The sequence below is a fragment of the Marinomonas posidonica genome (genome assembly GCF_043643765.1).
GTDB classification, from domain to species: domain Bacteria; phylum Pseudomonadota; class Gammaproteobacteria; order Pseudomonadales; family Marinomonadaceae; genus Marinomonas; species Marinomonas posidonica_A.
Window position 1 is genome coordinate 322,618 of record NZ_JBHZSP010000001.1, and the last position, 57,671, is coordinate 380,288.

55 protein-coding genes (1 of these 55 running past the window's edge) are annotated in these 57,671 nt (G+C 44.7%); 44 read left to right on the forward strand and 11 right to left on the reverse strand.

The genetic code is table 11. The features are described from left to right. The 8 genes from rodA to ACHUFM_RS01620 form a co-directional block, all read left to right on the forward strand. A protein-coding gene (gene rodA / locus ACHUFM_RS01585) for a rod shape-determining protein RodA (protein WP_394178906.1) crosses the window boundary here: on the forward strand, nt 1–805 show its 3' portion. 317 nt of this gene lie to the left of the window's left edge; the window shows 805 of its 1,122 coding nt (coding positions 318–1,122); its start codon lies off the left edge, out of view; its stop codon occupies nt 803–805. Further along, nucleotides 805–1,860: a lytic murein transglycosylase B gene (mltB, locus tag ACHUFM_RS01590; RefSeq protein ID WP_394178908.1), complete on the forward strand. Its 1,056-nt coding sequence runs from the start codon at nt 805–807 to the stop codon at nt 1,858–1,860. Before rodA ends, mltB begins: the two co-directional genes overlap by 1 nt. A gap of 46 nt (nt 1,861–1,906) precedes the next feature. After that, nucleotides 1,907–2,773 (forward strand): septal ring lytic transglycosylase RlpA family protein, encoded by an 867-nt coding sequence (locus ACHUFM_RS01595; RefSeq protein WP_394178910.1) that lies wholly within the window; start codon nt 1,907–1,909, stop codon nt 2,771–2,773. Between the two features lie 83 nt (nt 2,774–2,856). Next, nucleotides 2,857–4,005, forward strand: coding sequence for a D-alanyl-D-alanine carboxypeptidase family protein (locus ACHUFM_RS01600; RefSeq protein WP_394178912.1), 1,149 nt, complete (start codon nt 2,857–2,859; stop codon nt 4,003–4,005). Between the two features lie 24 nt (nt 4,006–4,029). Next, the gene (locus ACHUFM_RS01605; protein ID WP_394178914.1) at nt 4,030–4,335 is read left to right on the forward strand and encodes an HP0495 family protein; all 306 of its coding nucleotides are present in this window, start codon (nt 4,030–4,032) and stop codon (nt 4,333–4,335) included. After that, complete coding sequence (lipB, locus tag ACHUFM_RS01610) at nt 4,336–4,980, forward strand: lipoyl(octanoyl) transferase LipB (protein ID WP_394178916.1); 645 nt, start codon at nt 4,336–4,338, stop codon at nt 4,978–4,980. Between the two features lies 1 nt (nt 4,981). Next, nucleotides 4,982–5,941, forward strand: coding sequence for a lipoyl synthase (gene lipA / locus ACHUFM_RS01615; protein ID WP_394178918.1), 960 nt, complete (start codon nt 4,982–4,984; stop codon nt 5,939–5,941). Between the two features lie 390 nt (nt 5,942–6,331). After that, the gene (locus ACHUFM_RS01620; RefSeq protein WP_394178920.1) at nt 6,332–7,219 is read left to right on the forward strand and encodes a GNAT family N-acetyltransferase; all 888 of its coding nucleotides are present in this window, start codon (nt 6,332–6,334) and stop codon (nt 7,217–7,219) included. Between the two features lie 16 nt (nt 7,220–7,235). On the opposite strand, the gene ACHUFM_RS01625 is transcribed toward ACHUFM_RS01620, so the two are convergent. Beyond that, the gene (locus ACHUFM_RS01625; protein ID WP_394178922.1) at nt 7,236–7,946 is read right to left on the reverse strand and encodes a hypothetical protein; all 711 of its coding nucleotides are present in this window, start codon (nt 7,944–7,946) and stop codon (nt 7,236–7,238) included. Between the two features lie 183 nt (nt 7,947–8,129). Between ACHUFM_RS01625 and parC the strand changes: the two genes are divergently transcribed. From parC to bfr (ACHUFM_RS01640), 3 genes are all read left to right on the forward strand, one after another. Then, the gene (parC, locus tag ACHUFM_RS01630; protein ID WP_394178924.1) at nt 8,130–10,427 is read left to right on the forward strand and encodes a DNA topoisomerase IV subunit A; all 2,298 of its coding nucleotides are present in this window, start codon (nt 8,130–8,132) and stop codon (nt 10,425–10,427) included. 109 nt (nt 10,428–10,536) lie between these two features. Beyond that, entirely contained in the window at nt 10,537–11,010 is a 474-nt protein-coding gene (bfr, locus tag ACHUFM_RS01635) for a bacterioferritin (protein WP_063331879.1), read from the forward strand. Nucleotides 11,011–11,019: 9 nt separating this feature from the next. Beyond that, nucleotides 11,020–11,484: a bacterioferritin gene (gene bfr, locus ACHUFM_RS01640; RefSeq protein WP_394178927.1), complete on the forward strand. Its 465-nt coding sequence runs from the start codon at nt 11,020–11,022 to the stop codon at nt 11,482–11,484. A gap of 15 nt (nt 11,485–11,499) precedes the next feature. Here the strand turns inward: bfr (ACHUFM_RS01640) and ACHUFM_RS01645 are convergent, their stop codons facing one another. The 3 genes from ACHUFM_RS01645 to ACHUFM_RS01655 form a co-directional block, all read right to left on the reverse strand. Then, complete coding sequence (locus tag ACHUFM_RS01645; RefSeq protein WP_013795758.1) at nt 11,500–11,694, reverse strand: (2Fe-2S)-binding protein; 195 nt, start codon at nt 11,692–11,694, stop codon at nt 11,500–11,502. A 165-nt stretch (nt 11,695–11,859) separates the two neighbouring features. Then, nucleotides 11,860–12,501 (reverse strand): DsbA family oxidoreductase, encoded by a 642-nt coding sequence (locus ACHUFM_RS01650; protein WP_394178930.1) that lies wholly within the window; start codon nt 12,499–12,501, stop codon nt 11,860–11,862. 23 nt (nt 12,502–12,524) lie between these two features. Beyond that, nucleotides 12,525–13,199: a DNA-3-methyladenine glycosylase I gene (locus tag ACHUFM_RS01655; protein ID WP_394178932.1), complete on the reverse strand. Its 675-nt coding sequence runs from the start codon at nt 13,197–13,199 to the stop codon at nt 12,525–12,527. A 180-nt stretch (nt 13,200–13,379) separates the two neighbouring features. Here ACHUFM_RS01655 and ACHUFM_RS01660 point away from each other — a divergent pair, with 180 nt between their 5' ends. Genes ACHUFM_RS01660 through ACHUFM_RS01680 form a run of 5 tightly spaced genes read left to right on the forward strand, consistent with a single transcriptional unit; the run spans nt 13,380 to nt 17,719 of the window. Then, nucleotides 13,380–14,105, forward strand: coding sequence for a pyridoxine 5'-phosphate synthase (locus ACHUFM_RS01660; protein WP_394178934.1), 726 nt, complete (start codon nt 13,380–13,382; stop codon nt 14,103–14,105). A gap of 38 nt (nt 14,106–14,143) precedes the next feature. After that, the gene (locus tag ACHUFM_RS01665; protein WP_394178936.1) at nt 14,144–14,728 is read left to right on the forward strand and encodes a tRNA-uridine aminocarboxypropyltransferase; all 585 of its coding nucleotides are present in this window, start codon (nt 14,144–14,146) and stop codon (nt 14,726–14,728) included. Nucleotides 14,729–14,768: 40 nt separating this feature from the next. Next, nucleotides 14,769–15,062 carry a DUF1244 domain-containing protein gene (locus ACHUFM_RS01670; protein ID WP_063331884.1) on the forward strand — a complete coding sequence of 98 codons (294 nt, stop codon included), beginning with the start codon at nt 14,769–14,771 and terminating at the stop codon, nt 15,060–15,062. After that, entirely contained in the window at nt 15,037–15,759 is a 723-nt protein-coding gene (locus ACHUFM_RS01675; RefSeq protein WP_394178938.1) for a transglutaminase-like cysteine peptidase, read from the forward strand. Before ACHUFM_RS01670 ends, ACHUFM_RS01675 begins: the two co-directional genes overlap by 26 nt. A 10-nt stretch (nt 15,760–15,769) precedes the next feature. After that, nucleotides 15,770–17,719, forward strand: a complete 1,950-nt coding sequence (locus tag ACHUFM_RS01680; protein WP_394178940.1) for a bifunctional diguanylate cyclase/phosphodiesterase — start codon at nt 15,770–15,772, stop codon at nt 17,717–17,719. 115 nt (nt 17,720–17,834) lie between these two features. Here the strand turns inward: ACHUFM_RS01680 and ACHUFM_RS01685 are convergent, their stop codons facing one another. Next, nucleotides 17,835–18,209 (reverse strand): hypothetical protein, encoded by a 375-nt coding sequence (locus ACHUFM_RS01685; protein ID WP_394178942.1) that lies wholly within the window; start codon nt 18,207–18,209, stop codon nt 17,835–17,837. 141 nt (nt 18,210–18,350) lie between these two features. Here ACHUFM_RS01685 and ACHUFM_RS01690 point away from each other — a divergent pair, with 141 nt between their 5' ends. The 14 genes from ACHUFM_RS01690 to mobA all read left to right on the forward strand — a co-directional run bounded on the left by ACHUFM_RS01690 (nt 18,351) and on the right by mobA (nt 37,042). Then, nucleotides 18,351–20,648: a type I secretion system permease/ATPase gene (locus ACHUFM_RS01690; protein ID WP_394178944.1), complete on the forward strand. Its 2,298-nt coding sequence runs from the start codon at nt 18,351–18,353 to the stop codon at nt 20,646–20,648. Between the two features lies 1 nt (nt 20,649). Next, nucleotides 20,650–21,978, forward strand: coding sequence for an HlyD family type I secretion periplasmic adaptor subunit (locus tag ACHUFM_RS01695; RefSeq protein ID WP_394178945.1), 1,329 nt, complete (start codon nt 20,650–20,652; stop codon nt 21,976–21,978). Nucleotides 21,979–22,084: 106 nt separating this feature from the next. Continuing rightward, complete coding sequence (locus tag ACHUFM_RS01700; protein ID WP_394178947.1) at nt 22,085–22,720, forward strand: response regulator transcription factor; 636 nt, start codon at nt 22,085–22,087, stop codon at nt 22,718–22,720. Nucleotides 22,721–22,918: 198 nt separating this feature from the next. Beyond that, complete coding sequence (locus ACHUFM_RS01705) at nt 22,919–23,524, forward strand: ANTAR domain-containing response regulator (RefSeq protein WP_113874912.1); 606 nt, start codon at nt 22,919–22,921, stop codon at nt 23,522–23,524. Further along, the gene (locus ACHUFM_RS01710; RefSeq protein WP_394178949.1) at nt 23,521–24,723 is read left to right on the forward strand and encodes a CmpA/NrtA family ABC transporter substrate-binding protein; all 1,203 of its coding nucleotides are present in this window, start codon (nt 23,521–23,523) and stop codon (nt 24,721–24,723) included. The genes ACHUFM_RS01705 and ACHUFM_RS01710 overlap by 4 nt, the downstream gene beginning before the upstream one ends. A 311-nt stretch (nt 24,724–25,034) precedes the next feature. Continuing rightward, nucleotides 25,035–26,444, forward strand: coding sequence for a CmpA/NrtA family ABC transporter substrate-binding protein (locus ACHUFM_RS01715; RefSeq protein ID WP_394178951.1), 1,410 nt, complete (start codon nt 25,035–25,037; stop codon nt 26,442–26,444). Between the two features lie 81 nt (nt 26,445–26,525). Continuing rightward, nucleotides 26,526–27,491, forward strand: coding sequence for an ABC transporter permease (locus ACHUFM_RS01720; protein ID WP_394178953.1), 966 nt, complete (start codon nt 26,526–26,528; stop codon nt 27,489–27,491). Nucleotides 27,492–27,501: 10 nt separating this feature from the next. Further along, nucleotides 27,502–28,347 carry an ABC transporter ATP-binding protein gene (locus ACHUFM_RS01725; RefSeq protein ID WP_394178955.1) on the forward strand — a complete coding sequence of 282 codons (846 nt, stop codon included), beginning with the start codon at nt 27,502–27,504 and terminating at the stop codon, nt 28,345–28,347. A 14-nt stretch (nt 28,348–28,361) separates the two neighbouring features. After that, a complete protein-coding gene (locus ACHUFM_RS01730; RefSeq protein ID WP_394178957.1) occupies nt 28,362–29,576 on the forward strand; it encodes an NAD(P)/FAD-dependent oxidoreductase in 1,215 nt (404 codons plus the stop codon). A 40-nt stretch (nt 29,577–29,616) separates the two neighbouring features. Beyond that, nucleotides 29,617–32,172, forward strand: coding sequence for a nitrite reductase large subunit NirB (gene nirB, locus ACHUFM_RS01735; protein ID WP_394178959.1), 2,556 nt, complete (start codon nt 29,617–29,619; stop codon nt 32,170–32,172). Between the two features lie 2 nt (nt 32,173–32,174). After that, complete coding sequence (gene nirD / locus ACHUFM_RS01740; RefSeq protein WP_394178961.1) at nt 32,175–32,510, forward strand: nitrite reductase small subunit NirD; 336 nt, start codon at nt 32,175–32,177, stop codon at nt 32,508–32,510. Nucleotides 32,511–32,783: 273 nt separating this feature from the next. Further along, nucleotides 32,784–35,459 carry a nitrate reductase gene (locus tag ACHUFM_RS01745; RefSeq protein ID WP_394178963.1) on the forward strand — a complete coding sequence of 892 codons (2,676 nt, stop codon included), beginning with the start codon at nt 32,784–32,786 and terminating at the stop codon, nt 35,457–35,459. Next, nucleotides 35,456–36,454, forward strand: coding sequence for a glycosyl transferase family protein (locus ACHUFM_RS01750; protein WP_394178965.1), 999 nt, complete (start codon nt 35,456–35,458; stop codon nt 36,452–36,454). Before ACHUFM_RS01745 ends, ACHUFM_RS01750 begins: the two co-directional genes overlap by 4 nt. Nucleotides 36,455–36,457: 3 nt before the next feature. Further along, complete coding sequence (gene mobA / locus ACHUFM_RS01755) at nt 36,458–37,042, forward strand: molybdenum cofactor guanylyltransferase (protein ID WP_394178967.1); 585 nt, start codon at nt 36,458–36,460, stop codon at nt 37,040–37,042. Here the strand turns inward: mobA and ACHUFM_RS01760 are convergent. The 3 genes from ACHUFM_RS01760 to purM are packed head-to-tail and all read right to left on the reverse strand — an operon-like array spanning nt 37,025 to nt 39,466. After that, a complete protein-coding gene (locus tag ACHUFM_RS01760; protein WP_394178969.1) occupies nt 37,025–37,744 on the reverse strand; it encodes a DUF3108 domain-containing protein in 720 nt (239 codons plus the stop codon). The genes mobA and ACHUFM_RS01760 overlap by 18 nt on opposite strands. 13 nt (nt 37,745–37,757) lie before the next feature. Beyond that, complete coding sequence (gene purN / locus ACHUFM_RS01765; RefSeq protein WP_394178971.1) at nt 37,758–38,411, reverse strand: phosphoribosylglycinamide formyltransferase; 654 nt, start codon at nt 38,409–38,411, stop codon at nt 37,758–37,760. Continuing rightward, nucleotides 38,408–39,466: a phosphoribosylformylglycinamidine cyclo-ligase gene (purM, locus tag ACHUFM_RS01770; RefSeq protein WP_394178973.1), complete on the reverse strand. Its 1,059-nt coding sequence runs from the start codon at nt 39,464–39,466 to the stop codon at nt 38,408–38,410. Before purM ends, purN begins: the two co-directional genes overlap by 4 nt. 117 nt (nt 39,467–39,583) lie before the next feature. On the opposite strand from purM, the gene ACHUFM_RS01775 reads away from it, so the two are divergent. Both ACHUFM_RS01775 and ACHUFM_RS01780 read left to right on the forward strand, forming a co-directional pair. After that, the gene (locus ACHUFM_RS01775; RefSeq protein ID WP_394178975.1) at nt 39,584–40,669 is read left to right on the forward strand and encodes a DUF2066 domain-containing protein; all 1,086 of its coding nucleotides are present in this window, start codon (nt 39,584–39,586) and stop codon (nt 40,667–40,669) included. Then, nucleotides 40,669–40,899 carry a hypothetical protein gene (locus ACHUFM_RS01780; protein WP_394178977.1) on the forward strand — a complete coding sequence of 77 codons (231 nt, stop codon included), beginning with the start codon at nt 40,669–40,671 and terminating at the stop codon, nt 40,897–40,899. Before ACHUFM_RS01775 ends, ACHUFM_RS01780 begins: the two co-directional genes overlap by 1 nt. Before the next feature lie 69 nt (nt 40,900–40,968). Here ACHUFM_RS01780 and gltA read toward each other — a convergent pair whose 3' ends face one another. After that, nucleotides 40,969–42,252 (reverse strand): citrate synthase, encoded by a 1,284-nt coding sequence (gene gltA, locus ACHUFM_RS01785; RefSeq protein ID WP_394178979.1) that lies wholly within the window; start codon nt 42,250–42,252, stop codon nt 40,969–40,971. A 565-nt stretch (nt 42,253–42,817) separates the two neighbouring features. On the opposite strand from gltA, the gene sdhC reads away from it, so the two are divergent. The 12 genes from sdhC to ACHUFM_RS01845 all read left to right on the forward strand — a co-directional run bounded on the left by sdhC (nt 42,818) and on the right by ACHUFM_RS01845 (nt 56,704). Further along, nucleotides 42,818–43,195: a succinate dehydrogenase, cytochrome b556 subunit gene (gene sdhC, locus ACHUFM_RS01790; protein WP_394178981.1), complete on the forward strand. Its 378-nt coding sequence runs from the start codon at nt 42,818–42,820 to the stop codon at nt 43,193–43,195. Beyond that, complete coding sequence (gene sdhD / locus ACHUFM_RS01795; protein WP_394178983.1) at nt 43,189–43,536, forward strand: succinate dehydrogenase, hydrophobic membrane anchor protein; 348 nt, start codon at nt 43,189–43,191, stop codon at nt 43,534–43,536. The genes sdhC and sdhD overlap by 7 nt, the downstream gene beginning before the upstream one ends. 3 nt (nt 43,537–43,539) lie before the next feature. After that, entirely contained in the window at nt 43,540–45,312 is a 1,773-nt protein-coding gene (sdhA, locus tag ACHUFM_RS01800) for a succinate dehydrogenase flavoprotein subunit (RefSeq protein WP_113874896.1), read from the forward strand. A gap of 12 nt (nt 45,313–45,324) precedes the next feature. Next, a complete protein-coding gene (locus ACHUFM_RS01805) occupies nt 45,325–46,029 on the forward strand; it encodes a succinate dehydrogenase iron-sulfur subunit (RefSeq protein ID WP_063331907.1) in 705 nt (234 codons plus the stop codon). 372 nt (nt 46,030–46,401) lie between these two features. Further along, nucleotides 46,402–49,239, forward strand: coding sequence for a 2-oxoglutarate dehydrogenase E1 component (locus ACHUFM_RS01810; RefSeq protein ID WP_394178986.1), 2,838 nt, complete (start codon nt 46,402–46,404; stop codon nt 49,237–49,239). A gap of 31 nt (nt 49,240–49,270) precedes the next feature. Next, the gene (gene odhB, locus ACHUFM_RS01815; RefSeq protein ID WP_394178988.1) at nt 49,271–50,782 is read left to right on the forward strand and encodes a 2-oxoglutarate dehydrogenase complex dihydrolipoyllysine-residue succinyltransferase; all 1,512 of its coding nucleotides are present in this window, start codon (nt 49,271–49,273) and stop codon (nt 50,780–50,782) included. Between the two features lie 88 nt (nt 50,783–50,870). After that, entirely contained in the window at nt 50,871–52,310 is a 1,440-nt protein-coding gene (gene lpdA, locus ACHUFM_RS01820; protein WP_394178990.1) for a dihydrolipoyl dehydrogenase, read from the forward strand. Between the two features lie 91 nt (nt 52,311–52,401). Continuing rightward, nucleotides 52,402–53,568: an ADP-forming succinate--CoA ligase subunit beta gene (gene sucC / locus ACHUFM_RS01825; protein WP_013795794.1), complete on the forward strand. Its 1,167-nt coding sequence runs from the start codon at nt 52,402–52,404 to the stop codon at nt 53,566–53,568. Nucleotides 53,569–53,570: 2 nt separating this feature from the next. Then, nucleotides 53,571–54,443, forward strand: a complete 873-nt coding sequence (gene sucD, locus ACHUFM_RS01830; RefSeq protein ID WP_113874892.1) for a succinate--CoA ligase subunit alpha — start codon at nt 53,571–53,573, stop codon at nt 54,441–54,443. Nucleotides 54,444–54,525: 82 nt separating this feature from the next. Beyond that, nucleotides 54,526–54,774, forward strand: a complete 249-nt coding sequence (locus tag ACHUFM_RS01835; protein WP_394178992.1) for a cysteine-rich CWC family protein — start codon at nt 54,526–54,528, stop codon at nt 54,772–54,774. A 22-nt stretch (nt 54,775–54,796) separates the two neighbouring features. Beyond that, on the forward strand, nt 54,797–56,011 hold the full coding sequence (gene lhgO, locus ACHUFM_RS01840) for an L-2-hydroxyglutarate oxidase (protein WP_394178994.1): 1,215 nt from the start codon (nt 54,797–54,799) through the stop codon (nt 56,009–56,011). Between the two features lie 117 nt (nt 56,012–56,128). Next, nucleotides 56,129–56,704, forward strand: a complete 576-nt coding sequence (locus tag ACHUFM_RS01845) for a hypothetical protein (RefSeq protein ID WP_394178996.1) — start codon at nt 56,129–56,131, stop codon at nt 56,702–56,704. A gap of 40 nt (nt 56,705–56,744) precedes the next feature. Here the strand turns inward: ACHUFM_RS01845 and ACHUFM_RS01850 are convergent, their stop codons facing one another. Then, complete coding sequence (locus ACHUFM_RS01850; RefSeq protein WP_394178998.1) at nt 56,745–57,182, reverse strand: nucleoside-diphosphate sugar epimerase/dehydratase; 438 nt, start codon at nt 57,180–57,182, stop codon at nt 56,745–56,747. A 64-nt stretch (nt 57,183–57,246) separates the two neighbouring features. Beyond that, nucleotides 57,247–57,600: a DUF1428 domain-containing protein gene (locus tag ACHUFM_RS01855; RefSeq protein WP_394179000.1), complete on the reverse strand. Its 354-nt coding sequence runs from the start codon at nt 57,598–57,600 to the stop codon at nt 57,247–57,249. Nucleotides 57,601–57,671: the final 71 nt, after the last annotated feature.

The following is a 57,671-nucleotide window of genomic DNA, read 5'->3' on the forward strand; positions in this document are numbered from 1 at the left end:
TCAGCGCTGGTTATCTTTACCTGGTGGGTTGCGTTTTCAGCCATCTGAAATTATGAAAATTGTCATGCCGATGATGGTAGCTTGGTATTTTTCTGATAGGGCTTTGCCACCTAGTTTTAAGCAGATTATGACAGTCATTGTGTTAATTGTCGCGCCTGTGTTGTTGATTGCTAAACAACCTGATTTGGGAACCTCTTTGCTGGTTGCGGTCTCTGGTATTTTTGCGTTGTTTTTGGCAGGACTTGGCTGGCGTTATATTTTAGGGGCCGCGTCATTGGCACCTATTGCTGGCTATATCTTGTGGCAGGTTATGCATGATTATCAAAAACAACGCGTGCTGACGTTTTTAAACCCTGAAAGTGACCCACTTGGTTCAGGATGGAATATTATTCAGTCAAAAACAGCCATCGGCTCGGGCGGTTTGTACGGTAAAGGTTGGTTGGAAGGGACACAAGCTCAGCTGGATTTTTTACCAGAAAGTCATACTGATTTTATCATCGCTGTTTTGGCAGAAGAATTTGGCATGCTTGGGTGTGGATTATTGATCTGTGCGTATCTGTTGGTTATTGCTCGAGGTTTATATGTCTCGGCCATGGCAGAAGATAACTATGCCCGTTTGCTGGCTGGCAGTCTTACTCTGACATTTTTTGTTTATATGTTTGTAAATATTGGTATGGTTTCAGGAATTTTGCCTGTAGTTGGGGTACCCTTACCTCTAGTCAGCTATGGCGGTACTTCCATCATTACCATTATGGCGACCTTCGGAATTTTAATGTCGATTCAAACACATAAAAGAGCGAGATAATGATTAAGCTAGCAGCTTCGGTAATTGTTGCGATTGGTTTAACGGCATGCAGCGCTGTTGAGCAGAAGGATTTGCCAGCTAACTCAGGAGTGAGTAACGCCTTGCTTGAGGATAAGCCTAAAGAATGGGCAGACTCTTATGCGGGCAACCCGTCAGTACAATCTTTTATTGAGAAAATGACGTCAGAGCATGGTTACGATAGAGAAACGCTCGAATTGGCATTTTCTCATATTAAACGTCGACCTAAGGTGATTGAAAAATCTGACAACCAACCGGAAGTTTTAATTCCTTATTACCAATATAAAGCTCGCTTTGTTAACAAAGACCGTATGAAAGCAGGGCAAAAGTTTGCTCAGCGTAATGCCAAGTGGTTGGATAAGGCTGAGCAAGAGTTTGGCATTGATCCGTATGTTGTGGTGGCGCTGATTGGTGTAGAAACCTATTATGGTCGCATTACCGGTTCGAAAGACGTGTTCACATCCTTAACCACACTAGCGTTTGATTACCCAAGACGTGAAGCCTACTTTCAAAGTGAATTAGAAGCGTATTTATTGCTTGCGCGTGACGAAGGCTGGAACATCGGCGAAACAAAAGGGTCATACAGTGGTGCTATGGGGATGGTTCAGTTCATGCCTAGTAATTACCAAAAGTTAGCACTGGATTACGATCAAGATGGCCATATTGATTTATGGCACTCGGAAGCGGATGCCATTGGTAGTGTGGCGAATTATTTAAAACACCATGGTTGGACAACAGATCAGCCTTGGTTTGTCACCGCTCAAGTGGCCGATTTAGTTACGGTTGAAGAGGACGTGAATAAAGGGCGTTCACCCAGTAAGAATATGACAGAATGGTCAGCTGTTAATGTGTTGCCAACTCAGCCGTTTGTCATTGATAAAACTGGCTTGATTGGCTTAAGAACATCACCGGACGAAGTGTCTTACTGGTTGGCGTATGAAAATTTTTTCACGGTAATGGATTACAATCCTAGTCGTCGTTATGCCATGTCAGTTTTGGAATTAGCGAAAAGTATTGGGGCTTATGAAGCAAGGTAAACTGCTGCTGTTGATCTGTATTTGCTCACTTTTTTTAAGTGGCTGTATGAGTACTCGTCATGTGCTTGGCCATGATGATGACATTGATTTTGATAAGGCTTCTGGTGGCGGTCGCTACAGTATTCTTCAGGACCATGCCCCAAGTGGTGATGTTAAGGTGGACCATTTGCCGGATTTAGTGCCGAAATGGGAAGCCAAAAGTCGCGGAGGTAATAAAAATCCATATGAAGTGTGGGGGAAAAAATATTGGGTAATGGATTCGGCTAAAGGCTATACCGCCGAAGGTACTGCTTCTTGGTATGGTAAGAAATTTCACGGTCATAAAACCTCAAATGGGGAAATATATGACATGTATGCCTTCTCCGCAGCACATAAATCTTTACCACTGCCAACTTACCTTAAGGTGACTAATCTTGACAATAACCGTTCGGTGATTGTTAGGGTTAATGATCGAGGGCCATTCCACGGCGATCGCTTAATTGACCTTTCTTATGCGGCAGCGGTACGACTGGATTACCATAAGAAAGGGTTGGCAAGAGTGCGCATTGAAGCCATTACACCTGCCAAAGGTGAAAGCTACGCTGCGGCGGATGATATTCCTGTAGAGACACCTCAAGCCTTGCCAAACAAGGCATCTGCTGTTTCGAAAGGTGCGGATGCGAGTACACCTGACCTTGTTTTTACGCATTTGCAGCTTGGCGCCTTTAGTAGTGAGGCCTCGGCTGAAACATTAAAACGACGCTTGTTTGAAACCTTTGACACAAGTGTTCGTGTGGAAGTGAGTAAACAAGGGGACGGTCTTTATAAAGTCTTAGTTGGGCCTTATAAAGAGATAGAAGAGTTACAAAAGTGGCAAGGAAAACTGCAAGAAAGTGGATTTGGAAGTCCGGTTAGAGTGGCTTTGGTGCCCTAAAGTCACTAGGTTTGGGCTAGAGATTCTATCTATGCTCTAGTATTATTCACGAACATTTTTTTTGGAAGACGACATTTTTTGATATGAAAAAACTTCTCGCGACTTTATCGATTGTATTTGGCCTTGTATCTACGCCTGTTTCGGCCGCTCCTTCATTGATTCCTACTCCACCACAACTGTCTGCTAGTAGTTATATCTTAATGGATGCTTATACGGGAGACGTATTGGTATCTCATAATGCTGACGAAGAGTTACCTCCAGCAAGTCTAACCAAGTTGATGACGGCCTACATTATCGAATATGAATTGGCTCGTGGTAATTTGTCTTTTAGTGATCAAGTCAGTGTTAGTGAAAAAGCATGGCGTATGGAAGGTTCACGCATGTTTATTCGTGAAGGCACGCGAGTGTCTCTGGAAGACCTGATGCGTGGCATTATTATTCAGTCAGGCAACGATGCTAGTGTGGCAGCGGCGGAATATGTGGCGGGCAGTGAGTCAGCGTTTGCCGATCTAATGAATCAACACGCTCAGCTTTTGGGTATGAAAAACTCGCATTTTGTTAATGCCACAGGCTTTCCGGCGGAAGGGCATTACTCGAGTGCTCACGATCTTGCCAAATTATCTCGTGCGACCATTTTGCAGTTCCCAGAAAACTACAAAATGTATGCGGAAAAAGAATTTACCTACAACAACATTAAACAACCTAACCGTAATAAATTATTATGGCGTGACAAAACCGTTGATGGTTTGAAAACAGGTCACACTGAAGAAGCTGGTTACTGTTTAGCTGCTTCTGCTGTGCGCAATGGCACACGTTTAATTACCGTTGTGATGGGAACGAAATCAGACCAAGCTCGTGCAACCGAGTCTCAAAAATTACTAGATTACGGCTTCCGTTACTATGAGACTCGTAAACTGTATAGTCGTGGTCAAGTTGTCAATAACGCTAAAGTATGGGGCGGTAGTCAATCCAATGTGAAAGTCGGTTTTGCTGAAGACGTTTTGGTGACCATTCCTCGCCAGCAGGGAGATTCGTTACCAGCAACATTGGATATGATGGAAGAAATTACAGCCCCAATCGCCGTTGGTGACGTATTAGGTAAAGTGATTGTTGGTACAGAAGGAAATATTCTGCTTGAGCAACCTGTGGTTGCCTTGGAAGCTGTCGAAGAAGGTGGTTTCTTCAAGCGTATGTTTGATAAAATCAGACTTTTCTTTGCGAACTTATTTTAAGCTCAATTGGGCGATGGTAGAGACATGGCGTTGATTACGAAAGACGGCGATCAGGTAGGTAAACAGCCTGATGCGCCAAAAATTGAATTTCCTTGTGAAAACTACGTGGTGAAAGTGGTGACCATGGACGCGGAAGGGGTTCATGCGGAAATTGTTGAGTGTTTTAAAACGCATGCGCCAGAGATGGATCCTAAAGCCGTAAGTATGAACCGTTCTAGTAAAGGACGTTTCGTAAGCTACAGTTTTCGCATCTTAGCTCAAAGCGAAGCTCAGTTGTCAGCGTTACATACTGATTTGATGTCAGTCAACGCTGTAAAAATGGTTATGTAAATGACGTTAGGCTTGGTGTGTCGCGACCTTGGTGTGGTCGAGTATGAAGCGACTTGGGAGCGCATGAAGCAATTTACCCAGGTGCGTAGTAAGGATGATGCAGACGAAATTTGGTTGTTAGAACATCCATCTCTTTTCACCCAGGGGCAAGCTGGGAAAGAAGAGCATTTGTTAGCGCCTGGTGATATTCCTGTTTATCAAGCTGATCGTGGTGGTCAAGTGACCTATCATGGTCCTGGGCAGCTGGTTGCATACGTTCTAATTGATCTAAAACGGTTGGGAATTGGTGTCAGAGACCTTGTGTCTGTGCTGGAAAACTCAATCGTTAAGGTGTTGGCGTTGAATGGCATTGAGGCCTACGCTAAGCCTGATGCGCCTGGTGTGTATGTTGATGAAAAGAAAATTGCATCACTAGGTTTAAGGGTTAGACGAGGCTGCTCTTTTCATGGGTTGGCGCTGAATGTCGATATGGACCTCACACCGTTTAACCGCATCAATCCATGTGGCTATCAGGGGCTACAAATGGTCGATATGAAGCGTCTATTTACTGGCGCGTCGTTATCAGATACAAAAATTCAGTTGGCCAATCAGCTGGCTGAACACCTCGGATATACCAGTCCGACTATCCAACAAGGGTGGAAATAGAATGACAGCAGAACGCAAACGCGTTGTTCAGGGGGAGAAACTACGTGGCGCCGATAAGATGGCACGTATCCCAATTAAAATTGTACCAACAGAAGAAATTCCTCGTAAGCCAGAATGGCTTCGAGTTCGTATGCCAGCTTCACCGGAAATTGCTCGTATTAAGAGTACGCTACGGGAGCACAAATTGGCTTCCGTATGTGAAGAGGCAAACTGCCCAAATTTAGGTGAATGTTTCAGCAATGGTACGGCTACCTTCATGATTATGGGTGAAATTTGTACACGTCGTTGTCCATTCTGTGATGTGGCGCACGGTCGTCCAAATGCTTTAAGTCAAGATGAACCAAAAGAGCTAGCAGCGGCGATTCGCGATATGAAGTTAAAATACGTTGTGATCACGTCAGTGGATCGTGATGATCTTCGAGATGGTGGTGCACAGCACTTTGTTGACTGTATCCGTGAAACTCGTGCTGAAAGTCCAAATATTGAGATTGAAACATTGGTACCAGACTTCCGTGGTCGTATGGAAGTGGCGATTAATACCTTAGAGCAAGCACCACCAGATGTGTTTAATCATAATCTAGAGTCTATTCCTCGTCTGTATCGTCAAGTTCGACCAGGGTCTGATTATCAATGGTCATTGGATCTATTGAAAAACTTTAAAGATCGTTGTCCCGATGTACCAACCAAGTCAGGTTTGATGGTCGGTATGGGTGAGACGTTTGAAGAAATCGTAGAAGTGCTAAAAGACTTGCGTGCTCATAACGTAGATATGTTGACCATTGGTCAATATTTGCAGCCTTCTAAACACCATTTCCCAATGGCTCGTTTTGTACCACCAGAAGAGTTTGCTCGTTATGAAGAAGTGGCGAAAGAGCTGGGATTCAAGCATGCGGCTTGTGGACCACTAGTACGTTCTTCTTATCATGCTGATAAACAAGCACACGGTGAACGCGTTTCTTAATACGTTTGTCTGATTAAAAAAGCGAAGCTTGAAGTGACTCTTCTAGCTTCGCTTTTTTGTTTTAACGTTGCGCAGATATAAAAAAGCCCGCACTTGGCGGGCGTCAAGCTATCCTTATCTCTACCAATATAAGGGGAATATTAATAAAGAACATCCATTCGCACGGTCAGTGAAGAGGTAAATAAAGCCGTGCATCTAGTATATTGGTTGTCATCGTTAGTCGTTAAACTTGTTGAAAGTAACAAGGAATGCATGAAAGAACCTATACTTAGACATAGCCAATTAACTATAGTCAGAAATAAGGATTTCGCGACTTTTAGTTAAACGGCGAATTCAGATCCGATTAAAGACCCGCAAATAACAACCAACATTACTTATGTTAGAGGCTTCATGAGCGTATTTAGTTCCACGGCGAATCAAAAATATTTTGCAGTCGTGCTTTCAGTGAAATTGATGCTGGAGGATCTGACTCATCGCATCATGATTGAAAAGCTGCTCATGATGGCAAAAGATAAGTCAGGTTATCTTGGTGAAGAGACTAGCTTTGGCGAGATTTATACGCTGATTACCTATTGGCAGACTGAGGCGGCGGCGCAAGAATGGCAAGAAGACGAAATGTTGCGTAGGGTCTTGTCATTAGGGGAGCATTTTTGGTATCAAGAGTATTCGATTAAATCTTGTATTGTGACTAAGGACATGTCGTTTAAAACTGCTAATGCTGATTTACATGCCTCTCGTTTTCCTAGCATCAAGACACCCCGTGGTGTGCTTCGTATTTTAGACGAGTCCCAGGCCGATTTACTGCATGATTATGTTAATTCCGAAAAGCACTTTTTGGCACCATGGGAGCCGTTAAGAAATGAGGCTTACTATTCACTTGAAACCTGTCAGTTGAGAGTGCGCGAAATGCGTCGCGATTTTTTGGAGGATAAAGGCTGTGTTCTGTGTTTGCTAACACCTGATGAGACGAAGATGCTGGCTTATAGTAATTACTCCAATATTGTTCGTGGTGTATTTCAGGCATGCACGCTAGGTTACAGTTTACGTGAAAGTGAACAGGGTAAAGGCTTAATGAATGAAATGCTGACGTCTGGCATTCGTTATATGCAAAAAGAGCAACAGATTGATCGCATTCAAGCTGGGTATATGCCTAGGAATGAGCGTAGTGCCGCAGTGCTAGCTACATTAGGTTTTGAAAAGGAAGGGGTGGCAAGAGATTATTTGAAAATTAATGGTCAGTGGGAGGATCATGTTCTAACAGCTTTGATTTTACGATAATGCGTATCTTCATTACCTAAGAAGGGCGATTTAAGACAATCACACGGCCTTTTAGTTTTTGTTGTTGAGAGACAATGACAGTCAGAGCAATCAAGTGGTCATCGTCAGGGTTGATGATGCCGCTGGCTTCTCTGGCTGGAATGAACTGGCCAAACTCTGTGCAAGGGATGACAACAGCGTTCTTTTTAGCCAAATAAGCAGACCCTTTTAAAGGCAGAACATAATGGCTGGCGGCTTTTTGATAGTATAGGGCTTCGGAATAATGGGCCGGGTATTTCTCAATGCAAATTCGAGCCGTGTTGCTTTCCCATAATGGCCATACTTGAATGTGTTTCTTTTCTAATTTTGAATCTACTGTGCCTGTAGAAACTTTTTGTAATGTTTGATGCTGGCCTGTTAATGCCATGTTAGTGAATCGAATGGTACAAAGAGTGGCATTGGGGGTCAGTAAAGTAAGCACACTAGACTGTTGGCTTGGTAACCAAACGGCTTGATAGGGTTTTAAGTTCACTGAGTGTTGCTCTGATTGCAGATGAATTTCCCCTTTGATGACGAAGCAAAAAAGATGCTCAGCTGGTCGATAAAGGCGCGAAGGTGTGGCTGTTTGATTTAGGTGTTCATGGACAATCAAAAGCTCCTCTTGTTGGTGTACAATGGTGCGCTTGCTTTCACCGTAAAGAGGATGCTGGATAATAGGGAGTGTATTGTGGTTTGCTTGACTCACCATTTTAAACCTTCTGTTAGAACCATTCTATTAAAGCATGAGAATATAGCCCTTACCATTAGAATATTGCCATGGGAGTTGCAGTGCATTATGGAGATTCTTTATAGTTGTGCCCAGAGAAAAAAGTATATTGTTTCCCCATGCGGTTAGCTTGTAGATTTAAACGATAGAAGAAGGAATGCTTCCTTGAGTGAGTTGTCAAATTTTGAGTCTAATGAAACCCTTTCATTAAAAGACTATACCGAAAAAGCGTACTTGAACTACTCTATGTACGTTATTCTAGACCGTGCTTTGCCCCATATTGGGGACGGTCTAAAACCCGTACAACGTCGCATTATTTACGCCATGAGCGAACTAGGGCTTAAGGCAACCGCTAAGTACAAAAAATCCGCTCGTACTGTCGGGGATGTGTTGGGTAAGTTTCACCCCCACGGTGACAGTGCTTGTTACGAAGCCATGGTGTTAATGGCACAACCTTTTTCCTATCGTTATCCATTGGTGGATGGGCAAGGTAACTGGGGCGCACCAGATGATCCTAAGTCATTTGCCGCCATGCGTTATACCGAATCACGTCTGTCAAAATACGCCGATGTATTACTCAAAGAAGTGTCTCAAGGTACGGTAGATTGGGTGCCAAACTTTGATGGAACGATGCAAGAGCCATCGGTATTGCCAGCGCGTCTGCCTAACCTCTTACTGAATGGTACCACGGGGATTGCGGTTGGTATGGCGACGGACATTCCGCCACATAACCTGAGAGAGGTGGGCGAAGCCTGTATTCACTTATTGAATAACCCCAATGCCGATTTAGAAGATTTGCTGAATTTTGTGCAAGGACCAGACTTCCCTACAGGTGGCGAGATCATTACGCCAAAAAGTGACATCGTTAAATTATACGAAACCGGCAAAGGGCAGATTAAAGCCCGCGCTCGTTTTGAGATGGAAGAAGGTGAAATCGTCATCACGGAACTGCCGCATCAAGTGTCAGGTAGTAAAATTCTTGAGCAAATCGCCGCACAGATGCAAGCCAAAAAACTACCAATGGTGGTGGATCTTCGCGACGAATCAGATCATGAAAACCCTACCCGTTTAGTGATTGTGCCTAAATCAAACCGTGTTGATATCGATGCTGTGATGACGCATTTATTTGCCACAACGGATTTGGAAAAGTCTTATCGTGTGAATATGAATGTCATTGGTCTTGATGGCTTACCACAGGTTAAACCCCTTAAGAATTTCTTATCTGAATGGTTGCGTTTCCGAATTGACGTAGTGCGCAAACGTCTGCAATTTCGTTTAGACAAAGTGCTTAACCGTCTTCACATCTTAGAAGGTTTGTTGATCGCGTATTTGAGCATCGATGAAGTGATCGAAATCATCCGCAATGAAGATAAGCCAAAGATGGAGTTGATGGCGCGCTTTGATTTGAGTGAAATTCAAGCTGAAGCCATCTTAGAATTGAAGTTGCGTCATTTGGCGAAACTGGAAGAAATTCGCATCAGGGGTGAGCAGGATGAATTAGAGAAAGAGCGCAAAATGTTAGAAGGTTTATTGTCTTCTGATCGTAAGTTGAAGAAGCTTATCTCTGACGAAATACAAGAAGCCGTTGATCTGTTTGGTGATGATCGTCGTACTCCAATTGTAGCTCGTAAAGAGGCGCAAGCCTTTAGTGAGGAAGATCTGTTGTCAAATGACCCCATTACGGTGGTGATTTCAAAACAAGGTTGGATTCGCGCAGCCAAAGGTCATGATATTGATGTGCAAGGTTTAAGCTACAAATCTGGTGATGAGTTCTTGATCAGCACCAGAGGTCGTTCAAATCAAACTTTGGTTTTGTTTGCATCGAATGGCAGAACCTATTCCATTAAAGCACATACTTTGCCGTCTGCACGTGGGCAAGGGGAGCCAGTTACGGGGCGAATCTCTTTGGAGAAAGATTCGACGATTGTTGCGGCGGTATTAGACAAAGAGGAAGCGCATTATTTGGTTGCCAGTGATGCAGGTTATGGTTTTGTTGCGCAATTGAAAGATTTGTATGCTAAAAATAAAGCAGGTAAGGCGACTCTGAGCTTGCCCATAGGGGCTAAAGTTTTGTCTCCTGTGGTGGTATCGAGTACAGAAACGGGACGCGTTGTTGCAATATCTAATGAGGGGAGAATGTTAGTCTTTGACGTTGCTTCATTGCCACAGATGGCAAAAGGTAAAGGCAACAAGATGATTAGCATCCCAAGTGCTCGTGCAGCGCAGGGCGAAGAGCTGGTCGTGGCGATGGCATGTGTTCAACCCGAGGATTTGTTGCTGGCTTTGTCTGGTAAACGTTTTATGAACTTTACCGAAAAAGACTTACAAGAATACATGGGAGAGCGTGGCCGTCGTGGCTTGAAGTTACCAAGAGGTTTCCAACGAATTGATGGTCTGGAAGTGAAAGTAGGCGAAGGCAAAGTGACTTCGACTGTGGCCACCCCTGATGCAGATTTGTTCTAAGGGTAAGAAGTTGGTTGTGACTGAATAACACCTAGGTCACAACCTAATGATAAGGTGTTAACTCGGCGTTACTGAATGTTTAAGTAATGTCACTTGTGAGGAGAGAAATATGAAAGGCAGTCAGAAAGTAATTGATAGTCTGAATGCATTGTTGGCTAATGAACTGGCCGCAATTGATCAGTACTTCATTCACTCTCGCATGTACGATGATTGGGGTTTAAACAAGCTTTATGAGCGTTTGAATCACGAAATGGAAGAAGAAACTCAGCACTCAGATTGGCTAATTAAGCGTATTTTGTTCTTGGAAGGTGTACCTTGCATGACGAAACGACGTGATCTTTTGGTTGGGTCCGATGTTCGTTCAATGATGCAGAATGATCTAACACTTGAGCTAGAAGTGGTTAGCAGTGTCCGTGGTGCGATTAAAATCTGTGAAGAAGAAGGCGACTATCAAACTCGCGAGACACTAGAAAAGCTTCTGTTTGATACCGAAGAAGATCATGTTTATTGGTTGGAGCAGCAGCTTGGCCTAATGGATAAGATTGGCATGCAGAACTACTACCAATCTCAGATGGGTAACTAGGAGCAGGCTATGAAAGGTGATCGCGACGTTGTTGCTAGTTTAAATAAGGTGTTGGCGAACGAGTTAGTAGGAATTAACCAATATTTCCTTCACGCTCGTATGTTTAAGGACTTTGGTTTTTCAGCTTTGGATAAAGCCGATTACAAAACCTCAATCCAAAAAATGAAAAACGCGGATCGTTTGATTGAGCGTATTTTATTTTTAGAAGGTTTGCCTAACCTTCAAGACTTAGGTCGACTTCGCATTGGTGAAAACAGCGAAGAAATGATTTCCGCGAATCTAGAATTTGAGTTGGGTACGGTTGGTGTAGTGAAATCTGCCATTGAATTATGTGAGCAAAAGCTTGATTTTATGAGCCGTGATACCTTGGAAAATATTCTGGAAGAGCAAGAAGAGCAGATTGATTGGCTGGAAACGCAGCAACAATTGATTAAAACTTCAGGAATTGAAAACTATCTACAGTCTCAAATGTAATAAAACAAAGTAGCATCAAGCAACTTGAAATTGGCTATCGGCTATTTTGATGAGTTCTTGGTTCAGTACTTGTTTCGCGCACTGGCAGCACTTGCCACATTGACTACCAATGCTGTGCTCTTTGTACAGGGCACGCATGGTAGTCGCGCCATCTTGTATTGAAGCTTTGATGTCTTTGTCTGAGACTTTGTTACAAATACATACGTACATGAATGAAAATTACTCTCATTAGTGTTTATATGTTTTGATTTTATTTTTAATGTGAATGATTATCAACATTAAAATTCTTATTAACTTGAGAGTATTGATAGTTTTTTTGAAGTGAAAAAAATGGGAGGCCGATTGCCTCCCATTTTTTATGCAGATAAGACCGCTTTAGTGCTCTTTTTCTGCAATGTCGTTGAGTACTTTTAAGAAGGATTCTGGGTCATGTGCACCGTGTATCATGTATTTATCATTGATGACATAAGTTGGCACTGATTGGATGTCCATGCTGCGCAAATGCTTGAGCTTTTTTTCCGTTAAGGTTTTGGCTTCATCGCTAATAGCATAAGCAAGGTCGGTGTCTTTTAAACCCGACGCTAGAGCGATTTTTTCCAGTACGGCTTGCTGTCCTATGTTCTCGCCATGAGTGAAGTAAGCATGGAACAGCGCAAGCACATAAGGAGTGGCCAGACCTGCTTTGCTGGCCGCAAGGACAAACTGATGCGTTAGTTTGGTGTTAGGGATCTGGTCTTTCTCAGTAAAGTTAAATTCAATCCCAGCCTCTTTCCCCACATGTTGTAATGCGTGGCTCACTTCATTGAGTTTTTCCTGACTACCAAATTTTGATCCTAAGTAGCTTTCTCGATCTGCGCCGGATAATGGCATATCGGGGTGCAATTCGAATGGCTGCCAACGGATATCAATTTTGTAATCTTCACCAAGCTGATCGATGGCTTGTTTTAAACGGGAATAGCCTAGGTAACACCAAGGGCAAACGATGTCTGAAATAATGTCGATACGAAGATCGGCCATGAGTTCTCCTGAATGTAAACGTGTTAGTAAATGCTTAGGGCGAGGCATTGGCTGATCTCTGTATAGGATCGTCCGCTTTGCTGCTGCCAGTGGTTAAAAGCGTCCTGAGCGGCTTGCCAAGCCGATTGCGTGTCTTTTCCTGTGGTGATGATTTGATGATGGCGAAGATAGCCTTCTACGTCTTTGGTAAGCAAAAAAGTGTCTTTACCCATTGCTCGTAAGGTATAGGGACCAGTATTGCCACCTAAACGAGCTCCGTGCTTTTTAAGGTGTCGCCACAAACCAATAATGTTATCGCTAGGCCAATCGGCAATAAAGTGACTAAAAGAAGTGTGCTTCTGTTGGCTGTCATGAATCATTAAAGCATTTTGACGAATCGTCATGACTTTTCCTAAATGCCGGATGATGCGCTGATCCTTGGCTTTTTCTTCCCACATTTCATCATGAATCAGAAGCATCTTTTCAATATCAAAATGGAAAAACACCTCTTCAAAATTTGGCCATTTATTGCGTACGACTTGCCAGCTAATGCCAGATTGAAAGACTTTCTGACTAAAGGCAGATAACCAGCGGTCATCCGTATGATTCTTTAATTCGTTACTAGCCAAGGGGCGAGACAATCTCTGTTCGAGGGCGCGTTCGCCACCATGTCGTTGGGCGGCACGCTGATAAATGTCTTCAAAGCGTTCGTAATGCATTAAGGAGTGTCCTATTTTTGAGCTATAACAAAGCCTGTGCGCTTGCTGCTGGTGGCCTCTTTATTGGGCAAGTTTATCATAAGCTGAATGGTAGATTTGGCAGAAGTTAAGGAGATTTAGTATTGAGAAAGAAGAGTTTGTTTTATAATGCGCGAAAATGATCGAATCGAGAGACATGGCATGACACATTTAAGCGTTAACCTGAACAAAATTGGTCTATTACGTAATTCCCGTGGGCGCAACTATCCGAACATGGTTGAAATGGCAGAACGTACCCTAATGTTAGGTGCCTTTGGTGTCACCATTCATCCACGACCAGATCAGCGTCATGCAACGTATCAAGATGCTTATGATCTAAAAGATTTGTTAAAACGTTTTCCATCTGCAGAGTTGAATATAGAAGGCTTTCCCGATGCCAAATTCTTAGAAGTGGTTCAGGAAGTGGTGCCACATCAATGCACATTGGTACCGGATGATCCAAATCAATTAACCTCAGACCATGGTTGGAATCTGGCTCGTGATCAAGATGCTTTGCGTCCTGTGATTGCAAAACTCAAGCAGAAAGGCATTCGAGTTGTGCTGTTTATGGACCCGGTAGCAGAAAACATGCAACTGGCGAAAGACATAGGGGCTGACCGGGTTGAGTTGTATACCGAAGCCTACGCTAATGCCTATGGCAAAGAAGGCGCGGAGGCGGTGCTGGCTCAATATCAGCAGGCGGCGCAAGCGGCTGTGATGGCCGGTTTGGGGGTGAACGCGGGCCACGATTTGGATCTGAATAACGTTGAAGCCTTGTGCGCGCCGGGTCATATTGCTGAAGTGTCAATTGGGCATGCTTTGACTGCAGAGGCATTAGACCTTGGCTGGGACCAGGTCGTGCGAGCTTATTTGGCGAAGCTATCTTAGTGTTTGGCTGCTCATGTTAAGCTATGGGAGCTACGTCGATGACGTCGAATAAACGTCCTCAGTGTGATGCCTGTGGTTTCTTACAGTCACAATGTGTTTGCGCCTGGATACCATTATTGACAAGTCGCTTGAAGGTTTTGGTTGTACAAGATCGTAAAGAGGCATCACACGCAAAAAACACAGTCACGTTATTGCGTCTGGCTTTGCCATCAGTAGAGTGTATTGATAGTGATGATGTGTCGTGTTTGTCACACTTAGATGTCAACACTTGGCGTCTGTTGTTTCCCAGTCAGGGGGCGACACCTGTTGAGTCAGTTACTGAGGATCAAAAAAGCCAAATAGAAGGGGTTATTTTGCTTGATGCCACTTGGCGAAAAGCAAAGAAGTTACTGCTTAGTGAACCGCTTCTGCACGGTTTTAAAAGGTTGTCGTTTGAGCAACCACCCGTTGGGGCCTATGCCATTAGAAAGTCACCAAATGATCAGGCTCTATCAACCTTAGAAGCGTGTGCTTATTGCATTGAACAACTGTGTGCCGAAGACATGCAAGGTTTGCGTGATTTTATGCAACAGGCTCAGGCTTGGCAATGGCGCCGACAACCAAAGCAGCACCAACACCTTTAGGTGGTGGGCAGTCAATTTGAAATGAGGTGAGAAATAAATCGTGGATAAGCAAACTGAAATTGAAGCGGCGGTGTTACGTCGTTTGTTAAAACACCTAGATGACAACAAAACAGTACAAAATATAGACTTAATGAATCTTGCAGGTTTTTGTCGAAACTGTTTGAGTAAGTGGTATATGGCAGAAGCTGAAAATCAAGGTGTTGAAGTAAGTTATGATGAAGCGCGTGAATATGTGTACGGTGAACCCTATGAGGCTTGGAAGGTGAAACATCAACCAAAGGCCACGGCCGAGCAATTAGCCGCTTTTGATGCTAAGTCTCAGTCTAAAAAATAGTTCACGCCAAACAGGCCGATATCGTCTTTGGCCTGGTCGAGTGTTTAATCGCAAGCTTTTATTCGGCTTGCTTTTGCTCGTATGTATCATTTCTTCTTTTTATGTTTACGCTGAAATATCGGATAAATATCGCAAGCTTGCGAAACAAGCTGGCGAGGTCTATGGGGCTGATGCCGAAAAGCGGGTTCTAGCTTGGCGACGCTTAATTGATGAATCAAAAGATTTACCGATTGTTGATAAGCTGGCTAAGGTAAATAATTTCTTCAATCAAATGGATTTCGTTGATGATATTGATTTGTGGGGTAAGGATGATTACTGGGCGACCCCTATTGAATTTTTAGGGATGCGAGCAGGAGACTGCGAAGACTTCACCATTGCAAAATATTTTACCTTGCGTGAGCTTGGGGTCGTGGATGATAAACTGCGTTTGGTATACGTCAAGGCGTTACGTTTAAATCAGCATCATATGGTGTTGGCGTATTATCACAAGCCTACTTCTATTCCTGTGTTGTTGGATAATTTAGATAAAGAATTGAAGCCCGCGTCAAAACGCAACGACTTGTTGCCTATATATTCGTTTAATGCTGAGAATCTTTGGCTTTCCAAAGAGAAAGGGCGTGGTGTCTTGGTTGGGGGCTCCTCGCGCCTAAGCTTGTGGACAGATTTAAATGATCGTTTAAATACGATTTCAAATTAGGAGAACTAGGATGACGCTGTTCCGCCAATTGATGTTAACCATTGTAGCCATTTTTTCAGTCATGCTGGCCGTGGTTATGGGGATCAACTTTGATACCACAAAGGGCTATCTGATTGGTCAGTTGGAATCGACGACTCAAGATACGGCGACTTCCTTGAGTATGTCTGTGTCTGATTTTATGGCGTTGGAAGATTATGCTTCTGTCGAAAGTAGCATGAATGCGGTATTCGACAGTGGTTATTTCTCCGAAGTGAAAATCCACGTTTATGCGACAGAAAAAGATCTCGTACGACAAAATGAAACTAAAATTGAAGGCGTGCCTAGCTGGTTTATTCATTTAATCGATTTTAAAGTGCCTATCGCTAAAGCTGTTATTTCTAGTGGTTGGAATGAGTTAGGTCAAGTGTATGTAACCGGCAGTGCTGGTTACGGTTATCAGCAGTTGTGGCTGGCTTCACGCCATATTTTATTGTCATTTTTCATTATCGGTACGGTCACTTTGGTGCTGGGCAGCATAGCATTGAGGTATTTGTTCAAACCTTTGGCTGAGTTGGAAAAGCAGGCCGAAGCTATTCAACAGCGCCGTTTCATGAAGATGAAGAATGTGCCAAAGACACGAGAACTTAAGTCGGTCGTGTTGTCGATGAATCGCATGGCGGAAAAATTGGAAAAGGAATTTGCGGCCGAGGTAGAAACGGCACAATGGTTACAAGCTAAAGCCTTTAAAGATCCTGTGAGTGGTTTAGGTAATCGCCACTTTTTTGAAAGCCAGATGAAGTCACATTTTGCTGAGCCGGAAAGAGGCATTGATGGCTTGGCACTGATAGGCTTGGCCGATTTAGGTAAATTGAATAACGAGCGAGGCTACGAGTCAGCGGATATGTTTATTCAGGCGGCGGCGGATATTCTACAGAAGAAAGTGGCGGCTATTTCGTCTTTTGCCACGCTGGCGCGTTTATCCGGTGCTGATTTTGTTTTGTTGGTACCTAACTTTGACCATGAGCAGCTTAAACAGCTGGTGGAAGCGCTTATGACGGAGCTCTTAGAATTGAGTCAGGCGGACATTAGTTATTCTTCCTATGTTGGTAATGTTGGCGCTGTCACCATTGATGGCCAGGTCAGTAAAGGCAGCGCAATGGCTCAGGCCGACGCGGCGCTTCGTGAAGCGAAGCGAGCAGGGGAAAACTTAGTTACCGTGTATGACTTGAATACTAAGCAAGCCTTGTCAATTAATCGTTCTGAATGGAAAGGAATCCTTGAAAGTACCATTGCAAATAATGCCTTTAGTTTGAAGAAACAAGCCGTATATGAATTGGCTGAGCAGGACAAGATTTTGCATGAAGAAGTGTTTATGGGCTTGAGTTATGCAGGTAAAGACTTTCATGCAGGCTTCTTTATTGGCTTAGCGGAGCAATATCATCTCACGGCGCAAATTGATCAGGTCATTATCAACAAGGTATTGGACGTGATCAGTGGTAAAAAAGTTGCTAAGCCATTAACCGTTAACCTGTCTGGCTCTTCTTTCCATGATGAAGCATTCGCGGCTTGGCTGGATAAAACCTTGTCACAGCTTGATGATGCCGCACGCGCTTTGTTGATTTTCGAAATGTCAGAGCAAAGTGTGATTGCTGATGAGGAAGGGGCGCAGGTCTTGGCTAAGATTCTGAAGAAACGCTCTATCGTATTTGGGATTGATAATGTTGGGAAGCAATTTTCTGCTTTTCAATATTTAAAAGCATTGATGCCAAATTATGTGAAAGTTGATTCCTCATATACGCGAATGGCGGCAGGCAAAGAATCCGAGTCTTTCTTCTTACACAGCTTATGTAAAATGTTTAATAGCTTGAACATTGAAGTGATTGCCACCGGCATTGAGAGTGAAAAGCAACTTAACGCATTACAGCGATTTGATGTATTGGGTGGTCAAGGTTTTGCATTGGGTCGTGCTGAGCCAATGTAAGGACTGAACGCTAAACACCAAGCTAGATGTCAGTGTTATTTTTGGCAGGTTCTCACCCAGCTTGTTGTTAGGCGATGAGGTTATCGCTATAAGGGTAGGGGAAGCTGGATGGTGATTAAATGAATGAATCACCATCTGGATCGGTCAAGCTATCACGATCTGAAATTAAGTCTTCGTCTTGACTGTTGTGAACGCCACGAACCCATTTACGACTCAACAGTTTCTTTTGAGCAGCGGTGGGGAGCTCGGTGAACTGAATGATTCGTTTCTCTGAAAGAAGATCAATCAAATCCTCTAATACACGCATCATGTCGCTATCAGAATTCGTCAACATTTCTTGCGTATTTTTGTTATCGTTAGCGGTAAATTTTTTCTCTAAAATTTTGGCAACAGAGGGTTCATTCGGAGCCACTAATAGGCCGTATTCCTCTGATTGAGAGGTCGCAACATCTATGATGTCACCGTCTTCGTTAAGCTTTGCGTAGAGCATATTAGTGTCCCGTGTTTGTATCAATTTGTAGTGGAGTGTTTTGATAACTTCCCATCTTAGCTGAGAACTACTATTCTAGTCTAAAACTTACATCCTGTTGGTTTTAAATTGTTTTTTTCGTTTACTTAGGAGAATTAGAGTATGTCTGGCTCGGACCGTTCAGAACAGAACTCTTCATCGTCCCATCAAGAAGAGCCGCACCATTCGGACGATATGACAACAGATCACTCTGATTCTACTGTGACAGAGAATACGACAGTAGATGAAACGGATATGGATAACCAGAAACCACAATGGCAAGCTAACGCCACGACCTTAGAATATCCTAACCCTTTATTAGATTGCTTGGTGCTATTAAGTCGTTATTTTAATAACCCATACACCTCCGACGCCATCGCGGCAGGTTTGCCGATTACTGATGATTTAATGACACCTGAATTGTTTCTGCGGGCATCGAAACGAATTGGAATAAGTTCACGCTTTGTGAAACGAAAGTTGTCTAAAATTCCTCACATGGTGTTACCGACCGTTCTCTTATTAGACGATCAACAGGCGTGCGTGTTATTGGACATTAATGATGCAAAAGGTACGGCGAAAATTTTACGTTCTGAATCTGGTGAAGGTGAAATTACTTTGCCAATAGCCGAATTAGAAGCGGCTTACACGGGATACTGTTTTTTTGTTAAACCTGTTTATCAATTTGATAAACGTGCACAGAAGTCTGATGAAGCCAAGCAGAAAAAAGGCCATTGGTTTTGGGGAACTGTGCTTGGCTCTTGGCGGATTTATCGTGATGTGTTTATCGCCTCACTTTTAATCAATATGTTTGCGGTTGCTAGCCCTTTGTTCGTGATGAATGTATACGATCGAGTGGTGCCGAATAATGCGTTTGATACTTTGTGGGTATTGGCTATTGGTGCCGCCGCCGTGTACCTTTTTGATTTTTTATTACGCATGCTCAGAGCGTATTTTATCGACATCGCAGGAAAGAAATCGGACATTCTCATATCCGCTTCGATCTTTTCTAAAGTGAACAACATCACCATGGCGTCTCGGCCGAAATCGGTGGGGGCGTTTGCGAAGAATTTACAAGAATTTGAAAGTATCCGTGATTTTATCACTTCTGCCTCTATTACCACGTTAGTAGATATTCCATTTATGTTTTTAATCGTTGGGGTGATTTGGCTAATTGGTGGCCCAGTCGGCTACATTCCGATTATTACGATTGCGTTGATTTTGATCTACAGCATCATCATCCAAATACCCCTTAAACGTTCTATCGAAGAGAGCCAGAAAACCGCATCGCAGAAAAACGCTGTGTTGATTGAGAGTTTATATAATGCTGAGAGTGTGAAATTAAATAACGCGGAAGGTGTTTTACAAAAACAATGGGAAAACGCGGTTGGTAATATCGCTGACTGGGGGGTGAAGACACGTCAACTGTCTCAGTCCACTTCGTCGTTTGCCATGGTGGCACAGCAACTGACCACCGTGGTGATCGTGATCGTTGGTGTGTACCAAATTTCAGAGGGTTTAATGAGCATGGGAGCGCTAGTCGCATCCGTTATGCTAACAGGGCGTGCTCTTGGTCCTATGACGCAAGTTGCCAGTTTAGCAACCCGTTATAATCAGGCGAGATCAGCATTTGCCTCATTAAATGAGATCATGTCGTCACCAGTAGAAAACCCTGAAGACACTAAGTTTGTACATCGCCCTGTATTCAAAGGTGAGTTTCAATTTGATGCGGTCAATTTCTCTTATCCTGACCAAGATCAGGCTGCCGTGACCGATATTAATATTAATATCAGACAAGGGGAAAAAGTAGCGATTATTGGACGTATTGGGTCCGGTAAATCGACACTGGGTAAGATGATGACGGGTCTGTACACACCGAGCAGCGGAGCGATTCGTGTCGACGGTGTAGACCTTAGACAGATAAACCCTACGGATTTACGTCGTAATGTGGGTTCGGTGTCGCAAGACGTCAACCTATTCTATGGTTCGATCAAAGATAATATTGTCATGGGCGCACCTTACATGGAAGACGACGCGATCATTCGTGCTGCTGAATTATCTGGTGTGTCTGAATTTGCGAATCGTCGCTCAAATGGTTTAGACAGTTTGGTAGGGGAGCGTGGTGCATTATTGTCTGGTGGTCAGCGTCAAAGTATTGCGATTGCGAGGGCTCTGTTATTTGATCCACCTGTTTTGATCTTGGATGAACCGACGGCCTCAATGGATAACACCACTGAAGCACGCATGAAGAGACGTTTGATGGACGGGTTAAAAGATAAGACCTTGATTCTAATTACACACAAAGCGTCGATGCTTGACATGGTGGACCGTATCATCGTTATGGATAATGGTCGTTTAATCGCAGATGGTCCGAAAGCGCAAGTTCACGAAGCGCTCCGTCAAGGTAAGTTGAAGGTGAGTTGATATGAGTAAGCGTACTGTCTCACAAAGTGATTTGGGGTATTTGTCAGATCGAAATGCTGCCTTGATGTTAAAGACACCAAGAGGTGGTCGCATCATTTTATGGGTCATTTTTATCTTTATCATGTCAGCATTGGTCTGGGCCTATTATACCTCGTTAGATGAAGTGACGGTTGGTGAAGGCAAAGTCATCCCATCTAGCCAGGTTCAACAAATTCAGAACTTGGAAGGTGGTATTTTAAAAGAAATTAACGCCAAAGTAGGTCAGGTAGTCAATGCAGGCCAGATCTTGATGACCATTGAGAATACCGAAGCCTTGTCCTCCTTGCGAGAGCAGCAAGCTGAGTTCATTAACTTACAGGCTAGAGCCGCGCGTTTACAAGGTGAATCCTATGGCAGACCACCGGTATTTGACGAGGAATTACGAAACGATTACCCGTCTGTAGTCAACCGTGAGATGGATCTATACAGCAACCGTCTAGAATCGCTGCGTACCAATCAAGTGGGTTTTCAGCAGCAGATTGAGCAAAAAAGACAAGAAATTGTGGAAATGCAGGCGAAGCTGGATAACCTCAAGCAGAGCTATGAATTTTCAAAAGAAGAGTTAGCGCTAACCCGTCCTGCCTTTGAGCAGGGTGCCGTATCGCGAGTCGAACTGCTCCAATTAGAACGAGAAGTGAACCAATTACAGGGGGATCTAGAAGCGACTCAGTTAGCCATTCCTCGTGCTCGTTCTGCGCTCAAAGAGGCGCAAAGCAAATTGGAAGAAAGCGTGGCGAAGTTTCGTGCGGATGCACAAGAAGAGTTAACCAATGTTCGTAGTAAGTTGGATCAGATTCGCGAAGCGAGTGTGTCTTTAGAAGATAAGGTCTCTAGAACGCAAGTACGTTCACCGGTAAAGGGTATTGTTAAACAGATTCAAATTAATACGGTGGGTGGGGTAATTAAGCCGGGCATGAATATGATGGAAATCGTGCCGATTGAAGACTCCTTGTTGATCGAAGCTAAGGTTCGCCCTGAAAATATTGGTTTTATTCAACCTGATTTACCTGCTGTGGTGAAACTGTCTGCCTATGATTTTGCTATTTTTGGTGGCTTGGATGGCACGGTGGAAAATATTAGTGCGGATACCATTCTGGATGAAGAGGGCAATAGTTTTTACCTAGTACGAGTCAGAACAGATAGAAACTTTTTAGGGACGAAGGAAGCGCCTTTGCCAATTATTCCAGGTATGCAATCCAGTGTGGACATTATTACAGGGAAAAAGACCTTGTTAGATTATTTGTTGAAACCAATTCTGAAAGCCAAACAGAATGCGCTGCGAGAGCGATAATTACAAAAAATTTAGCTTTCATATCATTGTGATAACAAATGTTAACAACCATATCTTGTAAGCTAGATACAATGATTACAGCCAAATAAACTGAACGAGATTGATTTTGAAAATTTTGTGTTGGAATACAGACGATGCTGTTTGGGAGCATTGGTTAAAAGTTGTCCCGCAGGGAGCAGAGCTTGTTCGAGTTGACAGCTTAGCGGCGTCTCGTCGTGCGTTGATTGAGTCTCAACAAGCATTTCAATATTGTTTTGTGTACTTAGCGGATGATTCGTTTTCGAGTCAAGTCGAAGAGGTTGCGACGTTAAAGTCAGAGTTTTTAACTCAAAGTATGTTGGTGTTTCCAAACCAAGCTAGCCAGCAAGCCGCGTTACGTTTATTCTCAATTGGTGTGAATGGTCAATGTGCGCCTTATATAGGGGAAGAACAGTTATCTTTGGTGCTTTCAGTCATTGATTCGGGGGAGATTTGGGGTGGCAAAGCCTTTATACAACAATTAATTAGTCAATCAGCGGAACAAGTCGATTCACCTTCTCTGGAAATGGACGGTTTGTCTGAGCGTGAAATGGACGTAGTGCGTTATGTGGCAGAAGGGCTTTCGAATAAGCAGGTGGCCACTGAGATGGCCATTACTGAGAGAACCGTGAAAGCGCACCTAACCTCTGTTTTCAAAAAAACAGATACTCGAGATCGTCTTGCTTTGGCTTTGAAAGCAAAGCGTCACTTTTCAGTGCGCTGATAATATTCCTCCTAAAAATAGCGCACAATTTTTGCGCTTCTCTACTAATTTGTGTTCAAAACACATTTGACGTTGCTTCTTTCGCCTCTGTTAAGCCTCATTTTACCTGTTTTTCCTTAAAATTTTAGTCATGTGCTTTAGTGGCGCATATCTTGCTTCATTTATTGAAATTCAGCTTGTATAGATAGAGAGTGCACCATGTCTGCGCCCCCAAAGAATGAATTAACCGTTATGTTGGTTGATAATGAACCTGCCCGAGCGGCGATTGTTGAGCAAGCTATGTTAGACAGTGGCTACCGTGTGATCCGTCGCCTTGAAAATGCGCTGAACTTAAGCCAGGCAGTGATGGAATGTCAGCCAGATATGGTGATCATTGACATTGAATCCCCAGACCGAGATATGTTGGAAAATATGTCTCGACTTACCCAAGATAACCCAAGACCCATTGTGATGTTTGCCGAAGAAGACGATTCTAGGCATGTTGAAGCGGCTATTCGTGCTGGTGTGAGTGCTTATGTTGTCGATGGGGTGAACAGTGGCAGTGTGAAGGCGATTTTACAGGTTGCTATCGCGCGTTTTAGGGAGTTTCAGGCATTACGTTCTGAGCTCGAAACGGTAAAAACTCAGTTGGAAGACCGTAAGCTAATTGATAAAGCAAAAGGGTTGATTATGAAGCATCAACAGTGTGATGAGCCTGCGGCTTATCAAGCCCTCAGAAAATTAGCGATGGATCGCAGTCAAAGAATGACCGAAGTGGCTCGTAATATCATTTCAGTGATGGAAATTATGGGAGCTTCTAAATGACATCAGCGATAAAGAATTCTTTAGAATCTCAACAGACGGTGCGGATTGGCTTTATTCCTTTAATTGACTGTGCACCTTTTGTTATTGCCAAAGAGAAAGGTTTTTTTGCGGCAGAAGGGGTTCCAGTAACCCTATCAAAAGAAGCATCTTGGGCCAGCATTCGCGATAAAGTAACCTTTAATATCTTGCAGGGTGCACACATGTTGGCATCTATGCCGATTGCGGCAAGCCTTGGCGTTGGAACATTAAAAACCGCCATGCAAACCAGTTTTACGGTGAGCCACAATGGTAATGGTATTACGGTTGGCAATATTTTGTATGAAGAACTGACGCAGTATGTGACGCAAAGTAGTGATATTCGAAATGGTACCGCCTTGAAGCGCTATATCGAAGAGCGTGCAAAACACAGTCAACCCTTGCTTCGTTTTGCTGTGGTTTACCCATACTCTTCTCATAATTACCAACTTAGAGATTGGTTGGCTCGTGCTGGTATTGATCCGGATGAAGAGGTGCAAATTGTTGTCATTCCTCCAGTGAAAATGATCGACAGTCTTAAGGCTGGTGATATAGATGGTTATTGTGTTGGGGAGCCTTGGAATAGTTTGGCTGTTGAGGCTGGGGTCGGTCATTTACTGGTAACAGGTTATGAAATTTGGGGAAGCACGCCGGAAAAAGTATTTGGTGTGAATTCCTCTTGGGCTGAACAAAACGAACTGACGCATCTCGCGGTGATTCGAGCTTTAGAAAAGGCTTGTGAATGGGTTGATCATCCAGCTAACCAGACGGAATTACTGAGTATCTTAAGTCATCCAGATTATCTAAATTGCAGTGTTGAACAATTGGTGTACGGTTTTAGTGCGATTAAACCGAAAGGCAAATTTGATTGGCCGATGGAAGCGTATCAGCGTTTTTCAGGCCAAGAGATTAATCGCCCCTTACCCAGTTACGCGCTATGGATTATGGGACAAATGCATCGCTGGCATCAGTTGCCTAACGCTGCGACAACGAATTTAAATTCGATGGCGAAGCAAGTGTATCGTCAGGACATATATGAACGTGCCTCAGGAGACCATGATCAAGAATGGCAATGGCTTTTAAGCTCATCGCAAGAATCTACTTGGTTAGAGGATATTGCGAACGGTAAGGTGAGACTTCATCCCAAAGGTATCCTAAAAGGGTTTATAAAATCAGAGGATTAATCGGCCATGTTATGGTGCGCTGTGCCTGATTTGAGAGCAAAAGAGGGCTTTTTTTGAAGTTTTTAATGAACTGAAAACCATTTAATCGATATAAATCAGTAGGTTATTTTTTTTGGCATATATCCTGCTAACCAATATACATTGATAGATTATCAGCTAAACATTTTGGTGAAATGAGCAATGATGCTGGTTGTCACCCACAGGATTGAAGGCTCAATGTAGAGTCGTTTATGAATGGCAAAGGTGCCTGCAAACACACAATTGTGTGATTTGCATGCGCCTTTTTTTGTGTCTTGAAGCGGAGAGTAACGATGAATTTGAGGTCTTTGGAAACGGTTATGCAATTGCCGAAAGTGGCAGAATCAGTGAAAAAGTCCACTGCGGCTTTGCTGTTGGGGTCCTTTTTGATGGCTGGTGCCGCTCACGCGGAGTTGGATTATCCGGAGAAAGAAGAATTGAAGTTTGGCTTTATTAAGCTAACGGATATGGCACCTTTGGCCATTGCTTACGAAAAAGGCTATTTCGAAGACGAAGGTCTTTACGTTACTTTGGAAGCACAAGCGAATTGGAAAGTCCTGTTAGACCGGGTGATTGATGGACAATTAGATGGTGCTCATATGCTGGCAGGTCAGCCATTGGGCGCAACGATTGGTTATGGTACCAAAGCGCACATTATTACCGCATTTAGCATGGACTTGAACGGTAACGGCATTACTGTTTCAAATGATGTTTGGGAAGAGATGAAACCCAACATCGACAAAGGCGTAGACGGTAAGCCTGTTCACCCTATTAGTGCGAGTGCTTTAAAACCTGTCGTGGACCGTTATCGGTCAGAAGGTAAGCCGTTCAATATGGGCATGGTATTTCCTGTGTCGACGCACAATTATGAATTGCGCTATTGGTTAGCAGCAGGCGGTATTCATCCAGGTTATTACGCACCTGCGAAAGGCGACACCAGTGGCCAAATCGATGCCGATGCTATGTTGTCAGTAACGCCGCCGCCCCAAATGCCCGCCACAATGGAGGCTGGAACCATACATGGTTACTGTGTTGGTGAACCTTGGAATCAACAAGCGGTATTCAAAGGCATTGGTGTACCAGTTATTACCGACTACGAGATCTGGAAAAACAATCCAGAAAAAGTATTTGGTGTCAGTAAAGAGTGGGCTGACGAGTACCCAATTACGCATATTCGCGTAGTCAAAGCCATGATTCGAGCGGCGAAATGGTTGGACGAAAACAACAATGCTAACCGCCCAGAAGCGGTGAAAATTCTGTCGCAAAGCCAATACGTTGGTGCGGATTACGATGTTATCGCAAACAGTATGACGGGAACATTTGAATATGAAAAAGGCGATAAGCGTGACGTACCAGATTTTAATGTGTTCTTCCGTCATAACGCGACTTACCCTTACTACAGTGATGCGATTTGGTATCTAACCCAAATGCGCCGTTGGGGACAAATCGCAGAGCCTAAATCTGATGAATGGTTCATGAAAACCGCGAAAGAAGTGTATCGCCCTGATATCTACGCGCAAGCGGCTGAATCTTTGATTGAAGACGGTTTTATGCAGGCTTCTGATTTCCCAGATTTTGCAACGGAAGATGGTTTTAAATCGCCACAAAGTGATTTTATTGACGGCATTACTTATGACGGTAAGCATCCAAATGATTACTTGAAGAGCTTTCAGATTGGTCTGAAAGGTGATGATCAGATTTAAAGACTTATTAAGCAGTGGGCTTATTTAGGCCCATTGCAAGATGAGTGAGTTCGCCGTTTTACAACTAGCAGGAATATCGCCATGTCAGATTTATCCATCCACTCTTTAAAGGAAAAGCTAGAGCAGATTTCTCTCAAAAGCCTTCTTTTGCCTCTATGTGGAATCCTTATTTTTATTATGCTCTGGCAGGTGGGGGCCAGCCGAGTGCACACTTCGCTTGGTGTCTTTCCTGGGCCTGCTGTGGTTTATGAACAATGGGGCAACCTGATTAGTGAGCATCAGAATGAAAGAGCAAAAGAGCAACAATTTTATGAACGTCAGGAAGACAGGATAGCCAAACGTCAGGCAAAAGACCCGAGTTATGTGGGTAAAATTCGCAGCTATACCGGCAAACCGACGTTCTTTGACCAAATTTTTACCAGTTTGTATACCGTCCTAGCGGGCTTTGGCTTAGCCTGCCTGATTGCCATTCCATTAGGCATTTTGATCGGTTTGAATAATGCGGTGTACAGTGCGCTAAACCCAGTTATTCAAGTCTTTAAACCCGTGTCACCTCTTGCTTGGTTACCGCTTGTCACCATGGTGGTCAGTGCGACCTATGTATCGGATGCCCCGATCTTCTCTAAATCCTTTTTAACCTCCATGTTCACGGTCACTCTATGTTGTATGTGGCCGACCTTAATTAACACGGCGGTCGGTGTGGCGGCGGTTGAGAAAGATTTGCTGAATGTGTCAAAAGTACTGCGCTTGGGGTGGTTTACTCATGTGATGAAAATCGTCATCCCATCGGCCATTCCACTGATGTTCACTGGTTTGCGCTTGTCTTTAGGGATTGCCTGGATGGTACTGATTGCCGCAGAAATGCTGGCGCAGAACCCTGGTTTAGGCAAGTTTGTGTGGGATGAATTTCAAAATGGCAGCTCTAACTCCCTTGGTCGCATTATGGTGGCCGTGTTGATGATAGGTTTCATCGGCTTTTTATTAGATCGAGCCATGTTGATGGTTCAGCGTTTTGTGTCTTGGGATAAGACACAAATTTTACGATAGGAGAATGATCATGGCGACGCATCTAGACATCAGTCAGGTATCCATCGAATTTCCAACGCCAAAGGGTTCATTTAAAGCCTTAGACGGAGTGAATTTAAAGATTAATAAAGGCGAGTTTGTGTCTCTGATTGGACACTCAGGCTGTGGTAAATCCACTGTATTGAACATAGTGGCGGGTTTGTATGACGCGACAGAAGGTGGCGTGTTATTGGATGGTAAAGAGGTCAAAGGACCAGGGCCAGAGCGCGCGGTAGTGTTTCAAAACCATTCCTTGTTGCCTTGGTTAACCTCTTACCAGAATGTTGAGTTGGCGGTGAAGCAAGTCTTTAAAAAGACCAAATCGAAAAAAGAGATGCACGATTGGATCATGCATAACTTGGATTTGGTGCATATGACACATGCGGCAGATAAACGACCAGACGAAATATCCGGTGGTATGAAGCAACGTGTGGGCATTGCCAGAGCCTTGGCGATGGAGCCAAGTGTGCTGTTGATGGATGAGCCATTTGGTGCTTTGGATGCCTTGACTCGAGCCCATTTACAAGATTCGCTTATGGACATCCAAAAAGACCTAAATAATACCGTCATTATGATTACTCACGATGTGGATGAGGCGGTATTACTGTCTGATCGCATTATCATGATGACCAATGGCCCAGCGGCGACGATAGGCGAAATATTAGAGGTGGATTTACCGCGACCACGTGATCGTTTGGCATTAGCAAACGATGCGAAGTACGTGGATTATCGCGCTCAAGTACTGACGTTCTTGTATGAAAAGCAGCGTAAGGTTGAGTCGATTAGTGGTGCTGCTAAAGCTTCTAGCCCGTCTACAGCGAAAGTGGCTAACGCGTAACAGGGTAATTCATCATGATGCGAGTAGTGATAATTGGTGCCGGTATGGCGGGCAGTAAATTAGCAGAAGAATTGGCGCATAACGCCACCGTTAAGCTTGCTATTACCCTAATCGGTGAAGAGCCTAAAGTAGGCTATAACCGTATTATGTTGTCTTCATTATTGGCTCAGGAAATTGGTGATGAAGACATGTCACTGGTGGATCTACAAAAGATGGGGCAAACCGGTGTTGATATTCTTGCTGAAGACCCAGTGGTTAGGATTTCAAGCGAACAAAAACAAGTGACCTTGTCATCTGGTCGTGTGATTGATTACGACAAGCTGGTGTTCGCAACGGGTTCTAAAGCCAATATGTTGCCTATTGAAGGGGCGATGGCGAGCAATGTAATGGGCTTTCGTACTTGGCAAGACGTGGATCGCATGGCGGATTTGCCTGTAGCACAAAAAGTGGCCGTAATAGGCGGTGGCTTACTTGGGTTAGAGGCTGCCGTAGGTTTGGTAAAACGCGGTCATCAGGTCACGGTATTTCATCGCAGTGGTCACTTATTAAATCGACAGTTAGACGCGTCCGCGGCCAGTCTACTGCAGTGTCGTCTTGAAACAATGGGGGTTGAGTTTTGTTTATCTGATAGTCCTACGCAATTTATTCATGATGCGTCAGGTACGGTGTGTCAGTTATTGCACGGTGATGGACAGCAAAAACCAGTGGATCTGGTGATCATGGCAGCAGGGATTGTGCCTGAAACCCAGTTGGCTAAGCAGGCAGGTTTGGTAGTAAAAAAAGCGATTCTGGTTGATGCACAAATGACCACGTCAGATACCGATATTTATGCGCTGGGTGAATGTTGTGAATTTGAGCAGCAAACGTTTGGCTTGCTGGCCCCAATTTGGTCACAGATCAGCGTATTAACTCAGGTGCTGACTGGTAGTGCAGCCAATTTTGCTATCGTGCCAACACCAACCAAATTAAAAGTATCAGGCATTAACCTGTTTTCGGTGGGAAAAATTCAACCTGATACAAATGACGCTTGCCTTATTTTTGAAGATGTAAGCGCAAATCACTATCGCAAACTGGTGGTCAACGACGGCCTTCTGGTGGGCGCAATTCTATACGGCAACGTCGCCGATGGTAGCTGGTACTTCCAGCTGATTCAAAATAAGACGAAGGTTACCGACATACTGGATCGACTGATTTTTGGCGAAGCCTATTGCTCGTCGCAAGTCGCTTGATTCAGAGACAGTAACGCCAGACTCCGACAAGGGGAAACACATGACTATAAACACTTCAGCAACAGACAAACCACGTTTAGTCGTCGTGGGAAACGGTATGGTGGGACATCACTTTATCGAACAATTGATTGAACAGGGTGCACAACAACAATTTTCCATTGAGGTGTTTGGCGAAGAGCCACACTTGGCTTATGACCGAGTGCATTTGAGTGAGTACTTTACGGGCAAAGCGGCAGCAGACTTAGCCATGACGGATGGCCGTTTGTATGATGAACATGGGGTTCGTTATTTTACCAATAGCCAAGTTGTGGCAATTGATCGTGCCGCTAAGTCATTACAATTGGCGTCGGGCGATGCCTTGTCTTATGACATTTTGGTGCTGGCCACTGGGTCCTATCCTTTTGTACCACCGATGCCGGGGCACGATAGAGACAATACTTTTGTGTACCGTACTCTGGAAGACCTGGATGCGATTCGTGATTGCGCGGCAAAAGTGTCTCGTGGCACGGTGGTGGGTGGCGGTCTGCTGGGGTTAGAAGCGGCCAATGCGCTTAAAAACCTAGGTTTGGAAACCAGTGTGGTTGAGTTCGCACCGCGTTTGATGCCAGTGCAACTGGATGAAACCGGTGGCCAAGTATTAAAAGAGATGATCGAAGGGCTTGAAGTGAGCGTTTATACAGCCACGGCCACGCAAGAGATTATTGATGGTGAGCAAGCTTTTCACCGAATGAATTTTGCGGATGGCAGTCATCTCGAAACCGACCTGATTTTGTTTTCCGCTGGGATTCGCCCACAAGATGCCTTAGCCAGACAATCTGCTCTGGAAATTGGTGAGCGTGGCGGTATTTGTGTTAACAACGATTGTGTAACCAGTGATGACAGTATTTATGCCATTGGTGAATGTGCCTTGTGGAATGGTCGAATTTTTGGCTTAGTCGCGCCTGGATACAGCATGGCGAAAGCCGCGGCCGCTCATATTATGGGTGACTCAGACAAGCGTTTTATGGGAGCAGACATGAGCACCAAACTCAAACTGCTTGGCTGTGATGTCGGTTCGATCGGCGATGCTCATGCTCAAACCCAAGGCTGTAAGGTATTTGTTTATCAGGATGAGTTGACCCAAAGCTATCGTAAAATGGTGGTCTCGGAAGACGGTAAGAAACTATTGGGCGCTGTCTTGGTGGGGGACAACAGCTATTACGATACCTTGTTGCAATATTACTTAAACGCCATCGATCTGCCTGACAATGCACAGTCATTGATTTTACCCAGTATGGATGGCGCGTCAGCGGCTTTGGGTGTTGATGCTTTGCCTGCTACCGCGTCCATTTGTAGTTGTCATAACGTCAGTAAGCAGGACATCAGTAATGCGGTTTGCGCTGGGGCTTTGTCCGTTGGCGATGTCAAAGGGGTTACCAAAGCTGCTACTGGTTGTGGTGGTTGTGCTGCCTTATTGAAAAAAGTCGTCGACAATGAGTTGTTGGCACTGGGTGTAGAAGTCAGTACGGATATTTGTGAGCACTTCGCTTATACCCGTCAGGATTTGTACAACCTAATCAAAATTGAAGGCATCAAAACCTTCGCTGAACTATTGCAAAAACACGGCAAAGGTCACGGTTGTGAAATCTGTAAACCTGCAGTGGGATCCATTCTTGCCAGCGTGTGGAACGACTATGTGCTGAAAAAAGAGCACATTGGTTTGCAAGATACCAATGATAGGTTCCTTGCCAACATGCAAAAGGATGGTACCTATTCCATTGTGCCGCGTATTGCGGGTGGTGAAATTACCCCAGATAAGTTGATTGTACTAGGACAAGTCGCTAAAGATTATGGCTTGTACACCAAGATTACCGGTGGTCAGCGCATTGATTTGTTTGGGGCAACCTTGCCGCAATTGCCTGAAATATGGGAGAAGCTGGTGGCGGCTGGGTTTGAAACCGGCCAAGCCTATGGTAAGTCATTACGAACCGTTAAATCCTGTGTGGGCAGTACCTGGTGTCGTTACGGTGTGAACGACAGCATGGGCATGGCAATTCACTTAGAGAATCGTTACAAAGGATTGAGATCGCCGCACAAAATTAAGTTCGCTGTGTCGGGTTGTACGCGTGAATGTGCCGAAGCTCAAAGCAAGGACATAGGCGTGATCGCCACAGAGGGCGGTTGGAACTTATACGTTTGTGGAAACGGGGGTATGAAGCCTCGTCATGCGGATTTGTTTGCGACTGACTTGGACGATGAGACCTTGGTTAAGTACATCGACAGAGTCTTGATGTTTTACACCAAAACGGCCGACCGTTTGCAGCGTACGTCTGTATGGATGGAAAGTCTCGAAGGCGGTCTGGACTATCTAAAAGAGGTGGTCATTGATGACAAACTTAGCTTGTGTGAAGAACTAGAGAAAAGCATGCAACATGTGGTGGATACTTTCCAGTGTGAGTGGAAAACCACACTAGAAGACGAGCAAGCACTGAAGAATTTCCGTCAGTTCGTCAACTATGAAGGTGGCGATGACAATGTTGTATTTGTTGAGGAGCGAAATCAAATTCGCCCTGCGACAGAAGCCGAAAAACAGCAACTGATTGCGAAGGCAGGTTAATCATGACGATGCAGTGGAAATTAATGTGTGAACAGCAGGACTTGATCGAAGGCGCTGGTATCGCAGCCATGTTAGATGGTCAACAAATCGCTTTGTTTTACGTGCCAGAGGCGGAGCAGAAAGTATTTGCCATTAGTAACTGGGATCCAATCGGAAAAGCCAATGTGCTTTCCCGAGGTTTGTTGGCGAATCTAAAGGAACAGTGGACCGTAGCGAGCCCTTTGTATAAGCAGCATTATGAATTGCAATCTGGACAGTGCCTTGAGGAAGAAGGTGTCAAGGTAACAACTTGGCCAGTAAAGCTGGAAACTGGCAAGGTGTTTGTCGCTTGTCGGTGATCCTTCATTGACCCTGAATATGATTTTTGCACTGGGTTGGTGCTTTTTACGTTGAGGTTATGCTTGAGTTCGAGCTCAAATCGCTTGAATACTGATTGAATTGTGTTTGTTGTACTTGGCCTGTTAATTGCTTTGTTATTAGTAACTGATGCACCTTGAGCCAAAGTTGGTTTACTAATAAAGCTATCAGATATTACAAAAGGCAACGAAGCCCAACCATTCTAGTAGAGTGGTTGGGCTTTTTTTGTCTTCGAAAAAGTGAAGGATGGATATATGGCGCAGGCTTCTCAAAAAACAACATGTCCTTATTGCGGTGTCGGCTGTGGTGTGAACATGGTTTTGCCGAGTGCAGGTAAAGACCCTATTCCCCCTGTATCAGGGGATAACATGCATCCGGCAAACTTTGGTCGATTGTGTGTGAAAGGAAGTAGTTTATCGCAAACTTTGATTGATCATGACAGATTGCTCACACCAAGTATTCAGGGGCAATCCACTTCTTGGGATGAGGCGTTAAGTACTATTAGTGAAAAGATTTCTCAAGTGGTGAAAGATCATGGCCCCGATGCTTTTGCGTTTTATTTATCTGGTCAGATTTTGACTGAAGATTATTATGTGGCCAATAAGCTGGCGAAGGGGTTTATTGGTACAGCTAACGTCGACACGAATTCAAGGTTATGCATGGCGTCCGCAGTGGTGGCTTATAAGCGGGCGTTTGGGTCTGATACTGTGCCTTGTTGTTATGAAGATTTAGAGTGCTGCGATTTGCTTATTATGGTGGGGTCTAATGCCGCTTGGACACACCCGGTTTTGTATCAGCGCATTGCGGCGGCTAAACAAAAGCGTCCTCACATGAAGGTGGTGGTGATTGACCCTCGTCAAACCGCGACCTGTGATATTGCGGATCTGCATTTAGCGATTAAGCCTGGGTCTGATGCGGCGATTTTTTCTTACCTGCTCTGTCATTCAGATAGTGTTGGCGTTGTTGATCAGACTTTTATGGCGGATTCGACATCCGGGTTTGATGAGGCCTTAAAGTGTGCTTATGCGGCAACACCAAGTGCGTCTTTTACGGCGGATTTTTGTGGTGTGCCGTTAGAAGACTTAACTTGTCTGGCGGATTGGTGGGCAGATACTGATAAGACAGTTACGTTTTATTCTCAAGGCATTAATCAGTCGTCTTCTGGCGTGGATAAATGCAATGCCATTATCAACTGTCATCTCGCAACCGGTCGGGTGGGCAAAGAAGGCGCTGGGCCTTTTTCTATTACAGGTCAGCCAAATGCCATGGGAGGACGCGAAGTCGGTGGCTTAGCCAATCAACTGGCGGCCCATATGGATTTTGCAACGCCTGGCGCACACGATTTGGTTAAGCGTTTTTGGCAGGCCCCAAACATGGCCAATGAAAATGGTCTGAAAGCGGTCGATTTATTTCAAGCCATGGAAGCAGGTAAAGTCAAAGTGGTGTGGATTATGTCGACGAATCCGATGGTGAGTTTACCCGATACCGCTCAGGTTCGACGCGCCTTGGAAAAATGTGAGTTGGTGATTGTCAGTGACTGTAAAAACAATACTGATACGACGGCCATGGCGGACATCTTATTGCCAGCAACGGGGTGGAGTGAAAAAAATGGCACGGTGACGAATTCAGAGCGACGTATTTCTCGTCAACGAGGCTTGTTACCGGCACCGGGGGAGGCCAGACATGATTGGTGGGCAATTTGTGAAGTTGCGAAAAGACTCGGTTTCCATTCGGCGTTTAGTTACCAAGGCGCTCGTGATATTTTTGTAGAACACGCGGCATTATCAGCGTTTGAAAACGCCGGTAAAAGAGATTTCGATATTGGTCACTTTCAGTCTATGACTCAAGCAGAATACGATGCCTTAGTGCCGGTTCAGTGGCCTGTACCAACAGGACAGCCGGCAGGCACTAAACGGATGTTTGCGGATGGGAAATTTTTCACGACGGATCGAAAAGCGCGTTTTATTCCTATTACGCCTGTGCTTCCCCAGCATGCGAGTAATCAAGAGTGGCCTTTTGTTTTGAATACAGGGCGAGTTCGAGATCAGTGGCATACCATGACGAGAACAGGAAATGCGGCTTCTTTGGCTCGTCATACCAATCAACCTTATGTTGAAATTCATCCTCGTGATGTCAAAGCACTTGGGCTTCAGGATCAAGGTTTGGCGCGTTTAGTGAGTCCTCATGGTCAGGCTATTTTAAGGGTAAAGACAAGTCGGGCGACCTCACCAGGTCAGGTATTTGCCCCGATTCATTGGACTCAGGCTTTTGCAAATCAGTCTGTGATATCCCACTTGATACCACAAGTCGTTGATCCATTATCAGGGCAGCCTGAATCTAAGCATGCTTTGATCCGACTGGAAGCCATACATAATCCTATGTTTGGTTCCATTTTATCAACACAGGCGTTGGACTTATCGGCGTTTTTATATTGGTGTCGTATTCCGTCTGAGCATGGTTTTTACTACGAAGTGGCCTTGTCTAGTGCGGCCGAAGTAGAGCAAACCGTACGAGATTTAAAACAGCAAACGGGCTTATCAGAACATTGGATGACGTATCAAAACCCACTGTCAGGGCAATCGAGAATGGCTTGCTTGCGAGAGAATCAATTGGCTTTGTTGTTGTATTGGCATGACCAACCGCAGCAATTCAATGTGGATTGGTTGGTGTCCAAGTTGGCGCCTGATTGTCCTGTTCTGGAGCCGGAAAGGCTAGCTATCTTGGCGGGGAGCTTGGCTCAAGCGGAAGATAAGGGCGAAATCATTTGTTCCTGTTTTCAAGTGGGTAGTAAACAAATTCAACAGGCGGTGGCAGACGGTGTTCGTTCTGTCGCTGAGTTGGGGGTGCGATTAAAATGTGGCACTAATTGTGGTTCTTGTGTGCCAGAGTTGAAACCGTTTATGCCAATACAAGTGGAGCAAAGCGCATGAGTGATGCATTTAAACCATTTATTCAGGTGCTTGGGCGAGGTAAGAAAGGCGCTCGAAGCCTTACTTCGGAAGAAGCCGAACAGGCAATGACTCTTATGCTGAATGATCAAGTTGCCGCTGAACAATCGGGGGCTTTTTGGATGTTAATTCGCATTCGAGAAGAAACGGTTGAAGAAACTGTGGGGTTTACACGAGCCACTCGCTGCTTCTTACGAGAAAACAATTCATCGGTGCAGAAAGTCGAGCTCGATTGGCCAGCTTATGCCGGTAAGCGTAATGAGTTACCTTGGTTTTTGTTGTCAGCGCTGGCCTTAGCGAATGCGGGTGTTCGCATTGTCATGCATGGTCACGCGTTTGAGGGGGAAGAGCGAATTTATGTCAATCAAGCATTAAGTGCGTTGGGTCTTAATGTGTGTTCTTCGGTGGATGAGGTCAATCAATGCCTTAATGAGCAAGCGTTTGCTTACATTGATTTGATAAACATACACCCTATGCTAGGGAAAATGATGAATTTGAAATACCAATTAGGATTACGTTCACCGGTGAACACAGTAGTTCGAATGATGAATCCATTTTTTGCTCCCCATAGTCTACATGGGGTGTTCCATCGTGGTTACGATGCGTTGCACCTAGCGGCTTGCGAACAGCTTCAGGATCCTTCCGTCTTAGTGTTTCGTGGTGGTAATGGAGAGGCGGAAGTGAACCCTGAGCGAGAAGTGACATTGGGAAAATGGCAGAATAATCAAGCGAGCTGGACAGTGTGGCCCAAAGCTGAGCAGCGTTATAAGCGACTTAAGAACAACCTTGATGTCTCTCGTTTGAGGGATCATTGGTTAGGTGAGACGATTGACCCATTTGGTGAGCAAGCGGTGCGTCAAACGCTGGCGGCGGTTATTGGTTTATTGTACAAATTGGACTCGCATAAAGCTTGTTTGGCATTAGCGGATGAAATTTGGTCTAATCGATGTCTACCCTGGCTGAAAAAAGATAATTAAAGCATGGAAATAACATCGATAACTGGTGCTGTCTTAGCGGGCGGTAAAGGGGAGCGCGTATCTGGGCAGGATAAAGGCTTACTTTTGTTTCGTAATGAACCAATGGCGGTGCATGTGATTCGAGCCTTACAGCCTTCGGTCGATCGAATGCTGATCAATGCCAATCGGCATATGGCAGAATACCAAGGCATGGGTTATGAATTGTACTCGGATGCTGAATCGGTTTCTGACAAAGGGCCGTTGGCTGGTCTTTACTCCTGCTTAGCGGTATCAAAAAGTTCGCACCTTATGATATCACCATGTGATACGCCTTTAATTACTGGGTTAGTGTTCCAGACTTTGCGAGAGGCTGCAAAGTCTGCACCGGATAAAATTCACTATCTGCAGGACGATAAAGGTCGTCATCCATTGCATGCGATTATGCCTGTGGCATCAAGCCTATTTGCTTTAGATGTATTTTTGAGCCAACAGGATAGGTTGGCTGTTATGGCATTCTATGAGTCATTTGGTTGCCAGTCTGTCCGTGTTGACACAGGTGACACATTGAGGAACTTCAATACGTGGGCCGACTTAAAGGCGTTTGAATGAGTCTATATCAAGGTGATACGACTCACCATCTTCTTTGTGTTCTAGTTTGACAAGCAAATAATCCAGCTTAGGTACAAACCAAAAAGAGGTTTGCTTTACCTTGCTTAAATTGTCGGTTCGAATCATTTTGATAGCAGATAAACGACCGAGTTTGGTATTTATGGTTTCCATCTTTTCGCGTTTAAATTGCCAATTTTTAATGTAGCCACCGTCCGCGATAAGATAATCAAACTCATTTTTTCCTTGTTTTAAATCCTGTCGAATTTGCAGTTGGATCGACAACTTGTCTAGAGTGTTCGGATGAATGGATAGATTCCACGGTTTTTCTTTCACATCGTTGCGGACCAGCTGTTTTTTCCAGTCAAAAGTCAGAGTGGCTTTGCGAGTTTTACCCAGTACCTTACTTTTGTATTGATATTTGGTTGGAATAATTTGATGGTCTTTAACGTAAAACTGCGAACTTTCATTGAGAGAAGCAATGAGGCTGTCTGCTGAAAAGGCAAACTTCCACATATCACCTGATTGTTTAGACAGCGTCTGCTTGCCTTCCACTTTTAGGCTGATGCCTTTTTTCCAAACCGTACTGTAGACGGCTGAGTAGGCCTCTAGAAAAGCGTCTTTCTTTGGCGTGGCGGAGTAAGAAAACATAGGGATGAACATAAAAGTGGCAATAAACCAGATTGATATTTTATGAATCCCCATGCTTTCTCCTTTTTTAGGCTAGGCCTGAATGGTAAAGAATGCCGGTCTCCGCAAGAGGGGCATCATCCAAATACGCTGTACCGTGTTTCAATGTCAATCGACTTTCGCTAAACCATTTCACCGCCAGTGGGTAAATGACATGCTCAAGTGCATGCACTTTACTGGCGAGACTGCTTGCGGTTTCATCTGCCTCTATCATTGTGCTGGCTTGCAATATTACAGCGCCAGCGTCCAGTTCTGAGCTGACAAAGTGCACAGAAACACCGTGTTCTTGTTCCTTGGCATCAATGGCTCTTTGGTGTGTATCCAAGCCTTTGAATTTTGGCAGTAAAGACGGATGTATATTAAGCATTCTACCTTCATAATGTTGCGTGAAGGTTTCAGTTAATATCCGCATAAAGCCAGCCAATACCACTAACTTAGGTTGATACTGATCGATTGTTTTTTGCAGTTCTTCATCAAATGCTTCGCGACTGGTGAACGCCTTATGGTCTAGAGCGTGGGTTGGAATGCCCGCTTTTTTCGCTCTTTCTAATCCAAAGGCATCGGCTTTGTTGCTGATCACGGCTTTAATGTCGATGTTCAGTTTTCCTTGCAAGCTTTGATCAATCAAGGCTTGCAAGTTACTGCCACTGCCTGAAATCAAGACAATGACTGGAAAACTCATGCGTTAGACTCTAGATCGGAAATCAGCACCTCTTTGCCACCGTTGCGTGGGCAGATTTCACCAATGATCCAAGCTTGTTCGCCTTCTGCTTGAAGAAGGTTTAATGCTTCTTCTGCTTTGTCTGCATTGATACACAGTACCATGCCGACACCACAGTTTAGAACACGGTACATTTCTTCTTGCTCGACATTTCCTTGTTCTTGAAGCCAATCAAACACGGCCGGACGTTTCCAGCTATTGGCATCAATTTTCGCTGCCGCCTCTTCAGGTAAAACGCGAGGAATGTTTTCCAGCAACCCGCCACCAGTAATGTGTGCAAGGGCATTAACCTGAATACTTTCCATTAACTTAAGAATGGATTTTACGTAAATGCGTGTTGGTGCCATAAGGGCATCTTTCAGTGCGACGCCGTCGATGTCGGTGTTTAGGTCTGCTTGGCTGACTTCTAAAATTTTACGGATCAAAGAGTAACCGTTTGAGTGTGGACCAGACGAACCAAGTGCAATCAGTTTGTCTCCGGCTTTGACTTGGCTGCCGTCGATGACATCATCTTCTTCTGCAACACCGACACAAAAGCCTGCTAAATCGTAATCACCATCATGGTACATGCCAGGCATTTCTGCAGTTTCACCACCGACTAGTGCACAGCCTGCTTGTAAGCAGCCTTCGCCAATACCTGTCACGACGTTAGCTGCGACATCGATATCCAATTTTCCAGTCGCGTAGTAATCAAGGAAAAGCAATGGTTCAGCACCCGCTACCACTAGATCATTAACACACATAGCCACAAGGTCAATGCCAATGGTGTCATGTTGATTTAGATCCATTGCAAGGCGTAGTTTAGTGCCCACGCCGTCTGTGCCAGAGACCAAGACTGGCTTTTTGTACTTGGTTGGTAAACGGGTAAGAGCCCCGAATCCACCTAAACCACCCATTACCTCTGGGCGGCGAGTCTTTTTGCTGACGCCTTTAATGCGTTCAACAAGTTGGTTGCCAGCGTTAATGTCTACGCCTGCGTCTTTATAACTAATCGATGGTTTGTCCGACTTGGTCATTGCCTATGCCTTATCATGGTACGAGGAAAAAAAAGCATTTTACCATAGTGACACATTAGGGCTATGGTTCTTTGCGATTAAGACAGTAGAATAGACAAAATAAACGAAGGAAGGGCTATGAATTCTCGTATATTTTTTTTATTAATGGTTTTTTGGTTCACATCGTCAGCGCAGGCGGTCAATGTGAAAGGGCTGTACAGTGCTGAAATTAATTTGCCTGTGACGCAATCGGAAGCAAATATGCTGAACCAAGCGTTCAGATTAGCGGCTGAGCAAGTGTTGATAAAAGTGTCTGGCAATAAAGAGGCGATCATCGGCGATTTATTGAGCCAAGCACGAAAACAATCGGCGGGTTGGGTGGCGCAGCATTCTGTGGCCTCATTAAGTGAGTTGTTACCAAGTGATGATGGTTTGGTTCCAGGCAAGCAAATTAGGGTGACTTTTTATCCCGAATCAATTGACCGCTTCTTATCACAAAATGGTTTACCAGTGTGGGGAAGTAACCGGCCTTCGGTGTTGGTTTGGTTAGCCAGTGAAAATAATGGCATTAGACGGTTGTCTGGTTCGAATGCTCCGTCGCAGATTTTAAATGACTTTGCGCGGGCAAGTAGTTTAGTTGGCGTGCCCATTTATGCTCCGCTCATTGATCAAGTCGATCAAAATAATATTACCGCAGCGGACGTTTGGGGGTTCTTTGAAGATACCATTGCCAATGCCAGTCAACGTTATCAAACGGATGCGGTGGCCGCATTGAGAGTAAGTAATTATGCTGGTCACATTGGTGGCAGTTTGATGGTCATGCAAAAAACAGGCGAAACGGACCGATTTGTACTGACCGGAGATGATTTGGAGAGCTTATTGGATCAAGCTAGCGCCAAGTTGGCAAATGTGTTTGCCTCTCGTTATGCATCTGTTAGAAATAGCGGCTCAGCCAGTCGTTTAAATATTCAGATTGGTGGTGTGAACAATTATTCTTCTATGGCAAAAGTTCAGGCGTATCTCGAAAGTATTGGTGTTGTTCGTGAGGTGAGTTTAGTGCAAGTGAAGGGTGAGCAAGTTGAGTATAGTGTTGAGATTGATGGTGATAAGCAAAAATTATTTAACTCCATTTCATTGAGTCGTTTGTTAATAGAAGCGCCACTAAATGCCCTTGACCCTGATGCCAATCGAGTCGTTTCTTATTTATACAGTGGGGTGAATTAATGTCAGATATTCCTGCAGAGCAAGTGGTTGCTCGTGATTTCTATGCGCGTTCTGCAGAGGAACAGCAAGATTTTTTAACACAGACTTGGTGTAATCAGTGTCAAGATATTGATCTTGGTATGGTTGAGCCTCAAGAATTTGAAGCACAGGGACGCGTTTGGATTGAAGGTAAGTGTGCGAAATGTGGTGAAAAAACCGTCACAGAAATCGTTGAAGAAGATGATGAATAATTTTTGATACGGTTCCGTATTAGACACAAAAAAACGCGTCTCTTGGACGCGTTTTTTTGTGCGATAAGATTACTTATCTGTTGGGTAATCTCTTTCCTTGTGGCCAACGTACAGCTGGCGAGGGCGACCGATTTTGTATGGTCCAGAGATCATTTCGTTCCAGTGCGAAATCCAACCAATGGTACGGGACATAGCAAAAATAACGGTAAACATGCTAGTTGGAATACCAATGGCTTTCATGATAATGCCAGAGTAGAAGTCCACATTCGGGTACAGTTTACGTTCCACAAAGTAAGGATCTTCTAGAGCAATTTGTTCGAGACGTTTAGCAATTTTCAGTAGCGGGTCATTAGACTGACCTAGCTCTTCTAGAACTTGGTCACAAGTTTCACGCATCACTTTGGCACGTGGGTCAAAGTTTTTGTAAACGCGATGACCAAAGCCCATGAGGCGGAATGGATCATTTTTGTCTTTTGCTTTCGCAATGTACTCATCGATGTTTGCAACATCCCCGATTTCTTCCAGCATGGTTAGTACTGCTTCATTAGCACCACCGTGAGCGGGTCCCCAAAGGGTCGCAATGCCCGCTGCGATACAGGCGAATGGGTTAGCACCTGAAGAACCAGCCAAACGTACAGTAGATGTCGAGGCGTTTTGTTCGTGATCGGCATGTAAAACAAAGATGCGGTCCATCGCTTTGGCGAATACTGGATTCACTTTGTAATCTTCACATGGTGTTGCGAACATCATGTATAGGAAATTCTCAGCGTAAGATAAGTCGTTACGTGGGTACATAACAGGCTGATCTTTTGAGTACTTGTAACAAATTGCTGCTAGTGTTGGCATTTTAGAGATCAAACGGAACGCCGCAATTTCACGGTGCTCTGGATTGTTGATGTCCATATGGTCTTGGTAAAAAGCAGACAATGCGCCAACTAAACCACACATGATTGCCATTGGATGAGCATCGTTACGGAAGCCCTCAATGAATTTATGCATGGATTGGTTCACCATAGTATGTTTACCAACCGTGCTTTCAAATTCTGCTCGCTGTACTTCAGTAGGAAGCTCTCCATAAAGTAGCAGGTAACAGGTTTCTAGGTAATCTGAATGTTCTGCAAGTTGGGCAATAGGGTAGCCACGGTGCAAAAGAATGCCAGCGTCACCATCTATGTAGGTGATCGCAGATTCGCAAGAACCGGTCGACATAAAGCCTGGATCGTAGGTGAAAACACCGTTAGCACCAAGGCCGCGAACGTCTATAACGTCTGTGCCCAGAGTGCCTGTAAGGACAGGTAATTCGATGGATTGATCGATACCGTCCACTTTGAGTAGTGCTTTTTTATCAGCCATTTTGGTCTCCTTCATATTCTGGTCCGGGGCGAAGAATTCGTATTATTTGATTATCCTGGCCCAGAAGGTGCGAGAAAAAATACTGTTTATAGACTACAAAAGTCAATCTTGACTACTGACACTTTATTGACCTAGCGTCATAAGTTTTTGTAATAAACTGACAAAACGTAAGGGGTGGGCTTGGTTAAAGGCTGCGCTTTAAAATTGTAACTTTATGTTTGTAAAGGATAAAATTAGCATTTTAAATGCTTTCATTTATGTAATTTTATACCATTATTGTTTCGGTTTATGGCTACATTCATTTGATGAATGATGACCATTGAAAACCCCTTGTTCAGTCTATTTGTCTTCGTATTTTTTGCTGGTCTATAATTGCGCCCCAGATAATCTCATTGATTTGTTGATGATAGTTAAAAGAGAGTCGCTTTTAGATCGTCATTTGTAAATCGATGGGGTTTTCAACTTAAGTCCTATGCGACGAGTGATCGTTTTGCTTACCACCAGCGTAAACATATAGTCATAGGGTCGTGATTGATCATTCAATCGAAAAAATGGTGTATAACTCGTGAACAAAAAAAGACCAGTCAACCTTGATATTTTAACAATATCCCAGCCAGTCACCGCCATTGTATCCATTCTTCATCGTGTAACAGGAATCATTCTCTTTGTGGGATTGGCTTTCTTGTTTTATGCGTTTGATTTGTCATTGGATTCTCAGCAGGGCTTTGATCAAGTCATCAACATTTTGCAAACCAGTTTCCTTGCCAAATTTATTATCTGGGGAGTGGTGTCTGCTTTGTTGTATCACCTAGTGGCGGGTGTAAAGCACTTGTTTATGGATATGGGATATTTCGAAGAATTGGACAGTGGGCGTAGTGCGGCAATTGCCAACATGATTATCGCTGCCGTCTTTATCGTATTAGCAGGAGTGTGGATATGGTAACTCAAATCACAAGCTTTGGTCGTTCTGGCCTGTATGACTGGATGATGCAGCGAGTCTCTGCATTGGTCTTGTCGATCTATACTTTGTTTATGATCGGTTATTTGGTGAGTAATCCAGATCTGACTTATGAGCAATGGAGCGCATTGTTTGAAACAACTTGGATGCGCATTTTTAGTTTGTTGGTCTTGTTGTCTATCGGTATCCACTCTTGGATCGGTTTGTGGTCTGTTTCGACAGACTATATTAAAGCAACAGGTGCACGTTTTTTCTTTCAATCTCTATGCGGTTTGGCCATGTTTGTGTACATCGCGTGGGGCATTCAGGTTCTTTGGGGGCTATAAGTAATGGCGAATATTCGTACGATTTCATTTGATGCCATTGTAATTGGCGGTGGCGGTGCCGGTATGCGTGCCGCTCTTCAGTTGACAGAGACAGGTTTGGATACCGCTTGTATTACGAAAGTATTCCCTACTCGTTCTCACACAGTATCAGCACAAGGTGGTATTACTTGTGCAATCGCAAGTGATGATCCAAACGATGATTGGCGCTGGCACATGTACGACACGGTAAAAGGGTCGGACTACATTGGTGACCAAGACGCTATCGAATACATGTGTTCTGTTGGCCCACAAGCGGTATTTGAGCTTGAGCATATGGGCTTACCATTTTCTCGTACTGAGCAAGGTCGTATTTATCAGCGTCCTTTTGGTGGTCAATCTAAAGATTTTGGTAAGGGCGGTCAGGCTGCTCGTACTTGTGCCGCGGCGGACCGTACTGGACATGCTTTGTTGCACACGCTTTATCAAGCGAACTTAAAAGGTGGTACGTCTTTCTTTAATGAATGGTATGCCACAGATTTGGTTAAGAATAACGACGGCGCTGTGGTTGGTGTAATCGCTATCTGCATCGAAACAGGTGAAACGGTTTACCTTAAAGCAAAAGCGACCGTTATTGCTACTGGTGGTGCGGGTCGTATTTATCAATCTACTACGAATGCTCACATCAACACGGGTGACGGTATTGGTATGGCACTGCGTGCAGGTTTCCCAATGCAAGACATGGAAATGTGGCAGTTCCACCCAACTGGAATTTACGGCGCTGGTACGCTAGTAACAGAAGGTTGTCGTGGTGAAGGTGGTTACCTGATCAATAAAGACGGTGAGCGTTTCATGGAGCGTTATGCGCCTAACGCGAAAGATCTTGCGGGCCGTGACGTTGTGGCACGTTCGATGATTTTGGAGATCCTTGAAGGCCGAGGTTGTGGTCCAGAGGGTGATCATGTATTGCTGAAATTGGATCACTTAGGTGAAGAGACTCTGAATAAGCGTCTGCCAGGTATTCTGGAATTGTCTCGTACTTTTGCGCACGTTGATCCAGTGAAAGAACCGATCCCAGTTATTCCAACCTGTCACTACATGATGGGGGGCATTCCAACGAACGTTGGTGGCCAGGCTCTAATGCAAAATGAAGCGGGTGAAGACATCGTTGTTGATGGTCTGTACGCTTGTGGTGAGGCCGCGTGTGTGTCAGTACACGGCGCTAACCGTCTAGGTGGTAACTCGTTGCTAGACTTGGTGGTATTTGGTCGCGCGGTTGGTTTGCAGGTGAAGAAATCCCTTGATGAAGGTTTTGATTCCCTAGATGCAACGGATACGGATGTAGAAAAAGCTATGTCTCGCCTGAATCGTCTAAATGCCTCTACTGGTGGCGAAAGCGTGGCGGAAGTTCGTGCAGACCTGCAACGTGTTATGCAATTGTATTTCGGTGTATTCCGTGAAGGTGACTCTATGCAGAAAGGCCTAGAGCAGCTAGCGGAAATTCGTCAGCGTGTTGAAAATCTTCACCTTGAAGATAAGAGTGAAGCCTTCAATACTGCTCGTATAGAAGCTCTTGAGCTTGAAAACTTGCTAGAAGTGGCGGAAGCGACAGCGGTTCCTGCAGAATTCCGTAAAGAGAGTCGTGGTGCGCATGCCCGTAACGACTTCACTGAGCGTGATGATGAGAACTGGTTGAAGCATTCTTTGTTCCATCCAGCGGATAAGAAAGTGACTAAGCGTGATGTGAACTTCGCGCCTAAGACAATGGACGCTTTCCCACCTAAAGCTCGTACGTACTAAGGGGTTATGTCAATGTTAGTTAGTATTTATCGCTACAATCCTGAGAAGGACGACGCTCCTTATATGCAGGATTACCAAGTGGATTTGCCAGAAGGTAAAGACCTAATGGTGTTGGACGTTCTGAACTTGCTAAAAGCGCAGGATCCAACGATTTCATACCGTCGTTCATGCCGTGAAGGTGTGTGTGGTTCTGATGGTATGAACATGTCTGGTAAGAATGGCTTGGCTTGTATTACTACTGTGTCGGAAGCGTCTAAGAACAACAAATTGGTGTTGCGCCCACTACCTGGTTTACCAGTGGTGCGTGACCTAGTGGTTGATATGGGACAATTCTACAAGCAATACGAGAAAATTCGTCCATACTTGATGAACGATACGCCAGCGCCAGCGATTGAACGTCTGCAAAGTCCAGAAGAGCGTGAAAAACTTGATGGACTTTACGAGTGTATCTTGTGTGCATGTTGTTCGACCGCTTGCCCATCGTTCTGGTGGAATCCAGATAAGTTTGTTGGTCCTTCTGGTTTGTTGCAGGCTTACCGTTTCTTAGCGGACAGCCGTGACAACGCCACGCAAGAGCGTTTAAGTGAATTGGATGACCCATTTAGTGTTTTCCGTTGCCATGGTATTATGAACTGTGTCAATGTATGTCCTAAAGGGTTAAATCCGACTAAGGCAATTGGTAATATTCGTACTATGCTGTTGCAAAGAGCGACCTAAAAGATGAAAGATTCGGATAGTGACGAGGTGAATTTGACCTGACTGCCGAATTAGGCGGCTTGAATCGATATTCAATGCCGCCATTTTTGCATATTCTCCTATGGAGAATAGAATAAAAAGAATTTAAAATTCGACCTCTACGAGCAAGGATGTGCTAAGAAAAGTTGCTAACTCAGTGATGAAGGATTCAAAGTATTTCATGAATTGAGTGACATGCTTTTAGTGACTTAGTATTGAACGTCAGAGGGCGATAGTAGCTGGAAGTAAACAAAAAATCGAGACTGTCAAAAGTCTTACGGGCCTGATAATAAGATCAATCGTTCGATTGAACCGGGACCCCGGTAGCTGGCTCGAACATAAGGGTGATCGAGAATGCACGAAAGTTTAATGGAGTTGCTGTGGAGCACCTCTCATTTTTCAGGTGGAAACTTGGAATATGTAGAAGGGTTGTTTGAAAGCTACCTCGTCGATCCGAATTCAGTTTCGGAAGAATGGCGGAAATGTTTTGACCAATTGCCTCGCGTTAGTGAAGCTCAGTCAACGGATCTTCCTCATTCAGTTATTCAAGAACAATTTCTGCAAATTGGTAAAAACAAATTCAGAGCCATGCCTGCCAGTTCTGGCATTGCCGTGAGTTCTGACCATGAGCAGAAGCAAATCGGTGTCTTGCAGTTGATTAATGCGTACCGCGTTCGTGGTCATCAACATGCAACATTGGACCCACTAGGTTTACAGAAGCGTGAAAAAGTCGCTGATTTGGATCTGGGTTACCACCAATTAACGGGTGCTGATTTAGACACATCATTTAACGTTAATTCTTTGTTTTTTAACAAAGATAATATGAAGTTAAGTGAAATCGTATCTGAACTGGAAAAAACCTACTGTGGCAGTATCGGTTATGAGTTCATGCACATCGTTGATACCCAAGAAAAAGCTTGGTTGCAACAACGAGTAGAGTCCGTTCGATCCCGCCCTGAATACTCAAAAGAAACTCGCGAAAGTCTACTAGAGCGTCTTACTGCAGCGGAAGGTCTAGAGAAATACCTGGCTAGCCGTTACCCTGGTGCGAAGCGTTTCGGCTTGGAAGGTGGCGAAAGCTTGATTCCTATGGTGAATGAGTTAATTCAACGTTCTGGCGCACTGGGTGCGAAAGAAGTCGTGATTGGCATGGCTCACCGTGGTCGTCTGAACGTACTGGTTAATACCCTAGGTAAAAATCCGAAAGACCTGTTTGACGAGTTTGAAGGTAAGAAACTGGTTAACACTTCTGGTGACGTAAAATACCACCAAGGTTTCTCTTCGAATGTGATGACCGCTGGCGGTGAAGTTCACATCGCATTGTCTTTCAACCCATCTCACTTAGAAATTGTTTCGCCTGTGGTTGAAGGTTCTGTTCGCGCTCGTCAAGATCGACGTAAAGACACGACAGGTAAGTCTGTTGTGCCGATTTCCATTCACGGTGATGCGGCCTTTGCTGGTCAAGGCGTGGTGATGGAAACTTTCCAAATGTCGCAGACACGCGCTTATCGTACTGGTGGTACGGTTCATATCGTGATCAATAACCAAGTTGGTTTTACCACTAACCGTCAAGAAGATTCCCGTTCTACTGAATACGCAACCGATGTTGCGAAAATGATTCAGGCGCCAATCTTCCACGTAAACGGTGATGATCCAGAAGCAGTTTTGTTCGTGACACAATTGGCACTAGATTACCGTTACGAATTTGGTCGTGACGTGGTAATCGACATGGTTTGTTATCGTCGTCGTGGTCACAACGAGACGGATGAGCCATCTGGCACACAGCCATTAATGTACAGTGTCATTAGCAAGTTAAAAACCACTCGTACCTTGTACGCAGAGAAGCTAATTGCTGGATCAGTGGTGAGCAAAGAATTGTCCGATCAAATGGTCAGTGACAATCGCGAGAATCTGGATAATGGTCGCCACGTTGCGCAAAGTCTAGTGTTAGAGTCGCAAACGAAAATGTTTGTGGACTGGAAACCTTACCTAGGGGTTGAGTGGACAGATGAAGGTGACACTCGTTACCCATTATCTGAACTTCAAGAAGTGGCGAAAAAGCTGACTCATGTTCCCGATGGGGTTGTTGTTCAGCGTCAGGTACAAAAGATTTACCAAGACCGCGACAAAATGACGGCGGGTGCTTTGCCTCTTAACTGGGGATACGCTGAAACATTAGCGTTCGCTACTCTGCTAGAGCAGGGTTACCCGATTCGTATTACGGGTCAGGATTCTGGTCGTGGTACTTTCTCGCACCGTCACGCTGTGATTCACAGTCAAAAGGATGGCAGTACTTATATTCCTCTGAAACATTTGTCTGAGGATCAGCCGACATTAGACTTGTACGATTCTTACTTGTCTGAAGAGGCTGTACTGGCATTTGAATACGGTTACGCCAGCACGTCACCACAAGGTTTGGTAGTCTGGGAAGCACAATTCGGTGATTTTGCCAACGGCGCGCAAGTGGTCATTGACCAATTCATTACCAGTGGTGAGCATAAGTGGGGACGTCTATGTGGTTTGACTATGTTGTTGCCTCACGGCTACGAAGGTCAAGGTCCTGAGCATTCTTCCGCTCGCTTAGAGCGTTTTATGCAATTGTGTGCGGAATACAATATTCAAGTTTGTGTCCCAACCACACCGTCACAGATTTACCATATCTTACGTCGTCAAGCGATTCGCCCAATGCGTCGTCCATTGATTATCATGTCGCCGAAGAGTTTGTTGCGTCATAAACAAGCCACTTCGACTCTAGAAGACTTGGCAGAAGGCAGCTTTAAAACAGTATTGCCAGAAGCCTCAGAGTCTATCGCAGCCGATAAAGTAAAACGCATTGTGTTGTGTAGCGGTAAGGTTTACTACGATTTGATCAATCGCCGTGAAGCGCTAGAAAAAGAGGATGTGGCGGTCGTTCGTCTAGAGCAGCTGTACCCATTCCCATACGCTGACCTAGAGTCCGTATTGGAACAGTACAAAAATGTTGAGAGCTTGGTTTGGTGTCAAGAAGAACCGAAAAACCAAGGTGCTTGGCATGCCAATCGTCACCGTATGAATCGAGTGTTGGAAAAACTGTACCCTGAGTTGAAAATCCGTTTTGCGGGTCGAATTTCATCAGCTGCACCAGCAGCGGGTTACATGTCTGTCCACGTAGAAGAGCAAGAAGCACTGGTCAACGACGCACTAGTTGGTTAGTACCATAGCCTGTCAGAGATAAGGGTATAAAATGAGCATTGAAATTAAAGCACCTACTTTTCCAGAATCTGTAGCCGACGGAACGGTTGCTACTTGGTACAAAAAACCAGGTGAAGCCTGTGCCCGTGATGAGCACATTGTCGACATTGAAACGGATAAAGTGGTTCTAGAAGTGGTTGCGCCAGCAGATGGTGTGATTGCAGAAGTATTGAAAAACGAAGGCGACATCGTACTGAGTGATGAAGTCCTAGCAAAATTTGAAGAGGGTGGTGCAGCCGCATCTGCTCCAGTGGCAGCGGAGCAAACAGCCGCACCTGCAGCAGCCTCTTCAGCAAAAGAAACAGTCCAAATCAAAGCGCCAACTTTCCCTGAGTCTGTTGCCGATGGTACGGTAGCGGCTTGGCACAAACAGCCAGGCGAAGCGTGTTCTCGTGATGAGCACATCGTTGACATCGAAACGGACAAAGTGGTTCTAGAAGTGGTTGCGCCTGCTGACGGTGTCATCGGTGAGATCACTAAAAACGAAGGTGATACTGTACTAAGTGATGAAGTATTGGCTTCATTCCTAGTGGGTGCTTCTGGTGAAGCTGCAGCACCTGCAGCACAAGCTGCTGCGCCTGCAGCCGCACCTGCTGAAGCAGGTGATGAAGATGGTGTCGCTGGTCCTGCAGCACGTAAAGCACTTGCTGAAGCGGGTTTAACACCTGCTCAGGTAAAAGGTACTGGTAAAGGTGGTCGCATCACTAAAGAAGATGTTGATGCGGCGGCGAAAGCCAAGCCTGCAGCAGCGCCTGCAGCAAAAGCAGCGCCGGCGGCTATGCCTGCATTAGGCGCAGATGGTCGTGTTGAAAAACGCGTTCCTATGACGCGTCTACGTGCCACTATCGCTAAGCGTTTGGTCGAAGCACAACAAACAGCGGCAATGTTAACGACATACAACGAAGTTAACATGGGTCCTGTGATGGAAATTCGTAAGAAATACAAAGACGAATTCATGAAGGTTCATAACGGCACGAAATTGGGCTTTATGTCTTTCTTTGTGAAAGCGGCGACAGAAGCGCTAAAACGCTTCCCTGCTGTAAACGCGTCTATTGACGGTAACGATATGGTTTACCATGGTTACCAAGACATCGGTGTCGCGGTTTCTACTGACCGTGGTTTGATGGTGCCTGTATTGCGTAATACAGAAGCCATGGGGCTTGCTGACATCGAATCTTCTATCATGGATTTTGCTATTCGCGGTCGCGAAGGCAAATTGGGTATGGATGACATGCAAGGTGGTACGTTCACTATCACTAACGGCGGTACTTTCGGTTCCTTGATGTCTACGCCAATCATTAACCCACCACAAACCGCGATCTTGGGTATGCACAAAATCCAAGAGCGCCCAATGGCGGTAAATGGTCAAGTTGTGATCCAGCCAATGATGTACCTGGCTCTGTCTTATGACCACCGTATGATCGACGGCAAAGAAGCGGTTCAATTCTTGGTAACCATCAAAGAGTTACTAGAAGATCCAGCGCGTCTTTTACTTGAAATCTAAGGATTCATACACATCTAGTGGTATGAATTGAATACTGAGCGACTCTTTGTATCGAGTCGCTCAGCTTCACTGAAAAATGGGACCTCTTATGTCTGATAAATTTGATGTTGTTGTAATTGGTGGCGGCCCTGGTGGTTACGTGGCTGCAATCCGTGCTGCTCAGCTTGGTCTGAAGACAGCGTGTATCGAAAAATGGTTGGACAAAGAAGACAAGCCGCGCTTAGGCGGAACTTGTTTGAACGTTGGCTGTATTCCTTCGAAAGCACTTCTAGACTCTTCTCACAAATACCATGACGCGAAAGATTCTTACGGCGTTCACGGTATCAGTGTTGGCGATGTTGCTATGGACGTAAATGCCATGGTTGATCGTAAAGACAAAATCGTTGACCAACTGACTAGTGGTATCACTGGTTTGTTTAAAGCTAATGGTGTAACGAGCTTCGAAGGTTTCGGTAAGCTACTAGCAAACAAAAAAGTAGAGTTTACAGCTCATGACGGTACTGTAACTGTCTTTGAAGCAGAAAACGTCATTCTCGCAACGGGTTCTGTACCAGTTAACATCCCACCAGCGCCACGTACAGGCGATATCATCGTTGATAACGAAGGCGCGCTTGATTTCCGTGAAGTGCCTAAGCGTTTGGGGGTGATCGGTGCGGGTGTTATCGGTCTTGAGCTAGGTTCTGTATGGGCTCGTTTAGGTTCTGAAGTGGTTGTGCTAGAAGCGCAAGATTCTTTCCTAAGCGTATGTGACCAAGACATCTCTAAAGAAGCCGCTAAAATCTTCAAGAAACAGAAACTTGATATCCGTACTGGTGCGCGTGTAACGGGCAGCCAAATCAACGGTGAAGAAGTAGAAGTGACTTACCTTGATGCAAAAGGTGAAGAGCAGAAGCAAACTTTCGATAAGTTGATCGTTGCGGTTGGTCGTAAGCCATTTACTGACGGCTGCTTGGCAGGTGACTCTGGTGTGAATCTTGATGAGCGCGGTTTCGTGTTCGTTGATGAGCAGTGTCGTACTTCTGTACCTGGCGTGTTCGCTATTGGTGACATCGTTCGTGGTCCAATGTTGGCGCACAAAGCATCTGAAGAAGGTGTGATGGTGGCGGACATTATCGCTGGTCACAAAGCACAAATGAATTACGATTGCATTCCTTCTGTTATTTATACTCACCCAGAGCTTGCTTGGGTTGGTAAAAATGAGCAAGAGCTTAAAGCAGAAGGCGTTAAATACAAAGTGGGTAAATTCCCATTTGCAGCCTCTGGTCGTGCTATGGCAGCAAACGACACAGATGGTTTTGTTAAGATCATTGCTTGTGAAGAAACAGACCGTATTCTAGGTTGCCATATTATTGGTGGTCATGCGGCTGATTTGATTGCGCAAGCTGTAATTGCAATGGAATTCGGCTCAACAGCAGAAGACATTGCCTTGACTGTATTCGCTCACCCAACCGTAAGTGAAGCAGTTCATGAAGCAGCCTTGGCTGTTGATGGTCACGCAATTCACATTGCGAACCGTAAGAAGCGTTAATAAAAATTAGATTTGCCGGCTTTTCCAGCCGGCAATTTCTGTCTTAACCGGCAGAATTTATGTCAATCATTCAGATGAGCGGAAGAATCAAATGAACCTACATGAATATCAGGCTAAACAGCTTTTTGCTGAATACGGCCTGCCAGTATCGACAGGGTACGCAGTAGACACGCCAGAAGAGGCGGTCGAAGCTGCGAAAAAAATTGGTGGTGACAAGTGGGTTGTTAAAGCTCAAGTACACGCAGGTGGCCGTGGTAAAGCGGGCGGTGTGAAACTTGTTGATTCTTATGACGAAGTTAAAGCCTTTGCGGCAAATTGGTTAGGCAAAAACCTAGTCACTTACCAAACAGACGCAAACGGTCAGCCTGTTGCTAAGATCCTTGTAGAATCTTGCACTGACATTGCTAACGAATTGTACCTAGGCGCGGTTGTTGACCGTTCTACTCGTAAAGTCGTTTTCATGGCCTCTACTGAAGGTGGTGTTGAAATCGAGAAAGTAGCGGAAGAAACGCCAGAGTTGATTCACAAAGCGATCATTGATCCGCTAGTTGGCGCTCAGCCATACCAAGCTCGTGAAATGGCATTTAAAATGGGTCTTAACCCAACTCAAATCAAGCAGTTCACTAAGATCTTCCTTGGTTTGTCACAAATGTTCCATGACTGCGATTTCGCATTACTAGAAATCAACCCTCTTGTTATTACAGACGAAGGTAACCTTCACTGTCTAGACGGTAAGATCAACATCGACAGCAACGCTGTTTACCGTCAGAAGAAAATGCAAGAGTTCCACGATCCATCTCAAGAAGATGAGCGTGAAGCACACGCTGCTCAGTGGGAGCTTAACTATGTTGCGCTAGATGGTAACGTAGGTTGCATGGTAAACGGTGCTGGCTTAGCAATGGGTACCATGGACATCGTTAACCTACACGGCGGCAAGCCAGCTAACTTCCTAGACGTAGGTGGTGGTGCAACAAAAGAACGTGTTGCTGAAGCATTCAAAATCATCCTTTCTGACAGCAATGTTAAAGCCGTATTGGTTAACATCTTCGGTGGTATCGTTCGTTGCGACATGATCGCAGAAGGTATCATTGGTGCGGTTGAGCAAGTTGGTGTAAACGTACCTGTTGTTGTACGTTTGGAAGGTACTAACGCAGAGAAAGGCCGTGAAGTTCTAGCTAACTCTGGTCTAGACATCATTGCTGCATCCAGTCTTAAAGACGCAGCGGAACAAGTTGTTAAAGCTGCGGAGGGCAAATAATAATGTCTGTCTTAATTAACAAAGATACGAAAGTCATCTGTCAGGGTTTCACTGGCGGTCAAGGTACGTTCCACTCTGAGCAAGCGATTGCTTACGGAACGAAAATGGTTGGTGGTGTAACACCTGGTAAAGGTGGTCAAACTCACCTAGGTCTTCCTGTGTTCAACACAGTGAAAGAAGCGGTTGAAGAAACTGGTGCAGAAGCATCTGTTATCTACGTTCCAGCGCCTTTCGTTAAAGACTCTATCCTAGAAGCCGCTAACGCTGGCATCAAGCTAATCGTTTGTATCACTGAAGGTGTACCAACACTGGATATGCTTGATTGTAAAGTGAAATGTGACGAGCTAGGTGTTCGCCTAATCGGCCCTAACTGCCCAGGTGTAATCACACCAGGTGAATGTAAGATCGGTATCATGCCAGGTCACATCCACTTGCCAGGTAAAGTAGGTATCGTATCTCGTTCTGGTACTTTGACTTACGAAGCGGTTAAGCAAACGACTGACGCTGGTTACGGTCAATCTACTTGTGTTGGTATCGGTGGTGATCCAATCCCAGGTACTAACTTCATCGACGTTCTAGAAATGTTCCAGAACGATCCACAAACCGAAGCCATCGTTATGATCGGTGAAATCGGTGGTACAGCGGAAGAAGAAGCGGCGGCTTACATTAAAGCAAACGTGACTAAGCCTGTTGTGTCTTACATTGCTGGTGTTACTGCGCCTGCTGGTAAGCGTATGGGTCACGCTGGTGCGATCATTTCTGGCGGTAAAGGTACTGCTGACGAGAAATTCGCAGCGCTACAAGACGCTGGTGTTAAAACCGTTCGCTCTCTAGCTGATATCGGTACTGCATTGAAAGAAATCACTGGCTGGTAAGCACTTGTTTAAGTGACTGCTAAGTCATCTTTGATGATAAAATCCCTGCCAATTGGCGGGGATTTTTTTTGGGGAAAAGAGCATGTCAGCGTGTCCATTTTGTCAAGGCGAAGCGAATTGTGGTCTTACTCAGTCTGCATCTTGTTGGTGCTTTTCTGCACCCATTCCAGAAAAAATGCTGGCCTTATTGCCCGTTGAAGCGCAAGGTGTCGCCTGTATCTGTAAAGCGTGTGTTCAAGCCTATCAGCAGCGGCCAGTTGCATTTCGAAAGCGTTATGACAGTATGGCGGGGACTGAGTCTCAGCATGGTAGTGACTCCAATACAAAATAACAAAACAAAGGGAGAGTGGAATATGTCACAAGAGTCTATTTACGATATTGCTGTTATCGGTGCTGGTATAGTGGGGTTATCGACCGCTTGGCAGTTGCAAAAGCGTTATCCTAAATACCGAATTCTGTTGATAGAGAAAGAAGCACAAGTCGGTTTGCACCAAACAGGTCACAACTCAGGTGTGATTCATGCTGGAGTCTATTATGCGCCGGGTTCGCTCAAGGCGGAGTTTTGTTATCGTGGCGCAAAAGACACCAAAGCCTTTTGTCGTGAGCACAATATTGAGTTCGAAGAGTGCGGTAAATTGCTGGTCGCCACGAATGAGGTGGAATACGAGCGAATGCAGGCGCTGTATAAGCGTTGTCGAGAAAATGGCTTAAAAGTTGAATTACTTGATCAGGAAGAGTTAAATCGTCGTGAGCCTAACGTAAAGGGAATTGCGGCTATCTATGTTGCTTCCACAGGCATAGTGAATTACCAACAAATCTGCCAAAAAATAGCGGAGCTCTTTGAGCACGCAGGTGGTGTTTTGATGTTGGAAAGTGAAGTAGTGGGTTTAAAAGAGCATGCAGATCATGTCGACATCAAGTTGAAAAATGCCCAAGTGCAAGCCAGTTTTTTAGTCAGTTGTGGTGGTCTAATGGCCGATCGATTGACCAAGATGCTGAAGATCCCAACGGACTTTCAAATCATCCCATTCCGTGGCGAGTATTACCAATTGCCGGCGCAGCACAATGACATTGTTAAACACCTTATTTACCCCATTCCTGATCCTGATTTGCCTTTCCTTGGTGTGCATCTGACGCGCATGATAGACGGTTCAGTAACGGTTGGGCCGAATGCCGTGCAAGGCTGGAAGCGGGAAGGGTATGGCCGTATTAACTTCAGTATTAAAGATGTGGCGGAGATGCTGACCTTTGCTGGTTTTTGGCGACTACTGAAAACCTATTGGAAAACCGGATTAATCGAAACCAAAAACTCTTGGTTCAAAGCCGGTTATTTACAACAGGTACGCAAATACTGCGACCTTGTTGAGTTGACGGATTTACAACCTTATCCGGCTGGGATTCGTGCACAAGCGGTTATGAAAGACGGATCATTAGTGCATGACTTTCTATTTGCCAACAGTGAGCGTACTTTGCATGTCTGTAATGCGCCTTCTCCTGCTGCCACCAGTGCTTTTCCAATTGGCCAATACATAGTTAATAAATTGGACGATCAGATCACCACCTTGTGATATTGAGTAAATGAAGACTTACAGAACGAAAGGATTGTGAAACAAATTTGCTAAGGTTTGCTGGGGCTTCTGAGTATAAGCTAGAGTATTCGAACTTGATTGAAAGGTGAGAATACTATGTTGTTTAACAAGTCCAAAAGAGACAACACCGCAATAGAAACACAAAACAAAGGCCGCTCTCAGTGCTTGAGAATGAATGAATCTGAAACCGTCGTTATGGCGAACAGGTTATTTTCCCAGCGACGTCACACCAAGGCCCTGTTTAGCAAAGGCATGATAACCCTGTTAGTGGCCTCTCAATTGGCAGCCTGCGGTACGATTATCTATCCTGAACGACGCGGTCAAAGTCATGGGGCAATTGATCCTGGCGTAGTAGCACTTAATGCTGTTGGTTTGATTTTATTTTTAGTACCTGGCGTGGTGGCATTTGGTGTGGATTTTGTTACCGGCTCGATTTACCTTCCAGGTGGTAAAACCGCCAGTCTTAGCCAAGACGAATTGAATCAATTGAAGCAAGGTGATAAAGCAGTAGATCCGGCTCAAGTGCGTGAATTACTGGCGCAACGAGAAGACATTACATTGCCAGAGCAGGCTTATACTAAGCGGTGGGACGCCGTCTCTATGACGTCAAAGCAATCCTTGCAATTGGCAATGTCGATGCCGTTAGAGCAGTTATCCTTGTTGACTCCGTAAGTGGTGAAGCCGACAGCAAGACATGCTTTAGACGGGAATCTTAATGTCTTGTCTGATAAATGAGGTTTTGCTGTTGAGTAAGGTCTTGATTCAAGGATAAGGTCAAGACGTCGACGCCAGTTTTATGGATGCCTTGCCATATATTATCGGCAATGATCAGTGATTCACCTTCGATTTGAATGATCAAATTCACTTGGTGTTTGACAACCAGTGCGGCGATCTCACTAGGAGAATAAACGGTTACCTGATGCACTTGAGTACGATTGTTCCACGGCTCATCATCAATGAAGGCGGTAATTTCAATGGGGGTTGAATGATGATGGTTGTTATCCAGCAAGGCCTTCGACAGTGAGAAGCACCGATAGTCTATGCCAATAAAAATGACTTTAATGGGCTGGCTTTTCGATTTAAAGAGCGGTTTAAACAGCGCTTTGCATCGCTTGATAAGAGGGTGAAGGCTAGGCAAGAGTTTCATCATGCCTGTTATCTTAATCAAGCCAACCTATAAAGCCAAGCTTGTTAGAGGCAGTCAGAGCTAGCCATCAGACGTCCAAAATAGTATTAAAGCCGCCATAAATAAGTCGCTTTCCATCAAATGGCATGGGATTGGCTTCGGGTGACATTCTAGGGTCTTCCATCATGGCTTCCCACCCTGCGTCTCTTACTTCTTTTGAAGGCCAAACAACCCAAGAAAAGACAATGGTTTCATCCTCCTTGGCTTTTACCGCAGAAGTAAACGAGGTGACTTCACCCTGTGGAATTTCATCTCCCCAATTCTCAACCAGTTTTAGTGCGCCATAATCTTTAAAAATGTTGGCCGACATCATGGCATGCGCTAGATATTCTTCTTTTGATGCAGTCGGTACAGCGGCAACAAATCCATCAACGTAAGACATAGTGTTCTCCTATTTAATGCCTGCCAGTTAGTTCTTGTTAGTGTGTCTAGGATGACTCGAGCCTAAACAGC

Coding starts and splice junctions, on each gene's coding strand:
- ACHUFM_RS01645 (WP_013795758.1), bottom strand. CDS start 11,694: ATGTACGTATGTATTTGTAACAAAGTCTCAGACAAAGACATCAAAGCT.
- sucD (WP_113874892.1), top strand. CDS start 53,571: ATGTCTGTCTTAATTAACAAAGATACGAAAGTCATCTGTCAGGGTTTC.
- ACHUFM_RS01810 (WP_394178986.1), top strand. CDS start 46,402: ATGCACGAAAGTTTAATGGAGTTGCTGTGGAGCACCTCTCATTTTTCA.
- ACHUFM_RS01605 (WP_394178914.1), top strand. CDS start 4,030: ATGGCGTTGATTACGAAAGACGGCGATCAGGTAGGTAAACAGCCTGAT.
- ACHUFM_RS01850 (WP_394178998.1), bottom strand. CDS start 57,182: ATGATGAAACTCTTGCCTAGCCTTCACCCTCTTATCAAGCGATGCAAA.
- ACHUFM_RS01710 (WP_394178949.1), top strand. CDS start 23,521: ATGACATCAGCGATAAAGAATTCTTTAGAATCTCAACAGACGGTGCGG.
- nirD (WP_394178961.1), top strand. CDS start 32,175: ATGACGATGCAGTGGAAATTAATGTGTGAACAGCAGGACTTGATCGAA.
- mltB (WP_394178908.1), top strand. CDS start 805: ATGATTAAGCTAGCAGCTTCGGTAATTGTTGCGATTGGTTTAACGGCA.
- ACHUFM_RS01705 (WP_113874912.1), top strand. CDS start 22,919: ATGTCTGCGCCCCCAAAGAATGAATTAACCGTTATGTTGGTTGATAAT.
- nirB (WP_394178959.1), top strand. CDS start 29,617: ATGACTATAAACACTTCAGCAACAGACAAACCACGTTTAGTCGTCGTG.
- ACHUFM_RS01625 (WP_394178922.1), bottom strand. CDS start 7,946: ATGGTGAGTCAAGCAAACCACAATACACTCCCTATTATCCAGCATCCT.
- ACHUFM_RS01620 (WP_394178920.1), top strand. CDS start 6,332: ATGAGCGTATTTAGTTCCACGGCGAATCAAAAATATTTTGCAGTCGTG.
- ACHUFM_RS01835 (WP_394178992.1), top strand. CDS start 54,526: ATGTCAGCGTGTCCATTTTGTCAAGGCGAAGCGAATTGTGGTCTTACT.
- bfr (WP_063331879.1), top strand. CDS start 10,537: ATGAAAGGCAGTCAGAAAGTAATTGATAGTCTGAATGCATTGTTGGCT.
- gltA (WP_394178979.1), bottom strand. CDS start 42,252: ATGGCTGATAAAAAAGCACTACTCAAAGTGGACGGTATCGATCAATCC.
- ACHUFM_RS01805 (WP_063331907.1), top strand. CDS start 45,325: ATGTTAGTTAGTATTTATCGCTACAATCCTGAGAAGGACGACGCTCCT.
- ACHUFM_RS01665 (WP_394178936.1), top strand. CDS start 14,144: ATGACGTCGAATAAACGTCCTCAGTGTGATGCCTGTGGTTTCTTACAG.
- ACHUFM_RS01690 (WP_394178944.1), top strand. CDS start 18,351: ATGTCTGGCTCGGACCGTTCAGAACAGAACTCTTCATCGTCCCATCAA.
- ACHUFM_RS01730 (WP_394178957.1), top strand. CDS start 28,362: ATGATGCGAGTAGTGATAATTGGTGCCGGTATGGCGGGCAGTAAATTA.
- ACHUFM_RS01715 (WP_394178951.1), top strand. CDS start 25,035: ATGAATTTGAGGTCTTTGGAAACGGTTATGCAATTGCCGAAAGTGGCA.
- ACHUFM_RS01680 (WP_394178940.1), top strand. CDS start 15,770: ATGACGCTGTTCCGCCAATTGATGTTAACCATTGTAGCCATTTTTTCA.
- ACHUFM_RS01685 (WP_394178942.1), bottom strand. CDS start 18,209: ATGCTCTACGCAAAGCTTAACGAAGACGGTGACATCATAGATGTTGCG.
- ACHUFM_RS01750 (WP_394178965.1), top strand. CDS start 35,456: ATGAGTGATGCATTTAAACCATTTATTCAGGTGCTTGGGCGAGGTAAG.
- sucC (WP_013795794.1), top strand. CDS start 52,402: ATGAACCTACATGAATATCAGGCTAAACAGCTTTTTGCTGAATACGGC.
- ACHUFM_RS01600 (WP_394178912.1), top strand. CDS start 2,857: ATGAAAAAACTTCTCGCGACTTTATCGATTGTATTTGGCCTTGTATCT.
- ACHUFM_RS01725 (WP_394178955.1), top strand. CDS start 27,502: ATGGCGACGCATCTAGACATCAGTCAGGTATCCATCGAATTTCCAACG.
- purN (WP_394178971.1), bottom strand. CDS start 38,411: ATGAGTTTTCCAGTCATTGTCTTGATTTCAGGCAGTGGCAGTAACTTG.
- ACHUFM_RS01855 (WP_394179000.1), bottom strand. CDS start 57,600: ATGTCTTACGTTGATGGATTTGTTGCCGCTGTACCGACTGCATCAAAA.
- ACHUFM_RS01655 (WP_394178932.1), bottom strand. CDS start 13,199: ATGCATTACGAACGCTTTGAAGACATTTATCAGCGTGCCGCCCAACGA.
- ACHUFM_RS01595 (WP_394178910.1), top strand. CDS start 1,907: ATGAGTACTCGTCATGTGCTTGGCCATGATGATGACATTGATTTTGAT.
- lipA (WP_394178918.1), top strand. CDS start 4,982: ATGACAGCAGAACGCAAACGCGTTGTTCAGGGGGAGAAACTACGTGGC.
- ACHUFM_RS01650 (WP_394178930.1), bottom strand. CDS start 12,501: ATGGCCGATCTTCGTATCGACATTATTTCAGACATCGTTTGCCCTTGG.
- bfr (WP_394178927.1), top strand. CDS start 11,020: ATGAAAGGTGATCGCGACGTTGTTGCTAGTTTAAATAAGGTGTTGGCG.
- sdhA (WP_113874896.1), top strand. CDS start 43,540: ATGGCGAATATTCGTACGATTTCATTTGATGCCATTGTAATTGGCGGT.
- ACHUFM_RS01720 (WP_394178953.1), top strand. CDS start 26,526: ATGTCAGATTTATCCATCCACTCTTTAAAGGAAAAGCTAGAGCAGATT.
- lhgO (WP_394178994.1), top strand. CDS start 54,797: ATGTCACAAGAGTCTATTTACGATATTGCTGTTATCGGTGCTGGTATA.
- purM (WP_394178973.1), bottom strand. CDS start 39,466: ATGACCAAGTCGGACAAACCATCGATTAGTTATAAAGACGCAGGCGTA.
- ACHUFM_RS01695 (WP_394178945.1), top strand. CDS start 20,650: ATGAGTAAGCGTACTGTCTCACAAAGTGATTTGGGGTATTTGTCAGAT.
- ACHUFM_RS01760 (WP_394178969.1), bottom strand. CDS start 37,744: ATGGGGATTCATAAAATATCAATCTGGTTTATTGCCACTTTTATGTTC.
- ACHUFM_RS01745 (WP_394178963.1), top strand. CDS start 32,784: ATGGCGCAGGCTTCTCAAAAAACAACATGTCCTTATTGCGGTGTCGGC.
- ACHUFM_RS01660 (WP_394178934.1), top strand. CDS start 13,380: ATGACACATTTAAGCGTTAACCTGAACAAAATTGGTCTATTACGTAAT.
- sdhD (WP_394178983.1), top strand. CDS start 43,189: ATGGTAACTCAAATCACAAGCTTTGGTCGTTCTGGCCTGTATGACTGG.
- odhB (WP_394178988.1), top strand. CDS start 49,271: ATGAGCATTGAAATTAAAGCACCTACTTTTCCAGAATCTGTAGCCGAC.
- lpdA (WP_394178990.1), top strand. CDS start 50,871: ATGTCTGATAAATTTGATGTTGTTGTAATTGGTGGCGGCCCTGGTGGT.
- lipB (WP_394178916.1), top strand. CDS start 4,336: ATGACGTTAGGCTTGGTGTGTCGCGACCTTGGTGTGGTCGAGTATGAA.
- ACHUFM_RS01780 (WP_394178977.1), top strand. CDS start 40,669: ATGTCAGATATTCCTGCAGAGCAAGTGGTTGCTCGTGATTTCTATGCG.
- ACHUFM_RS01675 (WP_394178938.1), top strand. CDS start 15,037: ATGCTAAGTCTCAGTCTAAAAAATAGTTCACGCCAAACAGGCCGATAT.
- ACHUFM_RS01845 (WP_394178996.1), top strand. CDS start 56,129: ATGTTGTTTAACAAGTCCAAAAGAGACAACACCGCAATAGAAACACAA.
- mobA (WP_394178967.1), top strand. CDS start 36,458: ATGGAAATAACATCGATAACTGGTGCTGTCTTAGCGGGCGGTAAAGGG.
- ACHUFM_RS01775 (WP_394178975.1), top strand. CDS start 39,584: ATGAATTCTCGTATATTTTTTTTATTAATGGTTTTTTGGTTCACATCG.